The sequence below is a fragment of the Streptomyces aureoversilis genome (genome assembly GCF_042657885.1).
GTDB classification, from domain to species: Bacteria; Actinomycetota; Actinomycetes; order Streptomycetales; family Streptomycetaceae; genus Streptomyces; species Streptomyces aureoversilis.
Window position 1 is genome coordinate 388,590 of sequence record NZ_JBHSKJ010000003.1, and the last position, 56,165, is coordinate 444,754.

Annotated in this window: 50 protein-coding genes and 10 pseudogenes (1 of these 60 only partly in view); 29 read left to right on the forward strand and 31 right to left on the reverse strand. The window is 70.2% G+C overall.

Features of this window, described 5'->3' with window-relative positions:
• Positions 1-254: the 5' portion of an MFS transporter gene (locus ACFPP6_RS07285; RefSeq protein ID WP_382038349.1), read on the reverse strand. The gene continues 970 nt to the left of window position 1, outside the view; only the first 254 of its 1,224 coding nucleotides appear in the window; the start codon lies at positions 252-254; its stop codon lies beyond the left edge, outside the window.
• A gap of 17 nt (positions 255-271) precedes the next feature.
• Between ACFPP6_RS07285 and ACFPP6_RS07290 the strand changes: the two genes are divergently transcribed.
• Complete coding sequence (locus ACFPP6_RS07290) at positions 272-1,492, forward strand: ROK family protein (RefSeq protein WP_382038350.1); 1,221 nt, start codon at positions 272-274, stop codon at positions 1,490-1,492.
• Between the two features lie 49 nt (positions 1,493-1,541).
• Positions 1,542-2,045, forward strand: a pseudogene (locus tag ACFPP6_RS07295) (ABC transporter permease); the annotation flags it as partial.
• A gap of 38 nt (positions 2,046-2,083) precedes the next feature.
• On the opposite strand, the gene ACFPP6_RS07300 reads toward ACFPP6_RS07295, so the two are convergent.
• Together ACFPP6_RS07300 and ACFPP6_RS07305 are read right to left on the reverse strand one after the other, a co-directional pair.
• The gene (locus ACFPP6_RS07300) at positions 2,084-2,653 is read right to left on the reverse strand and encodes an ATP-binding protein (protein ID WP_382038351.1); all 570 of its coding nucleotides are present in this window, start codon (positions 2,651-2,653) and stop codon (positions 2,084-2,086) included.
• Positions 2,654-2,850: 197 nt separating this feature from the next.
• Entirely contained in the window at positions 2,851-3,183 is a 333-nt protein-coding gene (locus ACFPP6_RS07305) for a hypothetical protein (RefSeq protein WP_382038353.1), read from the reverse strand.
• 132 nt (positions 3,184-3,315) lie between these two features.
• On the opposite strand from ACFPP6_RS07305, the gene ACFPP6_RS07310 reads away from it, so the two are divergent.
• Together ACFPP6_RS07310 and ACFPP6_RS07315 are read left to right on the forward strand one after the other, a co-directional pair.
• Positions 3,316-4,491, forward strand: a complete 1,176-nt coding sequence (locus ACFPP6_RS07310) for a PLP-dependent cysteine synthase family protein (RefSeq protein WP_382038355.1) — start codon at positions 3,316-3,318, stop codon at positions 4,489-4,491.
• A 336-nt stretch (positions 4,492-4,827) separates the two neighbouring features.
• Positions 4,828-5,301, forward strand: coding sequence for a cupin domain-containing protein (locus ACFPP6_RS07315; protein ID WP_382038356.1), 474 nt, complete (start codon positions 4,828-4,830; stop codon positions 5,299-5,301).
• Positions 5,302-5,669: 368 nt separating this feature from the next.
• Here the strand turns inward: ACFPP6_RS07315 and ACFPP6_RS07320 are convergent, their stop codons facing one another.
• Positions 5,670-6,260: a UDP binding domain-containing protein gene (locus ACFPP6_RS07320; RefSeq protein WP_465269366.1), complete on the reverse strand. Its 591-nt coding sequence runs from the start codon at positions 6,258-6,260 to the stop codon at positions 5,670-5,672.
• 400 nt (positions 6,261-6,660) lie between these two features.
• Between ACFPP6_RS07320 and ACFPP6_RS07330 the strand changes: the two are divergent.
• A pseudogene (locus tag ACFPP6_RS07330) lies at positions 6,661-8,051 on the forward strand (sporulation protein).
• A gap of 162 nt (positions 8,052-8,213) precedes the next feature.
• Here the strand turns inward: ACFPP6_RS07330 and ACFPP6_RS07335 are convergent.
• Entirely contained in the window at positions 8,214-8,708 is a 495-nt protein-coding gene (locus ACFPP6_RS07335) for an SRPBCC family protein (protein ID WP_382038358.1), read from the reverse strand.
• 45 nt (positions 8,709-8,753) lie between these two features.
• Entirely contained in the window at positions 8,754-9,614 is an 861-nt protein-coding gene (locus ACFPP6_RS07340) for a DeoR/GlpR family DNA-binding transcription regulator (protein WP_336004813.1), read from the reverse strand.
• 291 nt (positions 9,615-9,905) lie between these two features.
• On the opposite strand from ACFPP6_RS07340, the gene ACFPP6_RS07345 reads away from it, so the two are divergent.
• Positions 9,906-12,233 (forward strand): hypothetical protein, encoded by a 2,328-nt coding sequence (locus ACFPP6_RS07345; protein ID WP_382038360.1) that lies wholly within the window; start codon positions 9,906-9,908, stop codon positions 12,231-12,233.
• Here the strand turns inward: ACFPP6_RS07345 and ACFPP6_RS07350 are convergent.
• The 7 genes from ACFPP6_RS07350 to ACFPP6_RS07380 all read right to left on the reverse strand — a co-directional run bounded on the left by ACFPP6_RS07350 (position 12,203) and on the right by ACFPP6_RS07380 (position 20,288).
• Complete coding sequence (locus ACFPP6_RS07350; protein ID WP_382038362.1) at positions 12,203-14,632, reverse strand: right-handed parallel beta-helix repeat-containing protein; 2,430 nt, start codon at positions 14,630-14,632, stop codon at positions 12,203-12,205. The genes ACFPP6_RS07345 and ACFPP6_RS07350 overlap by 31 nt on opposite strands.
• A 106-nt stretch (positions 14,633-14,738) precedes the next feature.
• A complete protein-coding gene (locus ACFPP6_RS07355) occupies positions 14,739-15,386 on the reverse strand; it encodes an Rv1733c family protein (protein WP_465269365.1) in 648 nt (215 codons plus the stop codon).
• A 197-nt stretch (positions 15,387-15,583) separates the two neighbouring features.
• A complete protein-coding gene (locus tag ACFPP6_RS07360; RefSeq protein WP_382038366.1) occupies positions 15,584-16,417 on the reverse strand; it encodes an MOSC domain-containing protein in 834 nt (277 codons plus the stop codon).
• Positions 16,418-16,555: 138 nt separating this feature from the next.
• Entirely contained in the window at positions 16,556-17,053 is a 498-nt protein-coding gene (locus ACFPP6_RS07365; protein WP_382038367.1) for a DUF6643 family protein, read from the reverse strand.
• Positions 17,054-17,345: 292 nt separating this feature from the next.
• A complete protein-coding gene (gene gndA / locus ACFPP6_RS07370) occupies positions 17,346-18,806 on the reverse strand; it encodes an NADP-dependent phosphogluconate dehydrogenase (protein ID WP_382038369.1) in 1,461 nt (486 codons plus the stop codon).
• A gap of 622 nt (positions 18,807-19,428) precedes the next feature.
• On the reverse strand, positions 19,429-19,890 hold the full coding sequence (locus ACFPP6_RS07375; RefSeq protein WP_382038371.1) for a DUF4231 domain-containing protein: 462 nt from the start codon (positions 19,888-19,890) through the stop codon (positions 19,429-19,431).
• 185 nt (positions 19,891-20,075) lie between these two features.
• Positions 20,076-20,288, reverse strand: a complete 213-nt coding sequence (locus tag ACFPP6_RS07380; RefSeq protein ID WP_382038372.1) for a recombinase — start codon at positions 20,286-20,288, stop codon at positions 20,076-20,078.
• A gap of 829 nt (positions 20,289-21,117) precedes the next feature.
• On the opposite strand from ACFPP6_RS07380, the pseudogene ACFPP6_RS36640 reads away from it, so the two are divergent.
• Positions 21,118-21,354 (forward strand): annotated as a pseudogene (locus ACFPP6_RS36640) (NF041680 family putative transposase); the annotation flags it as partial.
• Between the two features lie 58 nt (positions 21,355-21,412).
• A complete protein-coding gene (locus ACFPP6_RS07385) occupies positions 21,413-21,889 on the forward strand; it encodes a hypothetical protein (protein ID WP_382038374.1) in 477 nt (158 codons plus the stop codon).
• Between the two features lie 31 nt (positions 21,890-21,920).
• Here the strand turns inward: ACFPP6_RS07385 and ACFPP6_RS07390 are convergent, their stop codons facing one another.
• Positions 21,921-22,268, reverse strand: coding sequence for an acyl carrier protein (locus ACFPP6_RS07390; RefSeq protein ID WP_382038376.1), 348 nt, complete (start codon positions 22,266-22,268; stop codon positions 21,921-21,923).
• Between the two features lie 381 nt (positions 22,269-22,649).
• Here ACFPP6_RS07390 and ACFPP6_RS07395 point away from each other — a divergent pair.
• The 3 genes and pseudogenes from ACFPP6_RS07395 to ACFPP6_RS07405 form a co-directional block, all read left to right on the forward strand.
• A pseudogene (locus ACFPP6_RS07395) lies at positions 22,650-23,158 on the forward strand (dihydrofolate reductase family protein); the annotation flags it as partial.
• 4 nt (positions 23,159-23,162) lie between these two features.
• Positions 23,163-24,005, forward strand: a complete 843-nt coding sequence (locus ACFPP6_RS07400) for an alpha/beta fold hydrolase (RefSeq protein WP_382038378.1) — start codon at positions 23,163-23,165, stop codon at positions 24,003-24,005.
• A gap of 215 nt (positions 24,006-24,220) precedes the next feature.
• Positions 24,221-24,358, forward strand: coding sequence for a hypothetical protein (locus ACFPP6_RS07405; RefSeq protein ID WP_382038379.1), 138 nt, complete (start codon positions 24,221-24,223; stop codon positions 24,356-24,358).
• A 478-nt stretch (positions 24,359-24,836) separates the two neighbouring features.
• Here the strand turns inward: ACFPP6_RS07405 and ACFPP6_RS07410 are convergent, their stop codons facing one another.
• On the reverse strand, positions 24,837-25,466 hold the full coding sequence (locus ACFPP6_RS07410) for a type III effector protein (RefSeq protein WP_382038380.1): 630 nt from the start codon (positions 25,464-25,466) through the stop codon (positions 24,837-24,839).
• Positions 25,467-25,592: 126 nt separating this feature from the next.
• Here ACFPP6_RS07410 and ACFPP6_RS07415 point away from each other — a divergent pair, with 126 nt between their 5' ends.
• From ACFPP6_RS07415 to ACFPP6_RS07425, 3 genes are all read left to right on the forward strand, one after another.
• Entirely contained in the window at positions 25,593-26,024 is a 432-nt protein-coding gene (locus tag ACFPP6_RS07415; RefSeq protein WP_382038382.1) for an Hsp20/alpha crystallin family protein, read from the forward strand.
• Positions 26,025-26,122: 98 nt separating this feature from the next.
• The gene (locus tag ACFPP6_RS07420) at positions 26,123-26,518 is read left to right on the forward strand and encodes a DUF2267 domain-containing protein (RefSeq protein ID WP_382038384.1); all 396 of its coding nucleotides are present in this window, start codon (positions 26,123-26,125) and stop codon (positions 26,516-26,518) included.
• A gap of 57 nt (positions 26,519-26,575) precedes the next feature.
• On the forward strand, positions 26,576-27,019 hold the full coding sequence (locus ACFPP6_RS07425) for a DUF2267 domain-containing protein (RefSeq protein ID WP_382038386.1): 444 nt from the start codon (positions 26,576-26,578) through the stop codon (positions 27,017-27,019).
• Positions 27,020-27,395: 376 nt separating this feature from the next.
• Here the strand turns inward: ACFPP6_RS07425 and ACFPP6_RS07430 are convergent, their stop codons facing one another.
• Positions 27,396-28,481: a hypothetical protein gene (locus tag ACFPP6_RS07430; protein ID WP_382038388.1), complete on the reverse strand. Its 1,086-nt coding sequence runs from the start codon at positions 28,479-28,481 to the stop codon at positions 27,396-27,398.
• Between the two features lie 238 nt (positions 28,482-28,719).
• Here ACFPP6_RS07430 and ACFPP6_RS07435 point away from each other — a divergent pair, with 238 nt between their 5' ends.
• Positions 28,720-29,109: a DUF6461 domain-containing protein gene (locus tag ACFPP6_RS07435; protein ID WP_382038390.1), complete on the forward strand. Its 390-nt coding sequence runs from the start codon at positions 28,720-28,722 to the stop codon at positions 29,107-29,109.
• 307 nt (positions 29,110-29,416) lie between these two features.
• On the opposite strand, the gene ACFPP6_RS07440 is transcribed toward ACFPP6_RS07435, so the two are convergent.
• The 4 genes from ACFPP6_RS07440 to ACFPP6_RS07455 all read right to left on the reverse strand — a co-directional run bounded on the left by ACFPP6_RS07440 (position 29,417) and on the right by ACFPP6_RS07455 (position 33,482).
• Positions 29,417-30,187 carry an alpha-ketoglutarate-dependent dioxygenase AlkB gene (locus ACFPP6_RS07440; RefSeq protein WP_382038392.1) on the reverse strand — a complete coding sequence of 257 codons (771 nt, stop codon included), beginning with the start codon at positions 30,185-30,187 and terminating at the stop codon, positions 29,417-29,419.
• On the reverse strand, positions 30,171-31,400 hold the full coding sequence (locus ACFPP6_RS07445; RefSeq protein ID WP_382038525.1) for a hypothetical protein: 1,230 nt from the start codon (positions 31,398-31,400) through the stop codon (positions 30,171-30,173). Before ACFPP6_RS07445 ends, ACFPP6_RS07440 begins: the two co-directional genes overlap by 17 nt.
• A 526-nt stretch (positions 31,401-31,926) precedes the next feature.
• Complete coding sequence (locus ACFPP6_RS07450; RefSeq protein WP_382038394.1) at positions 31,927-32,673, reverse strand: dienelactone hydrolase family protein; 747 nt, start codon at positions 32,671-32,673, stop codon at positions 31,927-31,929.
• A gap of 434 nt (positions 32,674-33,107) precedes the next feature.
• Positions 33,108-33,482, reverse strand: a complete 375-nt coding sequence (locus tag ACFPP6_RS07455) for a hypothetical protein (RefSeq protein ID WP_382038395.1) — start codon at positions 33,480-33,482, stop codon at positions 33,108-33,110.
• A gap of 100 nt (positions 33,483-33,582) precedes the next feature.
• Between ACFPP6_RS07455 and sigJ the strand changes: the two genes are divergently transcribed.
• Entirely contained in the window at positions 33,583-34,506 is a 924-nt protein-coding gene (gene sigJ / locus ACFPP6_RS07460; RefSeq protein ID WP_382038397.1) for an RNA polymerase sigma factor SigJ, read from the forward strand.
• A 243-nt stretch (positions 34,507-34,749) separates the two neighbouring features.
• On the opposite strand, the gene ACFPP6_RS07465 is transcribed toward sigJ, so the two are convergent.
• The 3 genes from ACFPP6_RS07465 to ACFPP6_RS07475 form a co-directional block, all read right to left on the reverse strand.
• Positions 34,750-35,157 carry a hypothetical protein gene (locus tag ACFPP6_RS07465; protein WP_382038398.1) on the reverse strand — a complete coding sequence of 136 codons (408 nt, stop codon included), beginning with the start codon at positions 35,155-35,157 and terminating at the stop codon, positions 34,750-34,752.
• Positions 35,158-35,226: 69 nt separating this feature from the next.
• A complete protein-coding gene (locus ACFPP6_RS07470; protein ID WP_382038400.1) occupies positions 35,227-35,445 on the reverse strand; it encodes a hypothetical protein in 219 nt (72 codons plus the stop codon).
• Between the two features lie 366 nt (positions 35,446-35,811).
• On the reverse strand, positions 35,812-36,279 hold the full coding sequence (locus ACFPP6_RS07475; RefSeq protein WP_382038402.1) for a hypothetical protein: 468 nt from the start codon (positions 36,277-36,279) through the stop codon (positions 35,812-35,814).
• A gap of 508 nt (positions 36,280-36,787) precedes the next feature.
• Here ACFPP6_RS07475 and ACFPP6_RS07480 point away from each other — a divergent pair.
• Positions 36,788-37,126 carry a hypothetical protein gene (locus ACFPP6_RS07480; RefSeq protein WP_382038404.1) on the forward strand — a complete coding sequence of 113 codons (339 nt, stop codon included), beginning with the start codon at positions 36,788-36,790 and terminating at the stop codon, positions 37,124-37,126.
• A gap of 1,166 nt (positions 37,127-38,292) precedes the next feature.
• Positions 38,293-38,536 (forward strand): annotated as a pseudogene (locus ACFPP6_RS07485) (transposase); the annotation flags it as partial.
• Between the two features lie 41 nt (positions 38,537-38,577).
• Here ACFPP6_RS07485 and ACFPP6_RS07490 read toward each other — a convergent pair.
• Positions 38,578-39,135, reverse strand: coding sequence for a DUF3291 domain-containing protein (locus tag ACFPP6_RS07490; RefSeq protein ID WP_382038405.1), 558 nt, complete (start codon positions 39,133-39,135; stop codon positions 38,578-38,580).
• A gap of 332 nt (positions 39,136-39,467) precedes the next feature.
• On the opposite strand from ACFPP6_RS07490, the pseudogene ACFPP6_RS07495 reads away from it, so the two are divergent.
• A pseudogene (locus tag ACFPP6_RS07495) lies at positions 39,468-39,695 on the forward strand (helix-turn-helix domain-containing protein); the annotation flags it as partial.
• Positions 39,696-39,882: 187 nt separating this feature from the next.
• Positions 39,883-40,401: a hypothetical protein gene (locus ACFPP6_RS07500; protein ID WP_382038527.1), complete on the forward strand. Its 519-nt coding sequence runs from the start codon at positions 39,883-39,885 to the stop codon at positions 40,399-40,401.
• A gap of 142 nt (positions 40,402-40,543) precedes the next feature.
• Here the strand turns inward: ACFPP6_RS07500 and ACFPP6_RS07505 are convergent, their stop codons facing one another.
• The gene (locus tag ACFPP6_RS07505) at positions 40,544-41,311 is read right to left on the reverse strand and encodes a helix-turn-helix domain-containing protein (protein WP_382038407.1); all 768 of its coding nucleotides are present in this window, start codon (positions 41,309-41,311) and stop codon (positions 40,544-40,546) included.
• 162 nt (positions 41,312-41,473) lie between these two features.
• Between ACFPP6_RS07505 and ACFPP6_RS07510 the strand changes: the two genes are divergently transcribed.
• The gene (locus tag ACFPP6_RS07510) at positions 41,474-41,890 is read left to right on the forward strand and encodes a nuclear transport factor 2 family protein (protein ID WP_382038409.1); all 417 of its coding nucleotides are present in this window, start codon (positions 41,474-41,476) and stop codon (positions 41,888-41,890) included.
• Between the two features lie 733 nt (positions 41,891-42,623).
• Positions 42,624-43,362: pseudogene (locus ACFPP6_RS07515) on the forward strand (IS5 family transposase).
• An 18-nt stretch (positions 43,363-43,380) separates the two neighbouring features.
• Here the strand turns inward: ACFPP6_RS07515 and ACFPP6_RS07520 are convergent.
• Both ACFPP6_RS07520 and ACFPP6_RS07525 read right to left on the reverse strand, forming a co-directional pair.
• On the reverse strand, positions 43,381-44,232 hold the full coding sequence (locus tag ACFPP6_RS07520; protein ID WP_382038411.1) for an LLM class flavin-dependent oxidoreductase: 852 nt from the start codon (positions 44,230-44,232) through the stop codon (positions 43,381-43,383).
• 517 nt (positions 44,233-44,749) lie between these two features.
• Positions 44,750-46,273 carry an IS1182 family transposase gene (locus tag ACFPP6_RS07525; protein ID WP_382038413.1) on the reverse strand — a complete coding sequence of 508 codons (1,524 nt, stop codon included), beginning with the start codon at positions 46,271-46,273 and terminating at the stop codon, positions 44,750-44,752.
• On the opposite strand from ACFPP6_RS07525, the gene ACFPP6_RS07530 reads away from it, so the two are divergent.
• The gene (locus ACFPP6_RS07530) at positions 46,232-46,405 is read left to right on the forward strand and encodes an oxidoreductase (protein ID WP_382038415.1); all 174 of its coding nucleotides are present in this window, start codon (positions 46,232-46,234) and stop codon (positions 46,403-46,405) included. The genes ACFPP6_RS07525 and ACFPP6_RS07530 overlap by 42 nt on opposite strands.
• Positions 46,406-46,493: 88 nt before the next feature.
• Here ACFPP6_RS07530 and ACFPP6_RS07535 read toward each other — a convergent pair.
• The 4 genes and pseudogenes from ACFPP6_RS07535 to ACFPP6_RS07550 all read right to left on the reverse strand — a co-directional run.
• A pseudogene (locus ACFPP6_RS07535) lies at positions 46,494-46,985 on the reverse strand (3-phosphoshikimate 1-carboxyvinyltransferase); the annotation flags it as partial.
• On the reverse strand, positions 46,885-47,475 hold the full coding sequence (locus ACFPP6_RS07540) for a 3-phosphoshikimate 1-carboxyvinyltransferase (RefSeq protein ID WP_382038416.1): 591 nt from the start codon (positions 47,473-47,475) through the stop codon (positions 46,885-46,887). The gene ACFPP6_RS07540 and the pseudogene ACFPP6_RS07535, both read right to left, overlap by 101 nt.
• The gene (locus tag ACFPP6_RS07545) at positions 47,472-47,681 is read right to left on the reverse strand and encodes a hypothetical protein (protein ID WP_382038418.1); all 210 of its coding nucleotides are present in this window, start codon (positions 47,679-47,681) and stop codon (positions 47,472-47,474) included. Before ACFPP6_RS07545 ends, ACFPP6_RS07540 begins: the two co-directional genes overlap by 4 nt.
• A 288-nt stretch (positions 47,682-47,969) precedes the next feature.
• Positions 47,970-48,821: an oxidoreductase gene (locus ACFPP6_RS07550; RefSeq protein ID WP_382038420.1), complete on the reverse strand. Its 852-nt coding sequence runs from the start codon at positions 48,819-48,821 to the stop codon at positions 47,970-47,972.
• A gap of 204 nt (positions 48,822-49,025) precedes the next feature.
• Here ACFPP6_RS07550 and ACFPP6_RS07555 point away from each other — a divergent pair, with 204 nt between their 5' ends.
• From ACFPP6_RS07555 to ACFPP6_RS07580, 6 genes and pseudogenes are all read left to right on the forward strand, one after another.
• On the forward strand, positions 49,026-49,901 hold the full coding sequence (locus tag ACFPP6_RS07555) for a helix-turn-helix transcriptional regulator (RefSeq protein WP_382038422.1): 876 nt from the start codon (positions 49,026-49,028) through the stop codon (positions 49,899-49,901).
• 274 nt (positions 49,902-50,175) lie between these two features.
• Positions 50,176-50,715 carry a CbrC family protein gene (locus ACFPP6_RS07560; RefSeq protein ID WP_382038424.1) on the forward strand — a complete coding sequence of 180 codons (540 nt, stop codon included), beginning with the start codon at positions 50,176-50,178 and terminating at the stop codon, positions 50,713-50,715.
• A gap of 122 nt (positions 50,716-50,837) precedes the next feature.
• Positions 50,838-52,130: pseudogene (locus ACFPP6_RS07565) on the forward strand (transposase).
• Complete coding sequence (locus ACFPP6_RS07570) at positions 52,127-52,339, forward strand: DUF4287 domain-containing protein (protein ID WP_382038426.1); 213 nt, start codon at positions 52,127-52,129, stop codon at positions 52,337-52,339. The pseudogene ACFPP6_RS07565 and the gene ACFPP6_RS07570 overlap by 4 nt, the downstream one beginning before the upstream one ends.
• Positions 52,340-52,648: 309 nt before the next feature.
• Positions 52,649-53,155: pseudogene (locus ACFPP6_RS07575) on the forward strand (helix-turn-helix domain-containing protein); the annotation flags it as partial.
• Positions 53,156-54,174: 1,019 nt separating this feature from the next.
• Positions 54,175-55,854, forward strand: coding sequence for a mycolysin (locus tag ACFPP6_RS07580; protein WP_382038427.1), 1,680 nt, complete (start codon positions 54,175-54,177; stop codon positions 55,852-55,854).
• Positions 55,855-56,165: the final 311 nt, after the last annotated feature.

Consider the following 56,165-nt stretch of genomic DNA (forward strand, 5'->3'; position numbering starts at 1 on the left):
CAGAGCCGTCCGGTGAGCACCATGGTGGCCACCGCGCCCGCCGACACGCCGAGGAGGGCCATGCCGAGGGCGCCCGCGGACGCCCCGGTCTGCTCCTTGATGGCGGGGATGCGGACCACCCAGCCGGCGAAGAGGAAGCCGTCGAGGGCGAAGAACAAGGTGATGGCGCTGCGGAGGCGGCGGAGGGCGGGAGCGGCCGGAGCAGGGCGCTGTTCGCCCAGAAGGGCCGTCCGTATTTTGTTTAGCGTCGGCACAAAGTCAGAATAGGGGTGTGACCCAGACTCGGACAACACGTTTGGAGCGGGGCCGCGGCGCCCTCGGCCCGGCCCTCGAGCTCGTACACACCGGCCGCGCACCCACGCGCGCGGTGCTCACGGCCGAACTCGGGGTGACGCGCGCGACCGCCGGTGCCGTCGCCGCCGAACTGGAGGCCCTCGGACTGATCACCGTCGACGCCCGCCCGGCGGCGGCCGGCTCCCAGGGCCGCCCCTCGCACCGGCTGTCCGTCGCGTCCGGCGGACCGGTGGTGCTCGCCGCCCAGATCCACGCCGACGGCTTCCGCGCCGCTCTCGTGGGCCTCGGCGGCCGGATGGTCGCCACCGCGCCCGGATGCATGACCGTCCCCGCCGACCCGTCGCACATCATCGACGCCGTGGTCGAGGCCGGGGCCGGACTGCTGCGCGAGACCGGCCGCCGCTGCCTGGGCGCCGGCCTCGCCGTCCCCTCGGCCGTCGACGAGCCGGAGGGCACCGCCCTCAACCCGCTCCACCTGTCCTGGCCCGCCGGCGCTCCGGTCCGCGAGTTGTTCACCCAGGCCCTGGCCAAGGCCGGGATCCCCGGCCCGGGAGGTGTCACCGCCACCGGCTCCACCGGCAACGACGTCAACCTCGCCGCGCTCGCCGAACACCGGCACGGCGCCGGCCGCGGCTCCCGGCACCTGCTGTGCGTGGCCACGGGCCACCGCGGCGTCGGCGGGGCGCTCGTCCTCGACGGCCGCCTGCACAGCGGCAGTTCCGGCCTCGCCCTGGAGGTCGGACACCTCACCGTCAACCCCGCCGGTCTGCCCTGCCACTGCGGCAGCCGCGGCTGCCTGGACGTCGAGACGGACCCGCTCGCCTTCCTCACCGCGGCCGGACGCACCCCGGGCCCCGAGGTGTCCCTCCTGCAGCAGGCCCGTGACCTGCTCCGCACGGAGTACTCCGACCCCGCCGTGCGCACCGCCGCCGAGCTGATCGTCGACCGGCTCGGCCTCGGCCTCGCGGGCCTCGTCAACATCCTCAACCCCGACCGCATCATCCTCGGCGGGCTCCACCGCGCCCTGCTGGACGCCGATCCCGAGCGGCTGCGCGCCGTCGTCGCCGACCGCAGCCTGTGGGGCCGCAGCGGCAGCGTGCCGATCCTGCCCTGCACCCTCGACTACAACAGCCTCATCGGCGCGGCCGAAGCCGCCTGGCAGCCCGTCCTCGACGACCCGCTGGCGGCCCTGGGCTGACGGACGCCGTGAACGGCCACGCGTGCGCGCGCACGCGTGACCGCTCACGGGAGTGAAGGAGGGCGTGGGCAAGGCCGCCGTCGCGTACGGCGATCCGGAGGTCTGGCGGTCTGGACCCGCGCCGAGTACGCGGCCTCCGCGGCGAAGAGCGTCGACACGGATGCTCACCCTGGTGCGCCCTGCCGGCCCTCGCGGTGGTCATCGCCCTGCTCGGCATCGCCGACACCCTGACTCTCGCGGGACGCGGACGCACCCGCGAGCCGGGCCTGCTGAGGGTGGTGGGCAGACCCGCGGGCAACTGCGTGCGATGGTCCGCTGGGAGTCGAGTCGGTGCTGGCCGCCGCGTTCGGCACGGCCGGCGGCCCGGGTGTTCGGCGGCTTCCTCGGCTGGGCCCTCGTCCGGGCCACGGGCACCGCCGCCTTCTCCGTGCCGGTGCCGCGCCCGGCGGTGGTCGCCCTGGTGGGGTCGGCCGCCGGCGCGCTCGCGGGGCTGCTGCGGCCCGCCCGGCGGGCGGCGCGCCTGGACGTCCTGCGCGCCGTCGCGGCGGAGTGAGCACCGCGCACCCGCCCGGGGTGGGGACCCCCGTCCGGTCAGCCGGGAACGGCGGAGCGGACGGGGGAGCGGTCGAGCACCGCGGCCGGCCTGCGGGCGGCGGCGGGCTGCTCGTCGAACGCGGGCTCCTCCAGCGGCGGGAGGGCCGGGACGGGCTGTTCGAACGTGACCGTCGTCCGGTCGTCCCGGGTCTGCCGGCCGCCGGCGGCCGGCTCGGGGACGGGCAGCGAGAACCAGACGACCTTGCCGCCGTCGTGGCGCTCCTGCACGCCCCAGCTGTCGCTGACGGCCGCGATCAGGGCGAGACCGCGGCCGTGGGTGCTGCCGGCGTCCGGGTCCGCGACGCGGGGCAGCCGCGGGTCGTGGTCGCGGACCGAGACGGTGAGCCGGTCCAGTACGAGGTCGATCTCGACCGTGCAGCGTTTGTCCGGTTCGGCATGCTGGTGCACGTTCGTCAGGAGTTCGGTGACACAGAGCGCCGCGGGGTCGATGAGCGGATCGAGATTCCAGTACCGCAGTTGCGCAGATACGATTCTGCGGACCTGGCCGATCCGCGGTGGAAGAGCCTGGAGCTCTACGGTGCAGTGCTTGTTCGGTCGGCTGATCACGGCTGCGACTCCCTGGAAGAAGTAGGGCTAGCCTGATGCAGAAGGGCGTTCTGGAACGCGCTGGGGCCGGGCCGGCGGAGACGGCTGCCGAGCCGGGCGGCGGCTGATGTCCAGAGCGTAGCCACCGGTGAACCCTCAGTGATGCTGGTACGAATCAAGGGTCGACTCCCACAGCCGGAAGCGCAACTTCTGCACCCTCAGCCCCTGGCGTCACCATGGCGTCCGGAGCGGACGGCCTCCAGAAACCGCCGGACGGCGGCCTCCCCCGACGCCTCCTCCGGCGCGTCCTCCAACCGGCCCAGGGTGAGCAGGTAGCGCGTGCCGTTCACGGTCGCCCGGGCGCGGTCCCGGCCGGAGAACCACGGTTTGCTCGCGTGGACCGACCCCAGGGGGGCGCTGTCGATCTCCCGGCCGTAGCTGGTGAGCAGCTCCAGCCTGCCGTCCCTGATCTTGACCTGGCCCGCCCGGGTGAGCGAGCGAAGGGATCGCTCGATCCGCACCCCGGTCGCGGTGAACTCCGGATCCGCCACGCCAACCGCCTCCCCGGCCGATTCGTGTGCTCGTGCGCAGTCTGCCTGTGAGGCGGCTCACGCACCAGTGCCCATTTATGATCGAAAGGTCCGAGTGCTCCGCATGGGCCCGGATGGAACGGGAGGAGCGGCGTGAACGGCACCGTGGACCCGGGGGATACGGACGGGGCTGCCCCCGGCCCGGGCCCGGCCGCCTCCGCAGGAGGCCCCGCCCCCACCCTCGACGTCGACCGCAGCGACCCGGCCCACCGCGCCTGGCTCGCCGAAGCGGTCCGCAAGGTCCAGGCCGACGCGAACCGTTCGGCCGACACCCACCTGCTGCGCTTCCCCCTGCCCGAGGAGTGGGGCATCGACCTCTACCTCAAGGACGAGTCCACCCATCCCACCGGAAGCCTCAAGCACCGCCTCGCCCGCTCGCTCTTCCTGCACGGGCTCTGCAACGGCTGGATCCGCCCCGAAGCCCCGGTCGTCGAGGCCTCCAGCGGCTCCTCGGCGGTCTCCGAAGCCTATTTCGCGAGCCTGATCGGCGTGCCGTTCGTGGCTGTCATGCCCCGCACCACCAGCCGGGAGAAGGCCCGGCTCATCGAGTTCCACGGCGGCCGGTGCCACTTCGTGGACGACCCCCGCACGATGTACGCGGAAGCCGCCCTGCTCGCCGAGCGCTCCGGCGGCCACTACATGGACCAGTTCACCTACGCCGAACGGGCCACCGACTGGCGCGGCAACAACAACATCGCGGAATCGGTCTACAGCCAGCTGCGCAGCGAACGCCACCCCGTGCCCGCCTGGATCGTCGCCACCGCGGGCACCGGCGGCACCTCCGCGACCATCGCCCGCTACGCGCGCTACATGCAGTACGACACCCGCATCTGCGTCGCCGACCCCGAATTCTCCTGCTTCTTCGAGGGCTGGAAGAACCACGACCCCGCGGTGACCGGCGAGCGCGGCTCGCGGATCGAGGGCATCGGCCGGCCGCGCATGGAACCCAGCTTCATGCCGGGCGTGATCGACCGGATGATGAAGGTGCCGGACGCCGCGAGCATCGCCGCCGTGCGCGCCCTGGAGCAGGCCATCGGCCGCAGGGCGGGCGGCTCCACCGGCACGGGGCTGTGGAGCGCCCTCAAGATCGTCGCCGAGATGGCCGGCAACGGCTCCAAGGGCAGCGTCGTCACCCTCCTGTGCGACCCGGGGGAGCGCTACCTCGACACGTACTACTCCGACGCCTGGCTCGCCGAACAGGGCCTGGACATCGGGCCGTACGCCGCCGCCATCACCACGTTCCTGGCCACGGGGTACTGGCCGGACTGACGCCGCCCGTCGCCTGCCGCCTGTCACTATGCCGGGACGCCCGTGACCGGGGCCATGCCGGCATCGCTCCACGATTGAACGCCAGAGGCTTTGGCTGGTGGCCTGCTGGTACTGGTAGAGGATCCAGACGTCCGGTGGGGCGCTTGAGGGGCTTCGCCCTCCGCGCATGACTCCCGCAACGGAGCGAGTCCATGGCCAAAGGCAGCAGAGGGCCAGAACCTGTCCGGCCATTCGTGGTGCACTCGCGACCTCCGGCAGACACACCCGGATGGTCGCCTTCCGTCTCCCCGCTGCTGGGAACACCTGAGAAGGTCAGCCACAGAAGGGAGCGGGCCCATGGCGAAGCACGCCCATGTGCGCCACAGCGGTGACGGGAAGGCATTCTGGATGCTGAACGGCCTCTACGAGGTCAAGGCATCCAGTGACGAGACCAACGGTGCGATGACCGTCATGGAGATGACCATCCCGGAAGGAATGGGCCCACCGCCCCACACCCACCCCGGAACCGAGAGTGTCTATGTCATCGAGGGGACCCTCCGCTACCACATCGGTGACGAAACGGTCGAAGGCGGCCCCGGGTCCTTCTTTCACATCCCCGAGGGCACGTTGGAACGGTTCGAGCCCACCAGCACGGTACGGCTCCTGGTCACCTACACTCCGGGCGACGTCGACAAATTCTTCGCCGAGGCAGGCGAACCGGCCCAACGACGCGAGCTGCCACCCCGGTCGGAGACGCCGCCGGACGTTGACCGCCTCATCGAGATCGGCAAGCGGCACGGAATCCAGATGCGGCCCATGCCGAGCTCCTGACTTGACCTACGTGCTGGCGGGCTTCAACTGATCATGTGCTCCGACCGAGGAGTGCAAGCAAGCCCAAGCCGACACATGACAGGCAGTCAGTGTCCCGTTCCGGGGACTGGGTGTATCAGGCGAGGGCACTGGGAGAGCCGCGGAAGGACGGGCCTGGTGGCGCCAACGGGGAATGTGTGCCGCGAATCGCTGTCCTCACTCAGCCGAACAATGGCCTGCTCATTCAGGTGTAGGAGCGGCCTGGCGCGATCCGACCGCCGGCAAGCATTCGGTCCCGCCGGTCCCGCTGCTCTCCACCCTCCCAGGTGGTATGCGGATTTCCGGGAGGTGTGTCCCTGGCTGTCCCTGAGGCTCAGGGCCTGCGCGGTTCAGCGACGTCCGAGGGTGCGGGTGATCCAGCCGGCGTCGCGCCATTGGCCGGTGTTGAGGGTGCCGCGGGCGTCGATGACCTTGGGGTTGTGGGTGCGGGCGGCGAGTCGCTTGGGGTCGATCCGGGTGAACTGCGGCCACTCGGTCAGGTGCAGCAGCAGGTCGGCGTCTTCGGCGGCAGCAATGGGGGCCTCGGCGTAGTCGAGTTCGGGGTGGGGCTTGCGGGCGTTGTCGAGGGCTTTGGGGTCGGTGACGGTGACGGTCGCGCCGAGGTTGTGGAGGGCCTGGGCGACGGCGAGGGCGGGCGAGTCGCGGATGTCGTCGGTCTCGGGCTTGAAGGCGGCGCCCCAGACGGTGATCCGCTTGCCGCGCAGGTCGGTGCCGAGTTCCTCGCGGGCCAGGTCGATGACGCGCTGGCGGCGTCGGGTGTTGACGGCATCGGCTTCGCGGAGGATGCCGGCTGCTTCGTCTGCGCCGAGCTCGTCGGCGCGGGTGGTGAAGCCGCGGAGGTCCTTGGGCAGGCAGCCGCCGCCGAAGCCGAGGCCGGGCCGCAGGCCGCGGCGGCCGATGCGGGTGTCGTGGCCGAGGATGTCGGCGAGCTGGTCGACGTTGGCGCCGGACTTCTCGCAGACCTAGGCCATCGCGTTGATGAAGGAGATCTTGGTGGCGAGGAAGGAGTTCGCGGCGCCTTTGGCGAGCTCGGCGGTGGCCCAGTCGGTGACGATCGTCGGCGTCCCGGCCTCGATGATCTCGGCGAACGCCTGCCGCAGCAGGGTCTCGGCCCAGGAGCTTTCGGTGCTGAGGCCGAGGACGAGGCGGTCGGGGCGGAGGGTGTCCTCCCTCGGTGGCTAAAGACGCGAGGAGGCATTCGGCCCTCCTCGTGCCCAGCCGGACTGCCGATGACTGGAAACACCCAGCCGACGCAGCTCGGCCCCGAGGAGATTCCTCGTCAGCAGCGCGGCTGCTGACCTGGTGGAAAAGGGGATTCGGGTGGCGTCGACCAGCGGCCGGACCCGTCCGCCCAACGCGGACCTGGCCCGGCTGATTGAGACCTGCGGAGCGAGCCACAAATCTCCGGCCCTGCGGGTCAACCAGCTCGCCCAGCAGCCGGGCTGGACACCGACTACTCGCATACCTCCATCGCGAACTGGTGCCGACGGGGCATGACCCCCAAATGGCCGGTCCCGACCTTCCTCGCCCAGGCGATCGCCGAACGGCTCGGACGGCCGGTCTCACTTGGCGAAATCGGGATGGGAGATGCCCGGACACCGGATGGGGATGTCGGGTTGGATTTCCCGCGGGACCGCGGCAACGCGGTCCGAGTGGCCACTTCGTTCTGGAGTTTTGTGAACCGCCGCGATTTCCTGACCGGATCCGGCTTCGCCGTATCCGCGTTCACCATGCCCGTGACCCGCTGGCTGGTCACCCCCGCCGACGAGGCCGCCGACCACAAGGGCGGCAAGCAGGTCGGCCGGGCCGACCTGGCAGAGCTCCGCGACGCGGCCGACGAAGCCCGCCGCTGGGACTCCAAATACGGCGGCGGGAACTGGAAGGCCAACTCCGTCACCGTCTGCCTCCAGGAGCGGGCCGCCCCGCTGCTGCGAGGCTCCTTCACCGACGCAGTCGGCCGCGACCTGTTCTCCGCCACCAGCGAGCTCTCCCGGCTGGCCGGCTGGACCGCCTTCGACGTCGGACAGCACGATGTCGCCCAGCGGCACTTCATCCAGGCCCTCCGCCTCGCCCGCGCGGGCGGCGACGTCGAGCTGGGCTGCTATGTGCTGACCACGATGGCCATGCAGTCGCTGCTGCGGGGATTCGCCTCCGAGGCCGTGGACATGGCCCAGGGAGCCTTCGAGCGGGCCAAGGGACAGGCCGCCCCCAGGGTGCTGGCCTTCACCAAGCTGATCGAGGCCCGGGCCCATGCCCGCGAGAGGGACGCCGGGGCCGCCTCACGAGCCCTGGCCGCCTCCGAGGAGCTCCTGAGCCGGGCAGAGGCTTCCAGCGGCTCAGAGCCCGCCTGGATCGACTTCTATCACCATGCCCGCCTCTCCGCGGACGCCGCGGAGGTCTTCCGGGACCTGAAGAACCCCAAGGCCGCTCTGGCCTGGAACCAGCGGGCCGCCGCCATGCCCTCCGGGGTGTTCACCCGCTCGGTCGGGATGCGGCTGGCGATCGTCGGGACCGCCCACCTCCAGGCCCGCGACCTCGAGCACGGCCTCGACCTCGGCAACCGGTCCGTCGACATCCTCGCCCGCGTCCAGTCCACCCGGGCCAAGGACTACGTCCGCGAGTTCAGCACCGCCCTCGCCCCCTGGCGCCGGGAGCCGGCCGTCCGCGAGTTCCTCCACCGCACCCGCACCGAACTCGGCATCGCCGCCTGAGACGGCATCCCGCCTCGACGAGGAGGGAGTACTGGCGATCGTCCCCAGTGGCGTACTACTTCGTCGTGCACCATCGCGTACGAATGCCGGTGCTCAGCCATCCGTTCGAACGTCATCAGGCGCCGCGGCCGGGACGGAGGCAAATACTGGCGGGACCCCCGATCAGCGCGTTCCGCCCCGCATCGCCGCCAGGCGCCGGTCGAGCGTCAGCAACGCGTCACGGAAGGCGTGCCTGAGCCCCGGCCGCCCCAGTGCCACCAGCAGCCGCACCGCGGCGGGGGCGTCCAGCGCGACCGTCCACCGGACCACCGTGCCCGTCCCCGAGGGCAGCAGCTGCCACTCCTCCAGCATTGCCCGCACCCCGGGCACGTTCGTCACGTCGATGCGGTACGCGTACCGGTGCGAGGGCTCGGCCGCCATCACCGTCTCCATGAAGCGCACCCCGCCCAGCAGGTGAACCTCCCGGCCCTCGTCCCCGGCCCGCTGCACGGGCCGCGCCAGCGTCACCGCACGGAACCAGCGCGTCCAGCCCGGAACGTCCAGTGCCAGGGCCCGGAAGACCTCCTCCGGCGCGGCCGCCGTACGGGAGGCCAGAACCACCCGCAGCGGTGCGTTCGCGACGAAGTCCAGCCCCACCGGGCGCAGTCGGTACACCATCGAGAGAACCCCCAAAGGGTCGGCGGCCTGCCGGGTGCCGATACCTTAGCCCCGCACGCCGTCGCATGTGGTGGAGTCACCGGAAGCATCCGCCACCACGAGCTCCGGCAGCCGCTCGGCGATCTCCCGCCGCACCGTCTCCGGCAGTCCCGCATCCGTGACGAGCGCGTCCACCTCGTCCAGCAGGGCGAACGAACTGAGCCCCACCGTCCCCCACTTGGTGTGGTCCGCGAGGACCACCACGCGCCGCGCCGACCGCACGAAGTGCCGGTTGGTCTCCGCCTCCGCCAGGTTCGGCGTCGACAGGCCCGCCTCCGCGGAGATCCCGTGCACCCCGATGAACAGCACGTCGAAGTGCAGGGAGCGGATCGCCGCGTCCGCGACGGGCCCCACCAGCGTGTCCGAAGGCGTACGCACCCCGCCCGTCAGCACCACCGTCGCCGCCCCCGGCCGGGCCGACGGGCCCGCCGCCGTCACCGGCCGCTGCGCGCTGTGGAAGACGTCGGCCGCCCGCACCGAATTCGTCACCACCGTCAGATCCGGTACGTCCACCAGCCGTTGGGCCAGCGCGAACACCGTCGTCCCGCCCGCCAGGGCTATCGCACCGCCCGGCGGAGCCATCCGCGCCGCCGCCCGCGCGATGTCCTCCTTGGCGGCCAGCTCCAGCGCCGACTTGGCCTCGAACCCGGGCTCGTGCGTCGTCGCCTCCGCGACCGGAACCGCACCGCCGTGCACCTTCTCCACCACGCCCAGCCGGGCCAGGGCGTCGAGGTCGCGACGGACCGTCATGTCCGAGACATTGAGCCTCCGCGTCAGTTCGTTGACCCGCACCCCACCGCGCCTCCTGACCTCGTCGAGGATCAGCGCACGCCGCTGCTCCGCCAGGAGATTCTGGTTGTCGCTCACCCGGCCCGTCCTTTCCGGTCAGCCACCGGCAGTCGTGCGCGCTCATCCTCCCACGCGCGCCGCCCCGGCGATCGTCTCCGTTCGGCCGGATCACGATTGGGCCTCGCCCACCGGCTGCGGCCGATTGTCAGTGCCCACCGGCACCATGCTGGTGGAGGGAGAACCACACCGGGATCGGGGGACGCGGTGGCACCGGAAGAGCGAGCGAACAGGAAAGCGGCGGAAGCACACGGGCAAGCGGCGGAAGCGCCCGGGCAGGTGCAGGAGGACGCATTAGAGGACCCATCAGCGGTGCATGCGCCTCCGGCGAACTCCTCAGGGCTCGCGCTGGAGTTGCTCGTGCACGGCGTCGGCGGTGCCACGCCGCAGGCCATGCTGGGCGATCCGCGCACCGAGCGCGTCACGGGAGACGGCATCGCCGGCATCCACCGCCGTGTCGCCGACCTCGACGCGGAGACCCGCCCCGGCGACCAGCGGAGCGAACCGGTCCGGGAGGCCTACGTCTGGTCCAACCTCACCTCCGGCGACGGCTCCCGCGCCCTGTGGCTGATGCTGCTGCCCTTCATGGTCATCAACCTCGCCCACTGGATGCGCCCCACCTCCGAGGGCCGCCCCCGCACCGTCCGGGCCTACGGTCTGCTGGTGCGGCTCGTCGCCCTCACCCTCACCGTGCTGCTCACCGCCGCAGCCTGCGAGGTGGCCCTCGACCTGACGGCGTGGCAGTGCGCGGGCACGCACGCGTGCTCCTCGGACAAGGCCTGGCTCGGCTTCATGTCGGCCGACCGGCACGGCTGGTGGAGCCCGCCCGGCCGCAGGCTCGCCCTCGCCGCCGCCGTGCCCACGGCCCTGACCGGCCTGCTCTGGCTCCTCTCCCGCCGCACCTGGAGGGCCTACGAAGCCCAGGTCCCCGGCCGCGCCGGCTCCGACGAGGACACCCGTACGGCCGGCGGCCGCCCCGCCCTGTGCCTGCCCGGCTTCTGGTACGGGCGGCGCATCGTCGCCCGCCTGCGCGCCGCCCACACGGCCGCCGCCCTGCTCACCGTCGCCGCCTTCCTCGCCCAGGCCGCCTCACGCCACGATCGCGCACCCGGCGGCAGCACCGTGCTCGACGCCCTGGGGTGGTCCCTCATCGCCGTCCTGGCCGCTGCCGCCGTGTTCGTCGTCCACGCCGTCTGCCGCCGCGGCCGCAGCGAGGGCGCCCCGGACGACACCCTCGACCGGTTCACCGTCGCCGCCCTGCCCTTCACCGCGCTCGGCCTGCTCCTCCTCGCCGCCGCCTACGCCGCCTGGGACCGGCCCGGCTGGCAGTCCCGCGGCATGCTCCCCGGCGACCGCGTCTTCGGCCTGATCGCCCTCGGCCAGGGCGCCCTCGTCCTCCTCCTCGCGCTCGCCGCCCGCCGCCTGCACCGCGCCGCCCCCGCCGAGCGGACGCCCCTGGGAGGGCTCGCGGGCCCCGCCGTCGCCACCCTCGCCTGCGCCCTCGGCGGCGTCATGACCGCAGGCGTCGCCCAGCGCGTCGCCGACTGGCTCGACGGCCCGGCCACCCCCGGCATGGGCGACGGCCCGATCGGCGGACCGCCGCCCCTGCTCACCTGGCAGGCGTCCGTCATCCCGCCGCTCCTCGCGGTCCTGTTCCTGCTGCTCCTCGTCCTCGTGGTGCGCACCCTGCGCCTGCGCGAGCGCCTGTGCCGCACGGTCCCCGACGGCTATCCCGGCGAGGGCCACGACCGTGCGCGCACCCGCGCCATCGCCGGCACCGTCGCCCGCGCCGGCCTCACCGACGCCACCCCCTGGGTCCTCGGCACGGTCGCCGTGCTCACGCTCCTCCTCGGCGGCGGTGCGGTTGCCGGAGCCTGGAGCACGCACGACGTGCCGGGGCGGGCCGCCGCCGGCACCGCACGCATCGTCGAGGACGTGGCCCAGACCGCCCAGGCGCTCGGATCCTGGTGCGTCGGCCTCGGCTTCGTCCTGCTGATCGCCTGGGGCCGCCGCGCCTACCGCGACCCCGCCGCCCGCCGCACCGTCGGCATCCTCTGGGACGTCGGCACCTTCTGGCCGCGCGCCGCCCACCCCTTCGCCCCGCCCTGCTACGCGGAGCGCGCCGTCCCGGACCTCACCTGGCGGATGCGGACCTGGACCGAGCGCACGGGCGGCCGGCTCGTCATCTCCGGCCACTCCCAGGGCAGCGTCCTCGCCGCGGCCGCCGTCTGGCAGCTGCCCGCCGCCACCCGCGGCCGGGTCGCCCTGCTCACCTACGGATCGCCCCTGGAGCGGCTCTACGGACGCTGGTTCCCCGCCTACTTCGGGCCCGTGAAGCTCGCCGCGCTGCACGACGACATCCACTGCTGGTGCAATCTGTGGCGGCTCACGGACCCCATCGGGGGCCCCGTCCGCCTGCCCGGGGAGGCCCCCGCCGCCACCGCCGTGGACCGCGGCCCCCTCAAGGACCCCCTCGCCTACGGCCGTACGGCCGAGCACCCGCTGCCCGCGGCCATCCTCGGCCACTCCCACTACCAGTCCGACCCCGAGTTCGCCCGGACCCGCGCGGCCCTGCTGGCCCGCCTCGCCGCCTGGATACCGGCGCCCCGTCAGGGCAGCGCGGGCAGGTCCTCGGCGTAGAGCAGGGTGAGGTCGTCGGTGCTCGGGTCGGTCAGCTGCGCCACCCGGCCCGCGTGCCGCTCGACCATCGCCTCGAACGTCTGCCGGGCCGTACGGCCGTTGCCGAACGCCGGCCCCCTGGGGATGTCCGTGAAGTACTGCAGCAGCGCCTCGGACGCCCCGGCCCCGATCCGGTACTCGTGCTCGTCCGCCTGCTGCTGCACGATGCGCAGCAGCTCCTCCGGAGCGTAGTCGTCGAAGGTGATGGTGCGTGAGAAGCGCGAGGCCACTCCGGGGTTGACCGTCAGGAAGCGGTCCATCTCGTCGGTGTAGCCGGCGACGATCACCACGACCTCTTCCCGGTGGTCCTCCATCAGCTTCACCAGCGTGTCGATGGCCTCCCGGCCGAAGTCCCGCCCCGAGTCCTCGGGGGCGAGCGCGTACGCCTCGTCGATGAACAGCACGCCCCCGCGGGCCCGGTCGAACGCCTCCTGGGTGCGGATGGCCGTCGAGCCGATGTGCTCGCCCACCAGGTCCACGCGGGAGACCTCCACCAGGTGGCCGCGCTCCAGCACCCCGAGCGAGGCGAGGATCTCGCCGTAGAGGCGGGCCACCGTCGTCTTGCCCGTGCCGGGGGAGCCCGTGAAGACCAGGTGCCGGCGCACCGAGGCGGCCTTCAGCCCGGCCAGCTGCCGGCGCCGCCCGACCTCGATCATGTCCGTGAGGGCGCGGACCTCCTTCTTGACGCTCTCCAGGCCCACCAGGGCGTCCAGTTCGCGCAGCACCGTCGCCGAGGCCCGCGCGCCCTCCGGGACGGTCGCTGGCGGCGCCTCCTCGGCCGAGCGCTGCACCGGCACGGCCACCGGCAGCACCGTCGCCCGCGGTACGGCCGTCACGACCGATCTCCCGCCGCCCGCCGCCCCGGAGGGCACCGCCGCGACCGCCGCGGACGTCACCGCCTCGTCGCTCGTACAGCCCTCGCTGACCGGGCCGGCCTCCGCGAACTCGTAACCCCCGCGCTCGCAGCGCTCCGTGCGGCAGCGCGTGAGAGTCGACCGGCAGCCGTCGATGACGTGGAAGCCGTAGCCGCCGCTGCCCGTCACCCGGCACTCGTGGAACGTGCCCCGGCCCCCGGCCGAGACGTAGAAGCCCGCCTCCACGGGTGAACTCACCACGCACTGTTCGACGGTGGGGTCGGCGCCCTTGGTGACGATGACGCCGGTCGCTGCGGCGTCGATGGTGCAGTCGGCCATGGAGCCGCCGCTGCCGTGGTCGCGGAACCATGCGCCCGTACCCACTTCGCGGATCCGGCAGCCCGCGAGCCGGGCCGTCGCCCCGTCGCTCACCGACACGGCCGCGTTGCGGACCTGCGCGAGGTCGCTGTCGACCACGTCGACGTGCGAGCCGCGGTCCAGGACGAACAGGGCGTCCGGCACGTCGTGCACCCGGCAGGAGCCGAGGGAGACCGTCGCCCCGTCGCTGATCCACACCGCCGGATAGTCGCCTTTGCTGTCGTGGATCTCGCACAGGTCGGCGTCCACGCGCGTGCCCGGGTCCCACACGGACAGGCCGTTGCGCCCGAACCGGCGCACCGCCGAGCGCGTCATCGACAGCACCGAACGGGACCTGAGGTCCACCCCGTTCTCCGGCACGTCGTGGATGTCGCAGTCCACCAGCGAGAGCACGGCGTCCGTGTCCAGCCTCACCCCGTCGCCGGACGTGCGGTGCACGCGGCAGTCGGTCAGCCGGCCGGCCGCCCGGGAGGCCACCTGCACCCCGGCCCCGCGCACCTCGTACACCTCGCAGCCGACCGCCTCCAGCGAACTGCCCTCGCCCGTGAGCGACAACCCCTCGCCCGAGGCGTGGTGCACCCGGCAGCGCTCCAGGCGCGGATGCGCCCCGCCGTGCACCGCGAACCCCGCCTGCCCGGCAGCCACCACCTCGCAGTCCTCGAAGACGCCGCCCGAGCCGTCCAGCACGCTGATGCCGACGCCGCCGGCGTTGTCGACGGTGCAGTGGCGCACGGTGGGCCGGGAGCCGCCGCGCACCTCGATGCCCACCGCCGAGCGCGCCACGATCCGCAGGCCGGCCAGCTCCGGCGCCCCGTCCTCGACGACGAGCGCGGGTGCCGCGGCGTCGTGCCCCTCGATGTGCAGGTCCTGCAGCGCCGCGGACGCCCGTACGGTCAGGGCCACTCCGTCGGCGGGCGCGATGCGCACGCTGCCGCGCGAGCCCTCCGCGCCGCGCAGCGTCACCGCGCGGGTGACGACCAGGTTCTCCCGGTAGGTGCCGGGGGCGACGGACAGCACGTCCCCGTCCACCGCCGCTTCCAGAGCCGAGGCGAGGGAGTCGTACTCGCCCGTGCGCCGCCGCCAACGCGACGTGCCGGTATGCGTCACCTGGACGGAGCCCTCTGCCATGGCGCTGCTGTGCCCCCACCTCGTGCGTGCGTTCACCCGGGGCCGGCCGGTAGCGCGCCGGTCACCGTAGCCACCGTAGCGCGCGCGAGCCCCGGGAGTTGACCGGTCAGCTGCCTGCGTCCGCCCGGCCCCAGGTCTGCCCGGCGCGTTCCCACGCACGGTCCCAGTGGGCGTACCGCCGCTGCATGAGCCGCCATACGACCAGCCGGCGCACCGCCTCCACCAGGCCGCAGGCGCCGGTGGCCGCTCCGGCGCCCGCCAGTCCGGCGTGGATGGCGGCCGTGTCGTAGTCCAACGGGCGGCCCGAGAGCCGTCCGTGGTCGTCCGTCCACAGCGGGAACGGCTGCCCGGGGCGCGTGCGATGGCGCACCGAGACGACGCCGGAGTGCTCCTTGCCGTCCGGGCCGGCCCACCGGGCGACCACCCGATGGTGTCCGTCGCGGTTCGCGGTGGCTTCGCGGTCGGTTTCGGCGGGCCTGCCGTGCAGGGCCCGCACGGTCGTCGCCGTCACCAGGTGCCGGTGCCGGTGCTGTTCGCGGACCGTGTGCCGCAGGGCCTCGTGGGCGAGCGACCCCGTCACCCAGCCGGTGACCGGGCTCGCGAGCAGCATGAGCACCACGGCGGCCAATCCCACCCAGGATTCCAGGACATCGGTCCGGCGACGCAGGGGATTGCGCCGCCATCGCCATGCGAGTGCCGTAGCGCGCACCATGCTCACCCCCTTCCGGGTCCGTAAATACCTCACACAGGGCATCGCATGCGGAGGAAGACGGCGGAGAGAGCAAAATCACCCCCTCCGGATGCCGTTCGGGGCCGTGCGTTGACGGGTGGCGGGCGGTGGCCGGCGGGTGGCGGCAGGGAGGGGAGTGCGGTGCGCAGCCGGAACGGGAGGACGGGGAGGAGAAGCGGGGGAGAAGGGGAGAAGCGAGGGGGAGGGGAGGGGGCGCGGGCTCAGTCGAGGATCTCGACGTCGTCGCCCACGCGCAGGATCCCGGTGTGCTCCGGGATGAGGTTCTTGCCGAACACGGCCTTGCCGTCGATCCGGTGGTGCCGGGCGAGCGTGCGCAGGGGCTCCTTGCCGCGCTCGGCCGTGCGCTGGTCGGTCGTGGTGACGACGCACCGGCCGCAGGGCTTGACCGCCCGGAACGTCACCTCGCCGATCCGCACGCGCCGCCAGTCGTCCTCGGCCCACGCCCCGGTGCCGCCGATCACCACGTTCGGGCGGAAGCGGTCCATGGGCAGCGGGCCCTCGCCGGGCAGGTCGCCGCCGGCGACGAGTGCGTTGAGGGCGTCGAGGGAGGCCAGGGTGGTCACCAGCAGCGGATAGCCGTCGGCGAAGCTCACGGTCTCGCCGGGACGGGAGAACTCGGGGTCGATGCCGCGGCGGGCCGCCGGCTCGTCCATGTGGAAGAGCCGGGCCTCGAACCCCAGGAACGCACTGACCCACGCATCGGCGGCGGCTCCGGCGGGAACCGCCTCGATCTTGTCCCGGAACACCTGCACCGTGACGGTGCCGCCCGCTTCCACGGGGCCGGGCACGGCGACGTCGAGCGGATCCGCGCCGGGCGCGGCGAGCCGGACGCCGCCGCCGGGGAGCGGTTGCGCCGAGGCCAGGGCGAGTCTCGGCTGCTGCCGCTGGGTGATCATCATGCCGTCGGCGCCGGCCAGCATCCACCGGCGGTCCCCGGACAGACCCCACGGCTCCACGGCCGCCTCGCGCACGGCGCACCCCGCCAGCGACTTGACGGGATAGAAATGGACCGCGGTCAGCACAGGCGTGGACATACGGTCATCTTGCCACCCTGATCGGGCGGTTGAACGAATACCTCCGCGCACCGCAGCGGGACCCCCGCGCCTGCCGCCGGACCGCGTCGCCGGACCGCCCCGCAGAACCCGGCAGAGCAGTCACAGCGGTTCGAACGGTCAGTAACCCCCCTGATTCGGGTACTGGCGGTTGTACGGATCCTCGTACTGCGCGGCCGCCGGGCGGGGCGCGACCGGGCGCATCGCGTCATAACCGGCCGGACCCGCCGGCGCCCCTCCGGGCCGCTGCTGCTGGTACTGCTGCGGCTGCGGGGCCGGGTAGGCGCGCGGAGGCTGCTGCTGCGGGATGTACGGCGCGGCCGCCTGCTGCAGCCCCGAGGGCTGCTGCGGACCGGGCGCGGGATAGCCGTACGGCGCGCCGCCCTGACCGCCGTAGGACGGCTGCGGGGCCTGGTGGGCCTGGGCCCCGGACGGGCCGGAGGGCAGGGCGGGGAGCGCGGGCAGGTTGCTGCCACCGCCGTCGTACGGCGACGACACGCGGATCGGGGCGATCTGCGGGGTCCCCCGCTCGGCGACGAGGCTGTCGTAAATCGGGGTGTCCGGGAACGACGACGAGGCGTAGTAGCCGCCGCCGTAGGTGCTGCGGGGGGAGGTCATAGCGCATAAGTTAAGCCCACGTCCCTCGCGCGGTCTACGCCAAGGTCGGCACTAACAATTCCCTGACCTGCAAAGACGCAGGTCAGGGCAGAACCGACAAGATCGGACACACCCCTACGTACGGCCATCCGGGGGTATCGCGGCGCGTACCCCCTCCAGTTGACCCGATCCTCCCTTTTCGGCCGGTCGGCTTCCGGCTCTTCGGCCGACCGGATTCCCGCCCCTCGGCCGATCGGGATCCCGCCCACAGCCGATCGGGATGCCGCCCCTCAGCCAGCCGGGGTCCCGCCCCTCAGCCGGTCTTCTCCTCGCTGCGGTCGCCGCCCCACAGCGTGTGGAACGACCCCTCGCGGTCCGTGCGCCGGTAGGTGTGGGCGCCGAAGAAGTCGCGCTGCCCCTGGGTGAGGGCCGCGGGCAGCCGCTCCGCCCGCAGAGCGTCGTAGTACGCGAGCGCGGCCGAGAAACCAGGGGTGGGCACGCCGCGGCCGACGGCAGTGGTGACGACCGTGCGCCAGGAGTCCTGCGCCCGCCCGACCTCGTCGGCGAACCCCTTGTCGGCGAGCAGGGTGGGCAGTTGCGGGTCGGCGGCGAACGCGGCGCGGATGCGGTCGAGGAACGCGGCCCGGATGATGCAGCCGCCGCGCCAGATGGCGGCCACGCCGCCGAGGTCGATGTCCCAGCCGTACTCCGCGCTCGCCGCGGCGATCATGTTCCAGCCCTGGGCGTACGAGACGACCTTCGACGCGTACAGCGCCTCCTCGACCCGGGCGGCGAACTCCTCCGCAGCCTGCGGGGAGAGGGACTCCCGCCCGGGGCCGGGCAGTTCGCGCGCGGCCCGGCGCAGGTCGCCGTGCCCGGACAGGGAACGGGCGAAGACGGCCTCGGCGATGCCCGAGACGGGGACCCCGAGGTCCAGCGCGGTCTGCACCGTCCAGCGTCCGGTGCCCTTCTGCTCGGCCTCGTCGGCCACCACGTCCACGAACGGGCGGCCGGTGGTGGCGTCCGTGTGGGACAGCACCTCGGCGGTGATCTCGATCAGATACGAGTCCAGGCGGCCGGTGTTCCAGGTGCGGAAGGTCTCCGCGATCCGGGCCGGCTCGTAGCCGGCGACGTTGCGCAGCAGGTCGTACGCCTCGGCGATGAGCTGCATGTCGGCGTACTCGATGCCGTTGTGCACCATCTTGACGAAGTGTCCGGCGCCGTCGGGGCCGATGTGGGTGCAGCAGGGCGTGCCGTCCTTCGCCTTGGCCGCGATGCTTTCGAGCAGCGGGCCGAGGGAGTTGTAGGACTCCTCCGATCCGCCGGGCATGATGCTGGGCCCGTGGAGGGCGCCTTCCTCGCCGCCGGAGATGCCGGCGCCGACGAAGTGGATGCCCTTGTCGCGGAGGGCCTTCTCGCGGCGGCGGGTGTCGGCGAAGTGGGCGTTCCCGCCGTCGATGATGACGTCGCCGGGCTCCAGGAGCGCGGCGAACTCGTCGATGACAGCGTCCGTCGGGGCACCCGCCTTGACCATGACGACGATCCGGCGCGGCTTCTGCAGGGCGGCGACGAACTCCTCCGCGGACTCGGCCGGGACGAAGTCCCCCTCGTGGCCGTGCTCGCCGACGAGTGCCTCAGTCTTGGCGTAGGTGCGGTTGTGGAGGGCGACGGTGTGCCCGTGCCGGGCGAAGTTCCGGGCGAGGTTGCTGCCCATGACGGCGAGCCCGGTGACGCCGATCTGCGCGGTGGCCTCGGGGGAGGGGGTGCTGGGCATGGCGGGGATCCACTCCTGTCACGTGCGTCAGTGAGGCTGTGGGTAAGGCGTGTGCGAGGCGGCGACACCGGAGGGCATCAAGACATTCCCGCCGGGCCACCGGGTATCACCTGGTCATCGTGGCATGGCCATGGGGAGGCGGCCGGGAATGCGCTGAGGTGACCTCGGTCTTGTCACCTTTCTTCTCTGACGGAGGCACCGATGCCCGGGTCCGATTGTGTGACTCGTACAAGGGAGGGCTCCCGGTGCGTGGTCACCGGATCGGAGCTTCGGTGGGTGGGGGACGCGAGAGGGGTGCGATCTTACGGTCGTGCGATCTTGGCGCTTGCGGGCGGGCCGTGGCGGGTTCCGGCGGGTCGGATGCTGACTTGTTGCCGACTTTGCTGACCAGCCGTCAGGTGAGTGGCGCGGCTCTTGGCGGACGCCGTTGAGAGGCGGGGCGGCAATGGAGACCGGCGGGAGATGGTCACTGTATGTGACGACGCAAGGCCGAGATCGTCTTGACCGTTGTGGTGAGCGTGGCGACCAGTGTGAGCGTGGCCGCGAAGATGATCCTCTATCGGCCAGACGGTCGCGCATGGCTGGCTCGTACTTCGGAGAGTCGACGCGGTCGGCGTTGTCGCTAATGCTTGGTTTCCGGGGTGGCAGGGCGGGGGAGGCGCTGAGTCCAGGCGCCTGTCTCCTCTGCGGTGATCTTTTCAACGCGTGCAGCAAGCATTCCTGGGGCGGCGGCCGGGTCGCTGTACTCATCCAAGGCTTGCTTGTAGCGGACCACCTCGGTTTCGATCTGCAGGTTCGCCCGGGTGAAAGAGATCCAGTCTCCCTGCGGGTCGAAGACATGGCGCATCCCTGCAAGTAGGGAGGTAAGGGATCCCAGAAGCGCAACAACCCAGTTGCCGGCTTTGATCGCGACGGCGAACGGCACCCCCGAAGCCAGAACCAGGATCGCCAGATCCAGCAGCCTGGCCTTCCAACGGGCGCTGCGCATGCTCTGCTCGTACCACGTTCCACGCGTGGTGACGTTCGGCGGAACGTCGGGCCACTTGACCTTGGGCAGGTCCTCCCACCAGGCGTGCGATCCCAATGAGTGCTACCTCTCGAACGTCACTCCGGAGCCGAGGCGCTCAACCTGTGGCTCAGCTTGAAATCACACCAGAGCGAAAACCACGTGCCTCCGCGACACGCGGTCGCGTTCACTCTCGTGATGTAACCGATCGATACGGAGAATCGCTACCGCAGTGTTGCACGACCGACTGGCCGGGACCGGGGTCAGGGGCGAGCCGGGACGGAGGGCATCCCGAGGGCGACCGAGCGGCCCGGTTGCTCCGACCGCGCGTCCTGCTCGCGCTTCTCGTGGAGGAACTGAAGCGTAAGGTCGGTGCCTTCGATTTCGCCCAGCCACCCCTCGGTCTCGGCTTGCTGCCTGCGGGCTTGCAGATCTTTCTCCAATTCGTCGAGACGTGGCAGCATCTTGGGGTTCACGTGCAGCATCGGGCAGCGCAGACATGCGTGCTCGTGCTGACAGGGTGTGCCGCAAGGACGGCCGCAACTTCGTGCGCTGTCGGGTTCAAGCCCTTGGTCGAGTTCCAGCTCAATCAGGCGGGCGCCACATGCAGATCAGGGCTTCGTTCCAGTCGCATGACTTGCAGCGGGCTGCCCCAGCGGATCACGTCCTCTTCCCTGGGACTCTGGCGTCACAGTGGCACCGGAGTAGATTCAGGGCCTGGCCACCTTTTCAACTAGCTTCAACGCCATGCCTTCGGCGTCAATGGGCCATGCGTACGACGCATCGGCGAGCCTCGCAGGCATCTGCTACGGGGCGTATAGCAGCCTGCCGGCATCGTTCACGTCAACATGAACGCCATCGCTCAGAACTCTGCCGCCATTTCAGACGCCTCGGGCAAACTCATCAGTATCCTCCAGGATGCCCCCGAGGCGGGTGGTGGCCCGAAGTGGGACAAGGCAGAAGCTCTGAGGAGCGCTAACTCCATCTCTCAAAACTCTGCTGCTATCGCAGACGCAGGGGGGCTCGGCTCGTTTTAGACCAGTTCTTCATCTTCCGGCGGTGGCGTCTTCTTCATCTTCCGGCGGTGGCGTCGCGCTTCCGAGTTGGTGGACGCGTTGCTGTGTGCGGACGGGCGGGTGACGGCGCCGGTGGATCTGACGCTGGTGGCCGAGCACCGGCGCGGGCACGGCGCCATGTACGTACGACGCGCTGAACTGCGGGAACGTCGATGTGCCGCAGCTGCGGCAGGTGCTGGCCATCTGCCCATGCCGCAGTCCGGCGCCGGGCGCCTGGTGCTCGCGGTGGACCCGCCTGACCACCCGCTCCACATGGATCGACCACACCGGAGAACTGCCCATCATCGAGGGCGCGCTGATCCGCCTGGAGGCCGACCGGCTGCCCGGCGGCAACGACCCGCTGCCGCTGTGGTTGTGGTCCTCCGCCACCGGCCTGACCGGCGAGGACGTCCACGTGCGCCGGCAGGCGGTCCTGCGAAGATTCGACCTGGAGCACACGTTCCGGCTGATGAAGCAGACCTTGGGAACGTTTACGTACACTCCTGCGGCCGTCATGAGCTCGTGCAGCAAGGGGGGATCCGGCCGTGAACAACGCCGGCATCGTCATCGGGATCGTGATCGTCGCGCTGGTGATCCGCAGGCAACTGCGCACCCGGCCCGTGCACGGCAAGGGCGGTGTGGTTCTGCTGGGGGTCCTCGGCGTGCTCGGGGTGGTCGCGCTCGCCTTCGGGGTGGTCTCCGTGGTGAAGGAGCACGCGCCGGGCACCGTCACCGTCGCCCTGCTGGCCGCGAGCTTCCTCGCCGCGGCCGGGTTCGGCGTCGCGCGGGCCCGCATGGTGACGGTGTGGCGGGCGCCCGAAGGGCGGATGCTTCGCACGGGGGCGCCGGCCGCCATGGTCCTGTGGCTCGCCTCCCTCGCGGTGCACATCGGCCTCGGCGAGTGGATCGACCACACCACGAGGGCCGGTCTGCTCGGGGCCTCGACGCTCCACCTGTACCTGGCGGTGACCCTCGCTGTGCAGGACCTCCTGGTACGGCGCCGGGCCGCGTCCGTGGCCTGAGGGCGCTGCGCCGATCCGGAGCGTCCGGAGATCAGGCGGCCAAGGTCCACTCCGTGCCGTACCGGGCGAAGATCGCGGCCACGTCGACCGGTTCGGGCAGCACTGCCGCGCCGGCGGCTGCTCCCTCCTCGACGAGCGCGACGATGTCGCCGACCCGCTCCAGGGCCATGGTGCGCTCCGGGGGCAGCGCGTCGAGGCCGAAGCCGTCCTCGATGGTGAAGCCCAGCTCGGCCAGGGCGAGCGAGTGGTAGCCGAGGCCGCCGATCAGGCGCGCTTCGGGTGCGGCTTCGGCTGTCTTCTGCGGGGCGATGAGCGCGATCAGGCGGCTCACCGGGCCGGGGACGCTGTCGCGGCTGATCGTGGTACTGGTGTCAGTCATGCCCGCCATCCGCACGGCGAGCCGTGCGCGCAGGCCAGGCAAGGCTCCGGCAAGGCCTCGGCAACTCGCTGCGGCCGCACACCGATCGGCCGCGCCCGCGGATCGGCCCGGGAATCGCGAAGGTCGTGGAGCGGCAGACAAAGGCGATGCGTGAGCCCAGCCGTCGTGCCCTACCCGAGCCCGACGTCGTCCCGGACGATGCGCCGACCCTGATCGAGGCGGCTCGCGCTCAGCGTCGCCGCCAGGCCGCCGCGTCCGAAGCCGCCGCCCTTCGCCGGGCGCGGGCCGAGCGCGCCGGCCTGCCTCCCTCCCTCCACAGTGTCCCGGCCCGACCGGTGGGCCGTACGGCGTGAGTTCAACCGCACAGTGCCGCAGCGGGGCGCCCTGCACACGTGAGCGTTTTCCGACGACCCCGGCGACCCCGACGACCGCCGGGGCCTTCGCGAGGGAACCGCCCGCTCGGGCACCGTCGTCCTCGACCGGCCACCGCTTCGACGTTCTCGACCGACCGAAAGGGTGGGACGACAGTCCGGCTACGGCGTCGGCGAGGTCGGCAAGCTCGCGTTCGTCGTCGTGACGAGCTCGCCGCCGGAGTCAGTGCGGACAACCAAGGACAACCACCCTCGACTGGACGTTCGTCACCACTGGTCTGCCCGACGCCGTCACCGCCGCTCGCGAGCTGGCCGAGGCGGCGTTGCCGGACAGCGGCAAGGACCTCGACGTCATACTCATGGGCGGCGGTGGCCAACGCGCTGGCGCTGCACCTCGCGCCCATCATTCTGGGCGCCGGGACACCACTGTTCACCGCCGAAGCGCCACGCACGCCGGTGCAGCGGAGCGTAATCTCGACATCGACCACGACGCACCTGACCTACGACGTCTTCCGGTGATCCGATGACCACTGTCAACACCAATGAGATCGCCTTGGGCATCGAGTCGTTCGGTGACGACGACGCGCCACTCGTCCTGCTCGCGGGCGGGACGACGATGCTTTCCTGGCCCGACGCGCTGTGCGAGCGCCTCGCCGCCGGCGGGCGCCGCGTGGTGCGCTACGACCTGCGCGACAGCGGGGAGTCCACGACGAGGGATCCGGAGGCGCCCGCCTACACCCTGCGTGACCTCGCCGCTGACGCGGCGGCCCTTGCCGACGCACTCGGCGGGGGGCCTGCGCACCTCGCGGGGATCGGCGTCGGCGGGATGGTCGCCCAGGTGGCCGTGCTCGACCATCCGGGCGCGTTCTCGGCGCTCACCCTGGTCGGCACCCGCGCGGTTGCCCCCGGCCCGCCCGACGATGACCTTCCCGACCATGACCAGGCGACGATGAGCCGGCTGTTCGCGCGTCCGATGCCCGATTGGACCGACCGCGAGGCGGTTGCGGAGTTCGCCGCCGCCGGTGCTGAGATCCTCGGCGACGACCCCGCCGCCGCGCGCGCAGTCGCTGCACGTATCTGGGACCGCACGCCCGGCACCGCACCTCCGGTCCAGATGGCCAACCAGATGGGCATGGTGTTCTCCAGGCTCGACTGCAAACCCCGCTGGCGCGAGCGCCTGCCCGAGATCAAGGTCCCCACGCTCGTCGTCCACGGCCGCCGCAACCGGTTCTTCCCCGTCGGCAACGGCGAGGCGATCGCGCGCGAGATCCCCGGGGCACGGCTGCTCGTCCTCAATGAAGCCGCCACTGCGATCCCCGATGCGGCGGTCGGCGAGGTCACCGAGGCGATGCTCACGCTCGGGTAGAGGACGGCGGGTGCCGCGCGGGTCCGGCCTCCGGGCAGCAGTGGACGTCAAAGGCTCCAAAGGCTCGATCCGGCTGCGCGCCCGCGATCGGCACGGTTCCGACCCGAGGTTGTCCAGGATGCCTCTCTCTCGATCCATGTCCCACAACCAACTGGAGCACTCCGGACCACACGACCCCACCAGCAAGATCGCGATCTACGGCTGGAGCGTGCGGGGTGGAGGGTGGCGAGGCTGCGTACGACGCGCAGGACGGCGTTGCCGGGGGAGGATCGCTGCTCACGGCGTGCGCCAACGTGGCCGCCGAGAGCGCGTCCGGCAAGACGAAGCCCCGCACCGCGGCCGCGCCCTCGTGACGGGCGCGAGCCGACCGGGTTCGCCGCCGTGCTCCAGAGCGTGATGGTCGACCGCGCCTGGTGACCTGCCCGCTCCGATCGACGCCGTCCGTCTCCAGCGCCCACACCAGGCCGCGGCCATCGAGGCGGCCGCCCTCAGGGGGCTCGCGCCGAGCGTGCCGCCCGGCAGTGTGGAACGGCGGCCGTGGTGGCCCAGCGTGCTCCACTGCGGTCACCGCCTGAGCTGAAGTGGCGACGGGGCGCGTCGGCCAGGCCGCCTGAAAGGCCGGGGCCGGCCCGCTCGGCATGTCCGTGGGCGATGCGCGCGACGTCCTCGCCGAGGGTGAGATCAACGACCTGCTGGACGGCGACCGCGTCGCCGGTTGGGACGTCTTCACTGGTCGACCAGCGCGGCGGGGAGCTTGCGGGCCGCCGCCTTGGTCGGCCGCCGCAGCGCCGACTGTGCCTCTTCGGCGCCGCGCGGCGCGTGTGGGCGGGGCTAGGGCGGCGTGAGGGTGTCGAGCCGCGCGGCGAGGTCGGGGTGGGCCGTGGTCAGGTGGCGGCGGGTGGCGGCCAGAGGGGCGATGAGGGCGGCGGGGTCGTCGTGGGCGAGGGCTGTGTGGAGCTCGCCGACCGGGCGGCGGGCGGCGGGGGGAAGGTCGGTGAGTGCGGTGATCTGACCGGCGAGGCGGCGCAAGTCGGCAGCGTTGCGGCGGGCCCAGGTGGCGGTGGTGCGTTCCGCGGCGCGGGCCTGTCGGGTGGCCGTCACGCGCTGTTCGCCGGTGGTCCCGGCGGGGCCCGGGCGGCCGCGCAGGTAGCGGCGCTCGGCGGCCTGTCGGCTGGCGACACCGAGGGGGTGGGCGAGGTCGGCCCAGCTGGCGCCCGCGTCGCGGGCCGTTTCGATCAGACCGGTCTCCCAACCGGCGAGCTGCTCACGGACCTGCCGCAGCAGCAACAGGGAGGCCAGGGCCTGCTCCGGTGCCGGCCCGGCGCCGAGGGTGTCGGGGGCCTCGTGCTGGGCGGTGCGCAGTGCGTCGTCTATGGCGTGGAGGGCCGCCGCGGCGGCGAGGAACGACGCCGGGCTGTGGGCATTGGTGCTGGACGAGGACGGCTGGTCGGCCGGGGTCACGGACACCTCCCTCGGATTGTCGTCATGTGGACGACACCATGTTTGTCATCCATTGGATGACATGTTACAACGGTTTCAGTGAGGCGCATTGGCAGCAACTGCCCGAACCTCTGGAGGTGTTTTTCCATGTTGATGCGCACTGACCCCTTCCGTGAGCTGGACCGGCTGGCCCAGCAGCTGATGGGCCCGGGCACCTGGTCGAGGCCGTCGGCGATGGCGATGGACGCCTACCGCGAAGGTGACGAGTACGTGGTGGCCTTCGACCTTCCCGGTGTCACCGCGGACGCGATCGACATCGACGTCGAGCGGAACATGCTGACGGTCAAGGCCGAACGCCGGCCCGTGACGAAGGCCGACGACGTGCAGATGGAGCTGTCCGAGCGGCCGCTGGGCGTCTTCTCCCGCCAGATCGTGCTCGCCGACACCCTCGACACCGAGCACATCAAGGCCGACTACGACGCGGGCGTACTCACCCTGCGCATCCCGATCGCCGAGCGCGCCAAGCCCCGCAAGATCTCCATCGGCGTCGGATCCGGCCACAAGGAGATCTCCGGCTGACACCGGCCGGACGGGTGCGGAGGACGGGCACCTGATCTTCCCTCATCCCGCCCTCCGCACCCCGTGGGCCGTCCGAAGAAGGAAGGGGTGCGGCCGAGATGACTCTGCGACGCACAGCGTTCCTCGACCACGTGAAAGAACGCGGCGAGTACGAAACCGTGGAGGAAGCCGAGCGCGCGGCCCGGGTGGTGCTCGCCCTGCTCGGCGCGCACCTGGTCGGCGAAGTCCGCGCCCGGCTCGCGGCACGCCTGCCGGAGGACTTCGCCCTGATCCTCCTCAACCCGCTGCAGAGCGCCGAGCCGCTGCCGCCGGAGCGGTTCGTGCGGGCGGCCGCGGCCTGGATCGAGGGCGCCACCGAGCAGACTGCGACGTGGGACGTCAGCGCCGTGCTGTCCACGGCCGCCGACACCGCCGGCGACGACCTGCTGGGGCAGATCCTGCTCCAGCTCCCCGCCGGCTACGACCTGCTCTTCGGCCGCTCCCAGCCCACCTGACCCCTACCTCGGTGCCGCACACCGGCACCCCCGGCTCCACGAAAGGCATGCACCGCAGTGATCACCGACGTGCGCGTACCGTTTGAGCACCAGCAACCGTACGGGACGACGTATGAGCAGATGCTGGAGAAGGTCCGCTACGAAGGCGCCTACCCCACCCGCGAGAGAGCCGATGAAGCCGTCCGCCTGGTCCTTGCGGGGCTGGGACGCCAGCTGACCGGCGACGAACGCGTCGACCTGGCCGCCCGGCTGCCCCTTGAGGCCGCACGCGTCCTCACCGCGCAGATCCCCGACACCCAGCCCCTGACCGGCTGGGCCTTCGTCAAGGACCTCGCCGCCCGCACCGGCGCCTCCCTGGCCACCACCCGCTGGGACACCGGCTCCGTCTTCTCCGCCGTCGCCGCCCACGCCGGCCCCGACCTCATCACCCGCATCCTCCACCAGCTTCCCACCGGCTACGCCCTGCTGTTCGGCCGCGCCGAACTCACCCCCGCCGCATAAACAGGCCGTGCCCCTCCGGCGCCAACGCGGTTGGAAACGGTGACCCGTGCACGCGTCGTACAGACCCCACGGGACTCGTGCCGTGGGCGGCCCCGGCACCGCGCCGCGTCCCGGTCACCCCTCCGGCAGGGCTCCTCGCGGCCAAAGGCCCCGATCGCAGATCGGGGCCGACAGCGGCGCGACGTCATGCGTAGCTGTCTCCTACGGCCTCGGGCATTGACCGAAGCTCGGAGGCCAGCGCGAGATGCCCGACATACCCATGATCAAGATCATGTGAAACCCGATGCCGTGCGAGGCCGCCGGCGTGACCTCTCGGACCTGGTGGTCGTTGTCGCGTCGTGCAGTCATCGGACTCATCGGACTCATCGGGCACGCCTTAGGACCGCGTAGCCCTCCCGCACTCGTCCCCGGAGGACTCGCTCCGCCCGACCGGCGCGCTGCGGTCGTACGGGTCGATCTCCGTGCCGGCTCCGTCCGCCCGGCGGTCCGTGCCGAAGGGCGGGGTGAAGTAGCCCGTGGGGGCGCCGCAGCCGCCGTTGGTCATGTCGTACTTGTACGAGACGATCGAGAACGTGCCCGGCTCGGTGACCACCTTGTCGGGGTCGTCCCAGCTCAGGACCAGCTCGCGCCGGACGATCGTGCGTACGATCTCGTCGCCGCCGTCCGCGTCCGCGCGGGTGACCGGGTAGACGAAGGTGACGTCGGCGGTCACCTGGAGCGCGCCGCGCTCGCCCTCCCGGTACGTGAGCCGGCCCCGGGTCTTCACGACGTCGCCGACCAGGTGGGTGCGGGAGGGCTGGAAGCGGCTGAAGAGGAGGAGGGGGTCGTTCTTCTCGCTCGGGGTTCGGAAAGCGGTCTTCAGAAGGTCTTGGACGTCCTTCTGGCGCGGGTTGATCAGCGCAATCGCCTTCTCGGGGCGCTCGCCCCGCAGCACCCCGCGGTCCAGACCGGACGCGACGAGGAAGTCCCGGCTGCTGGCGAGGGCCCGCTCGACCTCGGCCGCGTTCATCCAGCCGACCGCCTCGGCCTTCGGCACGGTGATCCCCGCCGCTCCGCTCGCCCAGCCCGCCGCCGGCGAGCCGCGGAACGGCTCGTCCATGGTGGGGCGCTGGGCCGACCCCGCCGGGGGCACCTGGGCCGGGCGGGCCGCAGACGGCGGGGAGTCAGCACCGGCGAACAGGTCCACTACCCGCCCCGGCACGAGCGCCACCACCAGCAGCACCAGCAAGGCCAGCAGCCCGACCACGTACCAGCCCGTGCGCCGCCTGGGCCGCACGGGCGTGTAGCTGCGCCAGCCCTCCAGACCGCGGTCGGGCTCCGCACGCAACCGCTTTGCCACGTCGCGGGCCCGCGCCGACGGCTCCTTGGGCGCGTCGGCGGCACCCGCCACCGATTCGCGCAGAAACCGCTCCCACTCCTCGTCGGACCTGGACGAGCCGTCCGGCTCCGTACCCGCGCCCATCCCAGCCCCCTGGCAATCAGTAGTCAGCGGCCCACTCCCCTGGGACGCGTCCGCATAATGACACAGAGTGCTGACAGTGAGGACGGCTGGGCGGAGGTGTGGGCGCCACCCCTTCTCAACTGGCGAACCGAAGCGCTCAGTCGCAGCCGGCCGGCCTCATTCTGCTAAGCGCTGAAAGCCCTCACGTGATCACCGTCGCTTCCTCGCGGCAGTGCAGGGCCGTAGCCTCCGCTCATGAATGGGGCGCACGGAGGACCTCGGGTCCGACGGGTTCGTTGCGGATGGCGGCGAGGTGGCCAGGGCAGGTGAGACCTTCGGGTGGGCTTACGCCATCGAGAGCTTTGGCGCTGCGTTGAACGATGAGGCTCTCGTCGAACGTGCCTCGGTCGGTACCCGGCTGATCTGCTTTCGGCGGAATGTCAATTCGGCTTCGTGGCTGACCTGTGCGGTGGATGGCCGTGTGGTCTGCCCATACGACCCGCTCCACCGGACGACTATGAGGCTGAGGGTTTCGCCATTGCCGGGTTGGTCGAGGCGAAGGACCGCACGGGGCGCGTGCTCCAGGAGTTGGAAGCTTGGGGGGTTGGCGTGCCGCGGAGCTTGGATTTCGAGGATCTCCCGGCGGTGAGGATCCGGTCCTGAACGTGGCCGGCGGGCCGGACGGAGTGTCCGATCCGCCGGCCATCCCCGGGCTAGTAGACCCAGGCCCAGAACGGGTCGCCGTCAAGGATGCGGTTCTTGACGTAGTGGCGGGAGAGGTCACCGCCGATTCCTTCGTTGTCCTTCTGGACGATCCCAGATCGGGCGCTTGCTGCCGTGCCGGCGGGAGCCGACGAGGCCGGGGCCGACTTTTCGGATCAGGAGGAGTCAGGGATCGGGTCGCCGGCGGGTACGCCCCTGCGAATGAGCCCTCCCTGGTAGGCGCACCTTCAAGGTCAGACGGGCGGCATCAGATCGCTCTCGCTGATGGTGTACGTCAGTGGGGGGTAGATGAAGTCCGTTTCATTGTTCTCACGGCGCCGTAGTCGGTAGAACTCGCGCCTCTGCTCATCATCGGCCGATATGAGGCGCACACCCTGCGGGAGGTAGACATGTCCGTCGCGAAACCGAACGAAGGTCTTTGACGTTCGAAACGTTACCCCCAGCCATTGGTTGTCCGCCGTCCGGCCGGGCGTGTCCAGTACGATTTTGTGCCTGAGTCGCCGATTCGAGTCGACAGAAAACGCGACGACACTGTTGTGGGCGAGGGGGATTTCGAACTTCTCGGCGTCGGGCTCCTTTGATTCGAAGATCAGCTTCCTCGGCGGGATCGATTCGGGATGCTGGTAGCAGGAGAAGACGGCGATGAAGGACTCGTTGGCCAGATCGAGGGCTTGGTCGGAATGACTGCCCATGGTGGTGTAAGCGTTCGTGTAGATCTCGATGAGAGAGTTGTTGAAGCCGACCGGAAGCGCCGCACGGTCTTGAATCTGTTGCGCCAGCCGTTCGTGGACCGCCTGGAAACGCTGCGTCGGGTTGCTGTATCGAGTGGTAGTGCGTACGAGAGGCACACCTCCCGTCTCGTCGATCTTGGCAAGCACGGCGCCTCGCCGGCCTTTCCCTACGTCTTCGAGACGAGCCGACGCGGAAAGCTCCGCAAAGAGATTCTCCTCGGTCGGCAAAGTGCACGAGAGGATCTCATCCGAGATCCTAGGCTCGGGGGGCAACGTAGTCTCCCGTGTTCATGCTGAAGAGAAATTCGTCGCCGTAATCGATGAAGGACGAGGTCCTGTTCTCCTCGGCATACAGCCTGCGCAGCTCGTTCATGCCGGCCGGTGTGGGTGGCCCCAACTTCACCAAGTCTTCGGCCATCTTGAGGAATGTGTGGCCGTTCTTGTGCACGGCTTCGGCGCTCGAACAGCGCACCACGTATCCCAGGCGGGTAGGGAGCAACTCGGCATCCAACGCCGAGGGCCGGATTTCGTGCGTATACAGACGGTTGGTGGACAGCGGCATGAAGAACACGGAGCCGGGGTGGAGAGTCAGGGTGAACTGCTGGGGGAGAGCGACCCCGTCGCGTTCTTCGGTCGGCTCCTTGAGGCGGAAATGGAGTTTGGTCAGCCCGCTGGCGCCCCTCACGCCGTAGTCGAAGGCGTCTTCGGTCAGGGGCTGCAGCTTGTCGAGCCGGTCATAGAAGGTGCAGAAGGCCATGATGCCGTTGACGGGCATGTCCTTGGTCTTGTCGGCATGGGCCGAGATCTTGGCCTTGGACTGCTTGCGCTCGGCCGTGGCAAGGGTGTTGTGGTAGATCTGAGCGAGGACGTGATTCAGCGGTGCCTGGTTCCGGAAGACGGCGGCGGCCTCGCGGTTCAGGGCCTCGACGATGCGCGTGTCGGTCAGGCGAAAGTTCTCGGTCGGCCCCGAGAGATTCGTGGAGCACCGGAGCAGGCGGAAATGTAGTTCGTCGCCGTTTTGTGTGACGGGCGTCAGATAGATTCCGCTGCGATGGGCTGTTCCAGGCTTGGTGGATTCCGTCAGAGACTGGAACGCGTGCTCCGCACGGATCCGCCCGAAGTGATCGGCGTCGAGCCCGAAGAAGCGGCGGTAGTACACGCCGACGCCGTGTACGCGGATGGGAACTCGACCGAGGTCGACGAGGGCCCAAGAGTTGTCGACGTCCTCGTGGTAACCGTGTGATAGGTCCCGGATGACGAATACCCGGGCAGCCGCATGCAGTTGGCGGCCGCTGATCCCGGATATATCCCCACACAGGTAGACGGTCTTCCGAGCGAGGTCGGGCGAACCAGAAGCGAGGTCCTCTGGCGTGATTGCGGACCCGAAGAAGTCCCTGATCAAGTCATTATCTTGCAGCGTCGAAGGCGCAACCAGGATGTTGCTCGCCTCCTCGATGCAGGCTTCTGTCAGCCCTGTTGTGTACATCAAACGGTACCCGCCATTTGCAGATCTTGGTGGATTGCTCAAAATCGTGGACATGGCAACGGCCCGCACTCTTTCATTTGCGTTGCGAAGCGTAAACGAAAGGAGAACGGACCGTTGAACGTTGATGCTCTCACGGGGCTCGAAAGCGGGCAACGGTTCTGCTGTACAGGCGGGTGCGGAGCTGCTCGGCAAGGTCGTGAGGCCGGGCGGACGGCCCGCGTCGATCGGGCTGTGCCAGTCGGTGATGCTGGTGGTCTGCCTGAGGCGCAAGAACCTCACGCAGGAGGTCGCGGGTGCGGTCTTCGGTGGCAGTCCGCCAGTCCACGGTCAGTCGCGGATGGGACCTGTTGAGGTCGACTCATCCGGCGGGCCGTCGCGTCGGCCATATCCACGGGGTTGACGAGCACTTTTGGGCGATTCCCCGGCAGCCGCTCCAGCCGCCAGCCATCACTCAGCGTGCACGGGCCACAGAAGTTGAGCCCTGGCCAGCACGGCTACCGACTGCTGGTGGCCTGACGGCCCGGCGTCACTTCAGGTGCCGGGTGAAGAACCGGGCCGCTGCGTCCCCCGCGAACTGCGGGACGCCGATGTGCCCGCCCATATTGGCGTGCAGCGTCTTCTCCTTGGAGCCGAAGGCGTCGAACAGGTCCAGGGCCGCCTGCCGGTCGTTCCCTTCGTCGTCCCACTGCAGCAGGACGTGCAGAGGAATGGTGACCTGGCGGGCCTCCTCGAACATGGCGCGAGGGACGAAACTCCCGGCGAACAGAACAGCGGCCGAGATGCGCGGCTCGACCACCGCCAGCCGGGTCCCGATGGAGATCACTCCCCCCGAGTACCCGACCGGGCCGCCGATCTCGGGCAGCGACAGGAGGGCGTCCAGGGCGGCCTGCCATTCCGGGACCGCCTTGTCGACCAGGGGGAGGATGAGGGCGTCGATGATCTCGTCGCTGACCGGCTCGCCGGCCTCCATGGCCCGGCGCAGGTCGGCGAGGGCCTGCTCGGCTGCGGGCCAACGGGGCCGGTCGCCGCTTCCGGGGAGCTCGATGGTGGCCGTGGCGAAGCCGTCCGCCGCGGAGTGCCGGGCTCGGGCCACCAGCCGGGGGTACGTCTTGCGCAGCCCCAGAGGAGGGGGGCTGAGCAGGATCAGCGGCGCCGGTACGGATGCGGATCCGGATCCGGATCCGGGCGTCCACAGGATGCCAGGGATCTCGCCGAGGATGAATTCGCGCTCGAGGACAGCATCGTCGAGACGCTGTTCAGAAGTGAATTCCATGGTCGTGCCTTTCGGGAGTGCCATGGAACGGCGCTCCCGGACGACCTATCGCCCGACCGTGACCCCGGAGGGGAGCACCCATGTCGATACGTTCACGGGTACCACCTCCTCGCTCTCTCGCACGGCCTCCGGAAACGTAGCAGTGGCTGCGGTGGTTCCGCCAACGGGTTTTTGCGGAGGCTCAACCGCTGACGGACGATCTACTACGCAGACAGCCGCCCATGACCACCCTGAGCACCCCGGAGCACCGGTCACACCAGCCCTTTGACCTGCGACTGGCAGGATGTCCCGTTTCTGCATTTCACGCCGGTCGGATGGCCGTCGTAGCCCTTGTCGCCGAGCAAGGCGTCCGGGCGCTTGCGTGGGCGTCCGGGCCGGCCTGTGACGGGCGGGGTGTCGCAGCTCGTCGAAGACCCGAGCCTCGTGCCAGCGGCTCAGTCTTGGCGCCGAGCCAGCGCCAGCACACTCAGGCCGAACATCAAGACGCCCAGGGGGAGGTGGACCGACGAGATGTGCGCGATACCGAGCACGACCTGGGCTGAGGCGAGTACGAGGAATCCTGACGCGTGCCACACAGGCCGCGGCGAGCCGCCGCCCGGCTTCCACGCCAGCACCGCAGCGAGCAGGTACAGCATCGACGCCCCGTACATCACGCGGGCTCCGACGCTGTGCAGCGACGCTCCGTAGGACGAGGTCAGCAGCAGTCCGGCGGAGACCGCTTGAAGGAAGATGGTCAGAGTCTGCAGGGCGATCGCGGTCCGCAGGAACGAGGAGTTGCGGTGTGCGTTCGTCGTCACCTTGGTGGCCATATCTCGGTCCTCTTTCTGCCCTCGGGCAGCAGGTCGATAAGGTCTCACCAGTCCGACGACGCGGGCTTGCGAAAGGTAAGGCGAGGAGGCGGCCGGAAGCATGGGGACGGTCGGGACCAGCGCAGATGAGATAGCCGGCGAGCGACACCAGCTGATCAATGTCGCCTACCGGCTGCTCGGTTCGGTATCCGAGGCTGAGGACGCCGTACAAGATGCCTACGCACGCTGGTACGGGCTGCCGCGAAGCCGGCAGGAGGAGATCCGTACTCCCGCCGCCTGGCTGACGACGGTGACCAGCCGCATCTGCCTGGACCTGCTCGGCTCGGCGCGAGCCCGCCGTGAACGCTATGTCGGCGTGTGGCTGCCCGAGCCGCTGCCCGACCGAACCGAGTGGAGCCGCGCGGGCGGCGCCGATCCCACCGGCCGTGCAGACCCCGCCGACCAGATCGTCCTGGACGAGTCGGTGACCACAGCCTTCCTCGTCGTCCTGGACTCCATGACGCCCGCCGAGCGGGTGGCGTTCGTCCTGCACGATGTCTTCCGGTACCCGTTCACCGAGATCGCCGGCATTCTCGGACGGACTCCTGCGGCATGCAAGCAGCTGGCAGCCTCCGCCCGACGGCGGGTGAGCGTTGCGCGCGCTCCGGTGCCGACGACCGGCCAGGCGGACGTGGTGAGGCAGGTCAAAGAGGCATGGGAGACCAAGGACATAGCTGCCCTCGTCGCTCTCCTCAATCCGGCTGCCGTGATGACCGCCGACGGTGGCGGCCTGGTAGGCACCGTCCTGCGCCCGGTCGAGGGCGGTGCGCGCATCGCCCAGTACATGGTGGCCATCGCCGACAGGGCTCCGGGGCTTGAACTCCTGGAGCGGTCGGTCAGCGGTGTGCCGGGCCTGGTGGCCCGGCGTGCCGGCGTCGTCACGACCGTGGCCTCTTTCGACGTCTCCAACGGTCGTGTCAACCGGATCTGGGCGGTCCGCAACCCGGAGAAGCTGCGGCCGTGGGCGTGGGAGGACTACCGGTAGTTCCTTAAGTCCGGCGGTCTATGACACCGTCCTGCGCAGCAGTTCCCTTTCCAGCACAGCGAACTCCTCCGGACCGACCTTCGGCCTCCTGGCCGGCCCCGAACAGCGCAGGCCATCGATACCGTCCTCCCGCCAGGACCGCTTCCAGCGTCGTCGCGCTGACCCACTTCCGCGCGTAACGCCCGGACCGGCGGCTCGTGGCGGCGAGTCGGGTCCGGGCGTCAGGGCGTGGGCGTCAGGGCGTCAGCAGTGGGGGATGCCCTTCTGCGGGTCCCCCTTGGTGTCGACGTTGCCGCCCCAGACCCACACGCCGGGGCCCAGGTGGCGCTTCATGGGCTTGCCCATCCAGACGCCGCCCTGGTACCAGACGTTGGTGTGCTGGCCGCCGGAGCTGACGTCCTGCCCGCGAGTCCAGCAGTCGATGTCGATGTAGGCGCCCCGGCCTGCCGTGCCGTAGACACGGCTCTTCAGCTTCGGGGCTCCACGGACGTTGCTGTGCAGGTCGATGGTGTACCTGTCCTCCACCTTCATCGAAGCGGACGAGGCGGATGCGGGCGAAGCGGAAGCGGACGGGGCGGATGCGGACGGGGCGGGCGCGGCCTGAGCGACGCCGGCTGCGATGCCCGTCATGAGGATGGCCGTGGCGGCCATGCAGGCCGGTATGACTCTGTTGCGAGGACGAAGTGACACGGTGTTCCTCCTGAGGAGTTTCCGATGCTCCTACGGTTCCTGGGTATACCAGGGCGTCAGGAGATGCAGATTTTGGTGGGCTTGGGGGTACGTGTCCCGGCAGCTCTTGAGGTCGCGGATGCCGGACGGCTTGAGCTTGATGCAGCCGTTGGGCTTGTAGTCGCGGTCGCCGTCCCAGCGGTACGGGCTGTCGCTGCCGCTCTTGGGACCCTGAGTGCCGTCGGGCCGTAGTTGTGGTCGTTGTGGCAAGTCCTGATGCCATAAGTGCCGTTGGGAAGCCGTCCGCTTTGCCGGTGGCGCAGGTGTCCTTGCTGTCGTTGCCCGACCCGGCGCGCCGGCTGTCGACGGTGCAGGTGCGGTTGCGGCCGGGGCGATCCGCTGCACGTAGACCAAGCTCAGACCGGAGTGCGACGGGTCCTGGTGGTCCTTCTTGAACGACAGTTCCTGGCAGCGGTCGCCAATCCGGTGTCTCCATGCCTGACGAGGCCATGCCCGAGGTCATCCACGGTGAGTGAGTGGGTGCGGGACGGCCCGATGCGGTGCGTGGCAGATCCGTGCTGTCGTGGACGGCGTCGCGTCGCACGCAGCCATGCCCTGGCCGGCCGGGACGCGGCGTCAGTCCCACGGGTGGCACTGGTCTCGCACCGGAGTGCCGGAGGCGTTGCCGAGGCAGACCCGCGCCTGGACGTCCTTGATGGGCTTGCGGGAGCCGTACCACTGGGCCACGATCCCGTCGTTGCCGTCGGTGCAGTCCACGGCCGGTGAGCGGTAGTGCCAGTGATCGGCCCACTTACCGCCGTCCTTCACGTGGTAGCGGATCTGTGTGACCGCGCAGTATCCGTCACGCGCGTGGTCCCTCGTCCACGCCTGGACACCGACCTTGGTGCCGGTCCACTTGATGTGCGCACCGCCGTCGGCTCGCTGCGTGGAACCACCGACCCAGCCCGAGGCCCAGCGTTCGTGCTCGGTGGTGCCGTACGACAGAGCAGGACGCCAGTCGTTGCTGCTGTGCGCCTGCGCGCCGCCTGCCGTGGTCAGCAACAGGGCCGCGGTACCGGCCAGGGTGAGCAATTTCCCCCGCATGATCGGTCCTTTCCCACGTGTGGTGATGCCGGCTGTGCCGGATCGTTCAACGGCGTCGCCGCGGATCGCCGTCACGTCGCCGGATCGTCGGGGCCGCCGGACCGCTCCTCAGGGCCACGTGTCCGGCGTGCTTCCCTCTCTCGCTGTCACCGCTGAGGTGCTGCGATCGAGGGAAGCGCGGTACCCGGCAGCCGCCCCCGTGTCCCGCTGCCGGCGTTGCCCAAATTACGGGTCCAGGCCGCCGCGCACATCGGGGCTAACCCTGAGTCGTTCCGGCGCCGGGCATGGATACGCCTCATGGGACGCGAAGGCCGGCATGCGAGCCCTTATCCCGGCTTGGGGTCGTAGGGTCGTCTGCCTCATCGCCTGATCCGTGGTCAGGGACAGGCCGGCCGACCGGACGAGCTCGCCGCGTTCCCCGCACCGTCCTCGCTGACGGCGACAGCTGCTACGTGACCTGCCGCGGCTCGCCTTGCTCCGGTCGCCCACAGCACTCGATCATTCGCAGATGAGACCCGAAGTTCAGACGTTCGTAGCCGACGGCCCCCTCCCCGACTGGGACGCCGACGATGAGGAGATCGACCGGCGAGTCCAACAACTCGAAGCCATCTCCGCGCCCGTCACACCCGACGAGGCGCAGGCCCTGGCCGCCTGCTTCGGCCCCGACGACTGCTACGGCGTCGCCTGGTCACTGCTGCACCTGATCGAGACCAGCCCGGGCCCGGTGCCGCCGGTCACACCGCCCGGCGCCGATGCCGGTGAATGGCACCACATGCTCTGGAACCGCTGGGGAAACGGACTTATCGATGAGGACCTTGACGCGGTAGAGCCTTCGAGGCCGTCATGACAGGCGTCCGAGCGGTTGTGGCGGTCAGCTGACGACGAAGCTCTGCATCGATCCTGTCCATCACTTCGCCCACCCTCTCGATCCGTCCGGCCATCGCGGCCGCCGTCTCCCCGAACCTGGCCACGCACGTCCAGGCGGTCGCCTTCCACGCGGAGCCCGGGCAGCTGGACCTGCGCCCGGACTCGCCCGCGTACGGCACCCAGCTCCGGCTGCTCAACGCCCGGGTCGTCGCCGTAGCGGAACGACGCGGCCGGTACGCAGGCGGTCCGCAGCATCCGGGTCCTCGCCGCCGGCTCCGTGTCCGAGACGCGCGCGGTGTCTGCCCCACCTGTGACGGCCGCGTCGGAGGCGCCGGCGACGACCGGTAGGGGACGGAGACAGCCGGCCTGTGGTGATCCTGCTGGGCTGTCCGGGACATGTCCCGGACAGCGATTCCCCTTGCGAACGACGGGTTGCCGCGTGAGCATCTGCGGCATCTGTTGGTTCCAACGAGAGGAAGCAACGTGCGGAAGTTCTACGCGATGGGCGTGATGGCTGCGGCGGCTGTCTTCACGATGGTCCCTGTGTCGTCGGCGCAGGCGGTGGCCACGAATGTGCAGAGCCCGGGCAATATGGCCGGGGGTCGCTATGAGAGTTCGATAGACATGTTGTCGATGTGGGACAACTCCGAGATCGAAAACGACTATGTGCGACTGCGGGTCACAAACGTGACGCGGAGTGACCCCAGGGTCTACACCCACGATGGATCACCGAGCCGCAACAACCGGAAGGACGTGTCGATACCTTCGACGTGGCGGTCCGGTGACAAAATCACTCTCTCCGTCTGCTCGGTAGACCGTTACAGCGGGAGGGCCAGCTGCTCGGGGACTGCGACGGCCTGGGTGTAGCAGGCTGCGTATGCAAGAGGCCGCACCAGCCTTCGCTGGTGCGGCCTCAGTGCCTTGGAGAGTGGGAGCGGCGTTTGTACGTCTACGGCGCTACCGGGGCCCACAAGGTGATCAAGGGCAGCGACATCGAGCCGCGCGCTCCCGGCAACGTTGCGCGACGGCCGCGTAGCGGCTGATCAAGGCGAGGGCCCGCAAGCTCATCACCGCCCTGGTTGGCCATCCCTATGGAATGTCTGGTGGGTCAGTGACGGACAGGACGAGCGAATCGCTCTGAGCTGTGTGGGGCGAGGAGATCTGCGAGACGTTGAGTGGGTTCGGCTGAAGCCGTACCTGCCCGCGAACAGGGGCCGGGGCGGGCGTTGGAAGTGTCAACGTCGAGTGATCAACGGGATTCTGTTCCGTTTGCGAACCGGTATCCCGTGGCGAGATCTGCCGACGAGGTTCGGCAAGTGGCAGACGATGTACGACCGGCACCGACGGTGGTCACCGGACGGCACGTGGGGGTGGATCTTGTTGGCCGTGCTTCGGCGTTTGACAGCGGACCCAGTCGTTCAGGCTTCCTTGTCAGCGAACCTGATCGCGCTTCGGCCCGATGTCTTTGATCCTGGTCGGAGTTCCGTCCGGGGTGAACGAGTGGTGGAAGGTGAAGGCGTGCGGCGCGGAGCCGTGGTCGTGGAGGTGTTCCAGCCTGGAAACCCCGTCCTGCCAGGTGGGTATCACGCTGTCGGAGACCCACCAGCACACGTAATTCGGGTGTGCTGCCCTCTCGAACCAGTCATAGCGCCTGTTCAGCGCCTCACGGTGCAGACCGGTGTAGACGGCGTCGAAGGCGGGGTGCAGGTCGGTCCAGAGTGAGAGGGTCGTGGCGAGGGCGGTGGTTTCCACCGTGCGGCCCTTGTCGTACCAGGTCGGTACGGCGAACTCTCCCCATGCACCCCAGTCCGCCCCGAAGAGCATGCCCCGGTCACCGTCTGCCGCTTCAGCACGCGCGATGTATCCGGGGTGCTGGCCGATCTTCCGGTAGACGGCCTCACCAATGTCGTAGAACTCGTTCGTGAGAGGTGCGGGATCGGCGAGAGGTGACTTCAGGACGCCGAATGTGTACAGCGCAAGATGGGGCATGCGTCTCTCCCTGGTTGGGGGTGCCTGGTGTGGACCCGGTTCGGTGGCTTGGGCATGGGGGCGAGGACTCCTGGGGCGTGACCAACTCATCCCGTCGCGGGTGGCTCAGCCTGAAGGAACTCCCTTGCGACCGTGGGCGATCGCCGAACACCAGGTGAAGGTAGCTGCCTCTGCGTGCCATGTCGAAGTTGCGTTTTCCCTGTCCAAGTGGCCTCCTGCACCGGTCATTACGGCGGCTGGGCCCGTTGCGGGCGGACAGGCTGCGGGGTACCAGTGATCCACTTCGGCCGATCGGTTCGCCCGCCATGCCCGTCCGCACCCCCTGTCCGCCGATGCCCCCGAGTGCCGCCGGACACGTGCGGTTGAAGAAGGTGCCCTACGGCCACAAGACCGAGCACCGGCTGCGGGTGCGTGCACAGGTGGTGCTGCACGCCGCGCGTGGACGCTCCAACGCATGCATCGCCCGGGAGACGGGGCCGCATTTGGACGCCGTGCGCCGCTGGCGTGGTCGGTTCACCCAGGTGGGCCTGCCCGGGCTCAAGGACCGCAGGCGCTGCGGCCGTCCCGCCTCGTTCACATCGCTGCAGGCCGCCGAGGTCAAGGCGCCGACCTGCCGGCGCCGCCTGCCGAGAGTGAAGTACCGCTCTCACGCTGGTCGTGCCCGGAACTGGCCCGCGAGGCCGCCCGGCGGGGCATCGCCCCGTTCAGGTCGGCGTCGACCATCGGCGTCGACCATCGGCGTCGACCGTGCGTCGCTGGCCGGCCCAGGACGCGCTCAAGCCCTGGCAGCACCGCTCCTGGATCTTCATCACCAGCCCCGGCCTCCGGCTGAAGGCCGCCTGGGTGCTGGACCTGTACGCCCGCACCTGGCAGGGCGAACAGCTCGGCGATGACGAGTACGTGACCAGCGCGGACGCGAAGACCTCCATCCAGACCCGGTGCCGCTGCCACCCCACCCTCGCCCCCGGCAAGGCCAGGGCGATGCGCGTCAATCACACCCACGGACGCGGCGGTGCCCTGGCCTGCCTCGCCGTCTACGACGTCCAACGTCCACGCGCGAAGGTGTTCGGCCGCACCGAAGAATGCACGGGCATCGTCCCGTTCATGAACCTGGCTACCCAGGTCATGAGCCAGGAACCCTACGCAAGCGTCGAACCCGTGTTCTGGATCGTCGACAACGGCTCCTCCCGTCGCCGTCAGAAGGAGGCCGACCGGCTCACCGCGGCGACCGCGGCGTTCCCGAACACGGTCATGGTCCACACCTGACAGCGGTCAGTTCGAATTCCCCACGTACGGCCAGTTTTGGGTTCACGGATGGTAGTCAGCGAACGAACGCAGATTGCGCTCCACAGGGTGGAGGCCATCTCTGCGCCCGTGCCGAGCGGCGTGTGATGCACGGGGTGAGATGTCAGTCCGTCTCGCCGACGCCGTGCTCCGCCCACGCGATGCCGTCCACCGCCAGCCATGGCTGGCCGACCACGGTCGCCGGAGTCATTGCGGTGAACGCCAGAACGTCCCGATGCAGGTGAGACTGGTCGACGTAGCCGCTGTCGGCCGCGACCCTGGCCGCACCTTCGCCGGCGGCCAGGCGATGGGCGGCATGGTCGAAGCGGACCAGCCTCGCGGCGCGCTTGGGAGGAAGTCCGATCTGCGACCGGAACCGGGACCACAGGCGCTTGCGGCTCCACCCGACCTCGGCCGCCAGGTCCTCGACCCGGGCCTGGCCGCGGCTGACGAGGATCCGGTCCCAGACGAAGGCCACCTGGGGATCCACCGAGGGTCCCGTCTCTGCTCGGCGGGCGAGCAACGCCTCCGCCAACGCGAAACGGTCCTGCCACGACGTGGCATCCCCGAGTTGCTGTCCAATCCGTGCCGCGTCCTGGCCCCACAGGTCGTCGAGGGCGACCAGGGTACGGTCCAGCTCCGACGGGGAGGCGCCCAGCACGGCGCGTGCGGTCACCGGGGACAGGCGCACCTGCACGCACTCGATGTTCTCGCCCCGCACGCGAACAGCGCCGTGCAAGAACCCGGCGACAAGGTTTCCCCGCTGCTGCCGACCGGTGGCGACATCCACGACGAGCGGGCCGTTACCGAACTCCAGAACCAGCGTGACCGCCGGGTGCGGGACCACCCGCACGTCGACCGGGCCCGCGCCGCCGCCGCGGAACCCGGCCATGCTGACACCGGCTACCCGGCCGGGCCTCGGCGACTTCACAACGCCCCACCCGGCCACAGCCCCACGCTCGTGCGCAGCGGATCGCATGACCCCATGCTAAGAGGACATCGACCGGAACATTTGTCCAATACACCGGCGCGCAGTGACGGTGACAGTGGGTTCATGAGCCACACCATCATCCAAAACGCCTTCCAGGCGCTCGCCGGCAACGACCCCGATCGGATCTCCGCAGTCCTCACCGAGGACGCCGAATGGCTGTCGCCCCCCGGGAACGCCACTGCCGTCGCGCTCGAGGCGACCCACCACATGGTGGGCAGGAAGGCGATCGTACGCTTCTTCGCCGAGGACTTCCCCCGCCTGTTCGTGCGTGACGTCACCGTCTCCTTCCACGGGTCCCACACCGACGGCGAGCGGGTGACCGTGGAGGCGACCATGACGGCGACGCTCGCCAACGGCAACCACTACACCAACGACTACTGCTTCGTCTTCGAGCTCCGGGACGAGCTGATCCACCGGGTCCGCGAATACGTGGACACAGCCCGCGGGCACCGCATGATCTTCGGCGAAGTCCCACAGTAGCCATCCCCGACCTGGCCGTGAGCCGGTCGGCCCCGACGAGCAGGCAGACCGGGGCGGCGACCCTACGTCGGCGATCCCGGCGCACGACCAGCACGCCGCCCACCATCGACAACCACCACGCTGAGTGATCAACGGCGGCCAGATACCTCCCCACCACTGGCCGCCTGTGGGGATTCCAACTGGCCAGTAACACACACCCCCGTGCACGTCTGCTGGCTCAACCAAGTCGAGATCTACTTCTCTGCCGTCCGGCGCAAGGCCCTCTCGCCCAACGACTTCACCGACCTCACCGACTTCACCGACTTCACCGACCTCACCGACCTCACCGAGGTCAGGGACCGGCTGGCTCCGAGCCTTCGAAGACCGCTACAACGCCACGGCCCAGCCGTCCCAGTGGAGGTTCACTACCTCCGATCTGGACGATCTGCCGGCCAGGTTCGACCGGCACACCGCCGATCACCACGAAGATTCCTCTGTCGCACCGGCAGCGTGAACAACCCCCGAAGGATTTACGGCGCCGACCACTTGGTCGACTCCACCTGCTCGTCCAGCCAGTCGCGGCTGTACCCCGAACGGACTGCACCATCGAACGCGGCCCCCACCCCGAGGGCCCTCGACAGGGGCCCGTCAAGGCGTGTCCGGCGGATCGCGTGACTGTGCCCGTGCTGGTGTCGTTCCGGAGGCGTGGGGCGTGGGGCGTGGGGCGTGGGGCGTGGGGCGTGGGGCGTGGGGCGTGGGGCGTGGTGATCTGTCAGATCGGGAGTGGGCCCGGCTGGAGCCGCACCTGCCGAAGAACACGGGACGGGGCGGGCGATGGACGTGCCACCGCAGGGTGATCAACGGAATCCTGTTCCGGCAGCGGACCGGAGTTCCATGGCGGGACCTGCTGAGGCGATTCGGAAAGTGGAAGACCTGTCATGACCGGCATCGGAGGTGGTCAGCCGATGGCACGTGGGACAGGAACCTGCAGGCTGTTCAGGCCGCGCTGATGCGGAGGGCCGGATCGACTGGTCGATGGTCAGCGTCGATTCCGTGTCTTGCCGTGCCCATCACATGCCGCTGGGGCACGGCACCGTCCGGTGCGGACACCAGGCCGACGCGGAAGGCCCGCCCATCGCCGGCCCGACGAGGCGATTGGCCGTTGACGCGGCGGGCTCACCACCGGGATTCATCCGGCGAGCGACGGCGGTTGTCGTCCGCCGGCCATTCTGGTCACCCCGGGCAGTGGGGTGACGCCCGCCAGATGCTCCGGCACACGATCCCCGAGCGCCGGGACCAGTGAGCCAACCGCCAACGTCGCGGCGGCCGGCCCACCGGCTTCGACCGGGCCCGCTATGTCCGCGGGAACGAAGTCGAGCGAACCGTCAACGCCCTCAAGGTCTTCCGGGCCGTAGCAACCCAATATGACAAGAGGTCTTACGTCTTTTCATGGCACGGTCGCCCTCGCCGCGGTCCGGCTCTGGCTTCGGTGAGGAGGTGACGGACAGTCTCTAGAACAGGGTGTCGGCAAGGCGGCCGATCTGATCGATGTCCGGGGACCAGCAATAGAGCATGACTTCATCGGCGCCGATGCCGATGAAGTCATCGACCGCCTTTCGGATCGTCTCCGGCGTGGTGAGAAGGCCATCGGCCACGTGGTCGGCACGGCCGCTGAATCCGTAGTAGTCACGGATATTGCGTCGGGCTTGCTCGACGGTGCTCTTGGGGCCGAGGGCGACGTTGGCCTGAGCCACCAAGCGCGGCCGGCCGGAGCGGTCGTGCTTCTCCCAGACCGCCTCCACGTTGCGGAACAGCCCGGCCATGAACTGCGGTGGCAGCGCCGCGCCGAGGAAGCCGTCGCCGAACCGGCCGACACGTTCGATCGCTGCTGGGGCGAAGCCGCCGAACAGCACCTCCGGGCCACCGGGCGTCGTGGGTGCGGGGCCGATGGGTCCGACGCCTTCGCCGTACGGCTCGCCGCGCCAGGTCCGGCGCAGTAGGGGCATCTGCTCATCGAGGCGGCGCCCCCGGCGTCGGATGTCGATGCCCGCGGCCAGGCAGTCGTCTTCGCGACCGCCGATGCCGATGCCGAGCGTGAATCGGCCGCCGGACAGGCGGTCGAGGGTCGCGGTCTGCTTGGCGAGCATCGCTGTGTTGTGGACGGGCGCGATCAGGACTTCGGTTTGAAGGCGGATGCGCGACGTGGCGCCGACGAGTGCCGCAAGGGTGATGAGTGGCTCGGGGTTGTCGAAGACGAGCCGGTCGAGCAGGCCGAGCGTACTGAAGGGGCCGGCATCGGCGCGCTGGGCCCAGGTCAGCAGGAGGGCGGGGTCATCGATGGGGAGACCGAGACCGATCTTCATGGGAAAGCCTCCGGAGGGCATGGCGAACCAGGTGCCGCCCCTCCGTGGCTCCGCGCTGCTGTGCGCGGGCTTGCTCCCGTTCTGCGGCTGCATATCCAGAGAGCGTGATCTTTAGAGTGCCGCGACTATACCGGGGTCGGCCGAGCCTGAGCAACGTCCTTCCACCACACGCGGTTACCGACCGGCGGCCACATGGCAGGCCTTGCGCCCACGCCATTCGTCGGATACGCCTTAGTACTCCCTTGGTCGGTGGGGAAGACCGTGGGCCTCCCCTCCGCGCTCTTGTCGACGTCGACCTTCATGCTCGGGTCGATGATGAGGTGGGGGGTGGTTGTGGCGGCACTGGCTGAGAGCGCCAGGGTTCCGATGGCCACGGCGGCTCCGAGGGTGACGGCAACAATGCCGCGCATGGCTTCGCCTTTTGGTTGGCGTTCACTGGGGACAGGCCCTAGGAATCCAGTGAAGATGTTGGTGAGTGGCTATTCGGCTGCAGGCTCGGGTGGCCCCTTTCCCCTGGTTATGGGGTGGTCGGGGTCAGGGTCCAGGTTCCGTTGTGGTGGTCGAGTCCGAGGTTGATGAGTCGGCGGAGGTTAAGGGCGGCGGCCCGGTGGTGGATCCAGCGTTCGCCTTTGATGCTGCCGCGGCAGGCTAAGTGGCGGTTGCCGTGAGCGACGAGCCAGGCGATGGTTCGTTCGACGGGGGGTCGCCATCGGCGGTAGTCGGCCTGCCATGCGGGATCGGTGGCCTGCCGGCGGGCGTCGGCCTGCAGGTTGTGGTGTGGGCGCCAGGTGAAGACGCGGCCGCCTTTGGCGGTAGTGCACCGGGGCTTGAGAGGGCAGATGGTGCACTGCTTGGCGGTGAACCAGGCTTTGCGCTGCTGGTGCTTGCCGCCCGGCGGCAGCAGGTCGGTGGTGTGGCCGGCCGGACACGTCACCGAGCCGGCTGCGGAGTCGATGTGGAAGTCATCGAGGGTGAATCCGCCGGTGACGGCCTTCTTCAACGCGGCCGGTTTGATCAGCAGGCGGTGCCCGGCCGCAGTCAGCTTCTCGCGCAGGACAGTGGTGGAGTAGGCGGAGTCGGCCAGGACATCCCGGGGCCCGTGTTCCTCTTCCAGGAGGTCCAGGGCGACGGCGGCTTCGTGGTGCTCGGGGCCGGCAGCGGGCCGGAGGCTGATCGCGGTGATCAGCCCGGTTTCCGGTTCGACGGCGAGATGGGCTTTGAAGCCGTCCTGCTGGTGAGATCGGGTCTTGTGCACGTGCCGGGCTTCGGGGGCGACGGTGGACACCATGCGGTCGTATGCGGTGCGGCGGGCGATGCGCCACCGGCCGTCGGTGCCGTCGGAATCGTCGGCCGGTTCGATGTCCTGACCGGCCACCAGGGTCAGGATCCCCACGGCATCAGCCGCGGCAGGGCCCAGGTTCTGCTCCGGCAGGTGTCCCAGCAACTGCAGGGCGTCGGTGACCAGAGCGTCCACCAGCAGGGTACGGGCCTGCTCGTCACTCCAGGCGATCCTCGGCTTGCCGGGATCGGCATAGTCATGGGCCCGGCAGCATGCGGCAGCCACGGTGCCGGCTCCGGGGACCTCGCGGATGACCCGGCGGATCGCGGCGATCAGCTGGATGACCGTGTCCTGGGTGGCCACCGCGTCCTCCAGCACCGCCGAGTCCAACGCCCGCCGGTGCTTGTTCTTCAGGACGCCGGTGGCGGCGACCACCTCACGCACCGCGTCGAAAATCCGGTCCGGACGCCGGGAGCGGGAGAGCCGGCGCCGGAAGTACGCCAGCAGGGACGGATCGAATGCGGGGTCGTTCAGGCCCAGCCCGCACGCGGCCTTCCACCGCAGATCACACCGCACATGCTGGACCGTTTCGACGTCCGACAGACTGTGCAGTACCTGGAGCACGACCACACAGGCCAGCTCGCCCGGTGGCACTGACGGACGCCCGTCCGATGACGGATACATGTCCACGAACATCGCCTCCGGGAACAACACATCCCGGTGCTCGGCCAAGAACGCGAACACACTCCCGGCAGGAATCAACTCCCGGCACGTGGCGCGAGGGCCGCGGCGGCCGGGTTCCGGCTCCTGGAACTGCACGCCGGGCACGGCCTGCTGCTGCACTCCTTCCTCTCACCGCTCGCCCACCAGCGCAGCGACGACTACGGCGGGTGACCCTGGCGCCGGTCAGCTCCATGAACTGCCGCGCGAAGCCGGGGTAGCTGGTCGCTACGGAGTCCCAGCCCTCGATCACCGTGTCCCCCTCGGCGGTGCAAGCCCCGGCAACCGCGGCGGTCATCGCGATGCGGTGGTCGCCGTGCGAGTCGACCCGCGCGGCACGCAGGCGGGCTCCGCCCTCGATGACCATGCCGTCCTCCGTCTCGGCCGCGCTCACCCCGAACGCGTTCAGCATCCGCGTGGTGCTCGCGATCCGGTCGGACTCCTTCGCCCGCAGCTCGGCAGCCCCCGAGATCACGGTCGTGCCCTCCGCGACGGCTGCAGCCATCGCCAGGACGGGGACCTCGTCCACGATGTCGGGAACGTCCCCGGCCGTGATCTCCACCGCCCGCAGCCGCGAGGACCGTACGGTCAAGGTGCCCGTCGTCAGGTCGAAGTCGATGTCCGCGCCCATGCGCTGGAGGATCCGGACGAAATCACTGCGGACGAACCCGGTGTGCAGGCCCTCGACCGTCACCTCGCCCTCGTCGGCCAGAAGCGCGGCCACGGCCCAGAAACGCGGCCTGCGACGGATCACCGGGCACCATCACGTCCATGGCGGTCAGCTCGCCGGCCTCCACCGAGACCCGCGCACCGTCCACCGTCACCCGCCCGCCGAACTGCTCCAGCATCTCCTCGGTGTGCCGGCGGGTGGGGTGCACTTCCTCGACCGTCGTTGTTCCGCTCGCGGACAGACCCGCCAGCAGCAACGCACTCTTGACCTGCGCCGATGCCTCCCGAGGGGCGTAGGTGATCCCGGTCAGGTTGCCGCCGCGGATCACCAGCGGCGCCAGACGGCCACCGTCGCGGCCGTCCACCGTCGCGCCGATGACACGCAGGGGCTCGGCAACCCGCTCCATCGGCCGATGCCGCAGGTACTGGTCCCCGGTCAGGACCGAAAGCCTCTCGATCCCGGCGCACAGCCGGATGCCGGTGCCCGCGTTGCCGTGATCGAGCACGTCATCCGGCTCATGCCGGACCGGCCTCGCCATCCGCACCGTGCCGCCGCCGACGACAGGGACGTTCACTCCGAAGCGTTCGACGGCACGGCACGGCGCGTGTGGGTGACGTCCTGCCCGAGAGACAGCCCCGTGATCGTGCTGGTGCCGTGGGCAAGAGCAGACAGGAGCAGGGCACGGTGAGAAACGCTCTTGTCACCCGGCACGCGCAACGAGCCATGCGCCGGACCTGCCCCCGTCACGCGCAGCGCGGCGACAGAATCAAGACCATCCATGTATCCAACTCCTCAGATGGGAAAAGGGAGTTGTCGCATGCTGGAGCTTCCGCTGAGGCCTTATCCGAAGACTGGGACAGGGCAGGGCAAAGTGCCTCGGTGGCGCCCAGGGCCCTCACCCAGCCAGAGGAATGTCAGCTCAGTTTTAACCTCCACCCGGTTACCAGGAGGCGCTGGGTGGCGTGAGCGGCTATGAGCAGGTCCGGCTGTGGTGGACCAAGAGCGGGCCGGTTTGGTGATGACGGCCGCCGTCGAGGCCCCGCGCTGGGGGCCCGACAGCGAGTGACGTCAGGCGGGCCGGCTGACCTCGTCGAAGTCGGTGGAGGCCGACAGCTCGGCCCATGCCAGCATGTCGCGCTCGAAGGCGTCGCGTCCGGCCTGGACGAGCCGAAGCGCGTCGGTGCCGAGCAGCAGGCGCGTCGGCGGCTGGTCGGCCGCCACGATCTGCAGCACCGCGGCCGCGGCCTTGTCCGGGTCGCCCGGCTGGCGCCCGTGGCCGTGGACGCGCCGGGCGCGCAGCGGCTCGAACAGCTCGTCGTAGTCGGCGATCGCACGGGGTGCGCGGGTCATCGAGCGGCCGGCCCAGTCGGTCCGGAAACTGCCCGGCTCGACGGCGGTGACATGGATGCCGAAATCGGCGACCTCCTTGCCGAGCGTTTCGAGGATGCCCTCCACCGCGAACTTGCTGCCGTGGTAGAAGCTGAGGCCCGGCATGGTGATCAGCCCGCCCATCGAGGTGACGGCGATGATGTGTCCTGACCGGCGCTCCCGCATGTGCGGCAGCACGGCTTTGATCACCGCCACGGTTCCGTAGACGTTCACCTCGAACTGACGGCGAAGGTCATCCATCGACGACTCCTCGAAGAGGCCGTCATGGCCGTACCCGGCGTTGGCGACGAGTACGTCGACCGGGCCCAGGTCACGCTCGGTCTCGTTCACGACCGTGTCCACCGCGTCGTGGTCGGTCACGTCCAGGATGCGGGCGTGCGCGTCGCCGGCGAGCGCCTCAAAGGCCCGTGCATCGGCGGGCGTGCGCACCGTGCCCACCACCCGGTGGCCCGCGGCCAACGCCGCGCACGCGAGTGCGCGACCCAGGCCGGTGCTGACGCCGGTGATCAGGAATGTCTTGGTGTCCGACACAGGAGTTCCCTTCGTGAGATACGAACAGAGGCCGACCGGGGCGGATGGGCCCCGGTCGGTCTCGACACGTTCCACTTCAGCACCGGAATCGGCTGCTGATCGCCTTCCGGGGGGTCCGCTTCACCCCGGGGACAGCCGGACCGGGGGACTGCCAGTCCCCCTTTCGCGGGCCGTCGGGCGATCTTGGGCCCTATCGTGAACGGCATGGACCGCAACACAGCTCTCGGCGAGTTCCTCCGCTCTCGGCGGGCACGGATCACCCCGCGCCAAGCGGGCCTGTCCGACGACGGCGGCCCTCGGCGAGTGCCAGGACTGCGCCGCGAAGAGATCGCGCAACTGGCGGGCGTGAGCGTCGACTACTACGTACGCCTGGAACGCGGACGCCGACTGAACGTCTCCGAGACCGTGCTGGACGCCATCTCCCGCGCGCTACGCCTCGATCCCGTCGAACGCACCCATCTGTTCCAGCTCGCCAAGCCCGCCACAGGCAGGCCCCGCCGCACGGCGACGCGCCCGCAGCCCGTCCGCCCGGGGCTGCGCGACCTGCTCCGGATCCTCGAGCACACCCCCGCCCTTGTGCTGGGGCGGCGACTGGACGTACTCGCGTCCAACCAGATGGCACGTGCGCTGCTCACCGACTTCGACGCGCTGCCGCACCGCGAGCGGAACCTGGTGCGGTTCATGTTCTGCGACGAGACCGCCCGCTCGCTGTATACCCACTGGGACACCCACGCCCAGGACATCGTCGCCTCGCTCCGGCGCGACGCCGGACGCCATCCCCACGATCCACTGCTGGCCGAACTCGTCGGCGAACTCTCGATCACGGACGAGGACTTCCGCCGCTGGTGGGCCGACCAGAACGTATACCGGCACACGCATGGCAGCAAACACTTCCACCACCCGATCGTCGGCCCGCTCACCCTCCAATACGAGTCCCTCACCCTGCCCGCCGACCCGGACCAGCGGCTGAGTGTCTACACAGCCGAGGCAGGCTCCAGCTCCGAAGAGGCGCTTCGGCTGCTGGCCGCGTGGATACGGCAGCCCGAGACCTCACACGGGCAGCAGCACGCAGACCATTAGACGCCCGCCGGTCCGCGAGGAGCGGTCGGCCATAGTGGGCTGCGCCCCATGAGCCGGGATGGGCGTCATGGAACACCGCAGACCGTGCGGACACCCCACTGCCGGTGTCCCGACACCCTCGTCGAGGGGAAGAACCAGGATTGAGAGCAATACGACCTGCCCATTCGTGCCGCGCAGCAATTCTCAACGCGTAGTCAGAGGAAACTCAAGGTCAGCTTGTGCTTTATGGTCCGCGTGACTGGCCGTTTCGCGACGACCGTTATGGTTACGGGTTGTGACTGAGCTGCTTCCTGAGTTCCCGTACCACCCCGACCCCGTCGCCACGGGCGTGGTGGTTCCTTCTGGTGCGGCCTGCGCCTGCTGCGGGAAAGAGCGTGGGTACATCTACAGAGGCCCGGTCTACGCGGCTGAGGAGCTCACAGGCCGTCTGTGCCCGTGGTGCATCGCGGACGGCAGTGTCGCAGAACGGTTCGACGCCCACTTCACGGCGGGAACGTGTCTGGGCGACGACGTGCCCCTGGAGGTACTCGAGGCCGTCGACAGGCACACGCCGGGCTTCGCCGCGTGGCAGGAACCCCAGTGGTTCTTCCACTGCGGCGACGGTGCCGCGTTCCTGGGCATGGTCGGAGCCGCCGAACTCGCCGCTCATCCCGACGCACTGGAGACGCTCCAGGCGGAGACAGCCGGTTGGGGCTGGCCGCCGGACCAGGCCGAGCACTGCCTCAGCTCGCTGGATAAGGACGATCAGCCGACGGCGTATCTCTTCCAGTGCCGGTCTTGCGCGGCCCACCTCGCCTACTCCGACTGCCCGTAAGCGCACAGACAGTCGAACAGTGTCACTCACCCGGGAGTTCGGTGCACGCGGACAGCGGCACTGGCGTGACCTTCGTGCTGATCAAGAGCACAGGGCTCACCAGCCCAGGGCCGCCGTCGGAGGTGAGTCTGCTGCACCACGAGGTCCGGCAGGAAGCGTTCGCATGCGCGTCACGGTTCCGGGAGGACTTATTCGACTGCCTGACCGTGCGTGGGGACGAGCTGTTCGAGCTCGTGGACGCGGTGCTGTGCGCGGACGGTCCGGTAACGGCGCTGGTGGACCTGATGCTGGTGGCCGAGCACCGGCGCGGGCACGGCGCCATGTACGACGCTCTGAACCGCGGGAGGGTCGATGTGCCACGGCTGCGGCAGGTGCTGGCCGGCCTGCCGATGCCGCAGGCCGCCGACGGGCGCTTGGTACTCGCGGTGGACATCAGCCCCTGGCTCCGCCCGGACGCCCCAACCAGCGCGGACCGCCTGTTCTGCCACGTCTACGGACGCAACGGCCGCTCCTCGGACCAGTTCACACCCGGCTGGCCGTACTCGTTCGTCGCTGCCCTGGAATCGGGCCGGACGTCCTCGTCGCCGAAGGATGTCGCCGCCGCAGGGCGGGCGACCGCCGAAGCACGGCAAGGAGTTCCGCTTCGCACGACCAGAGACCTGGGGCGACCCGGACGCGGCGACGACGCAGATCACCGACCGGTACGGCACCGCCCGCGCGATGACCTGGGGCCATATCCACCCCTGCCTGACCACCCGCTCCGCCTGGATCGACCACACCGGAGAACTCCCCATCATCGAGGGCACCCTGATCCGCCTGGAGATCGACCGCCTGCCCGGCGGCAACGACCCGCTGCCGCCGTGGCTGTGGTCGTCGGCCACCGGTCTGCCCGGCGAGGACGCCGATGTGCGCTGGCAGGCATTTCTGCGGAGGTTCGACTTGGAGCACACGTTCCGGCTGATGAAGCAGACCCTGGGCTGGACCCGCCCGAAGCTCCGTACGCCTGAAGCCGGCGATCGCTGGACCTGGATCGTCATCGCCGCCCACACTCAGCTGAGGCTCGTCCGCCAGGCCGCCGCTGATCTCCGCCGCCCATGGGAGAGATCGGCCGGCTCACCCCCGCCCGGGTCCGCCACAGGTTCAGAACCCTCCGCCCGCATTTCGTCTGCCCGGTGCCTGCTCGCAAACCCTCACGGCCCGGACCGGGGCGGCCGCCCGGCTCGAAGAACCGGTGGCCCGCCACCCGCTACGACGTGGGCAGAACCGTGAAACGTCCAGAGAACATCGCCGAACACGACCCGACTCAGACCATAAAAGACAAAGTCAGAAGCTGTGCCAGAACTGCTGATCTGCGACGTTCTGTAACGGACGGGCAGGCTGCGTTGTCAGTGGTGGATGACATGCTGCGGTTATGACTGAACCTGTGAAGGGCCCGGCCAGCTACTTTCCGTCGATCGAGAAGAAGTACGGTCGGCCCATAGCCGAGTGGAAGAACCTCATCCGTACGTCACCGCTGTCCAAGCACATGGAGCTGGTCAGCTGGCTCAAGACCGAACACGGCCTGGGGCACGGCCACGCCAACGCTCTTGTCGCACACACCCTCGCGGAGGCCGACGGAGAGTAGAGACACTCCGGGGTCTATCTCGGTGGTCAGTTGCGGGCCCAGGGCGGAATGGCGGCAAGGCGGGCCGGACTGACAAGGACGGCTCAGGCGAGGGCGGTGGGTGCCGAGGCGGATGGATGGTTGCTGGCCGCATCCGGATGCGTACAGGCTTGGGCTTGTTGCCCGATGTGCCGGCTCGACGGGGTGCGGGGTGCTCGCTGGCGTAGCCGCGCCTCTCCTCGGGGTCGCGGCTCCAGCCGGGCATGGGGACGGCACTCCACGGCAGGCTCTCCAACAGCGGCGAGAGCTCGGCATGAGTGCGGTGCAGCTGGCGACACCCTCACCGCCGCAGGGAGCACGGCCGCACTCGACCTCGGGCTGCACATGGTCCGCCGCGCCTACGGCGCGGAGGTCGCCAATTCCGTGAGCCGGCGGTTGGTCTTCGCCGCGCACCGGGACGGCGGGCAGCGGCAGTTCGTGGAGCGCCCCATTCCCGACCTGCCGGACGAGTCCCTGGCGCCTGTCCTGGCCTGGGCCCAAGAGCGATTGGACTCACCGCTCACGGTCTCTGACCTTGCGGCACGCGCGGCGGTGGTCAGTCCGGCGACGCTGCATCGCCGCTTCCGGGCACAGCTGGGAACGACACCGTTGACGTGGCTCACGGGGGAACGATCCGCCCTGGCATGCCGATTGATCGAGCGAGGTGAGCACCGCTTTGAGATGATCGCGCGGCGTAGCGGGATCGGCACGGCTGCCAATTTGCGCACGCTGATGCGCCGCGAGACCGGCATCTCTCCATCGGCATACAAGACCCGGTTCGGACCCCAGACGAATTGACGGCGGGGCATCCCCCCTCCCACGCCGGCGGTGCTCGTCCACGTTCTCCTCGGTCGACGAGTAGGCGAGCACCCGGGACTCCGTGTCCTCGATGGTCACCGCGCCGCCCACCAGAGCCGCCACGGCGTCGGCCAGCGAGTTGAGGTCCCCGAGGCTCGGCCCCTCGAGCCCCGCCACGGCTGGTACGCCCGCCGAGGCAAGCCCCGCCCGGAGCACGCCCACCAGATGCGCCCAGGTGCACCAGGCGGTACGGAAGAGCAACGCCGTACCACCGCTCTCAGCGGCCGCCTGAAGCGCCTCGGCCGCACCGGGCTCGGGCCGCCCCGGTCCGAACACCACACCCGTCGCACCCGACTCGCCCGCCCGGCGCACGACGTCAACTCCTTGGGCCGAGCGCGGATCGACCCCCACGGCGAGCAGCAGCTCCCGAGGCCTGATCACGGGTTCCAGCAAGTCCAGCAAGTCCAGCAAGTCCAGCACGTTCACGCCGGTGACTGTGGCCTCCAGGCCTTCGGGCGCCGTGTGCAACTCCACGGCGCCCACGCCCACGACGGAGAGCAACCGCTCCAGTCGTCACCCGGGTCTCGCCGACCGGCTCCCGACCGGCCGGACCCTCCAGGTCCGTCACGTCGCCCCCAGGCTCGTCCCCCCCGCCCGGTCCGGCACCGGACAGGAGTGTGCACACCCGCCGCCCGCCCTCGGCGGCCGATCCGGAGAACGTACGACATCGCGAACTACCTCCGCCAGCAGGCTGCGTCACGAGGACGGACCGCCGACACCAGTGACATGCGCAAGCCAAGAGGTATAGGGTTCCGGCCACTGTTACCCACGGTGTAGCTGTGGCCAATGATTCATCGCCGCAACACTCCTGGGCCAGTGCCCAACCCCCCTCACAGCTCTGCCGACGTGTACCGAATCGGCCGTGCACGTCGCAGGAAGGCATGTCAATGTCCCGAGTACGGACCCGAATACGACCCCGCATCCGCATGGGGTTCCCGAGACCCGCCGCTCTGACCGCGATGGCAGGAGCAGTCGCCTGCCTGGCAGCCGTCGCTGTACCGTCCGCGACCGCGACCGCGACCGCTTCGGCGGCCGCCCCGGACCAGGCCGGCGCCTGTACGATCCGCCCCGCGGAGAGGAACTCCGAGGCACCGCTCAGCTGTCTCGGCGTCACCGCCTCCCTCGACCGGCTGCCCGCCGTGGGCGAGCGGGCCACCCTCACCGTGAACGTCAAGGCGCAGACGGACGTCAAGCACGCAGGTCTGTCCGTCCAACTGCCGCCCGCGCTCCGGCTGACGGGCGAGAGTCCCGGTTTCACCGCCCCCACGACGGACGCCTTCGGGCAGCGCACCAGCCGGACGCTCGCCCTCACCCCCGGCACCCGGACCCTTTCGCTCGACGTCACGGCGATCGCAGCCGGCCCCGTACAAATCCAGGCGGACATCAGCGACACCGACCGCCCGGACCCGCGCCGCGCCGGGCACGGCTCGGTGGAACTCACCGTCGGCAGGACCAAGGGCTCCTCCACCAAGGGCATAGCGATCACCAAGGCCGCCGCGACGTCGGCCGCCCACGGCCCTGTGAGCGACGACCGCAAGGCACGCCCAATCGCCCCCAAGGCCCCTGCACCCGCCCCCGCCCCCACCCCCGGCCTCGCCTCGCCTTCGGCCGGCGCAGCCGCGCAGGTCTGCATCAGCGGCACCTTCCGCAACCGCTTCCAGTCCGCCGAGGGCGGCAGCTGGAACGGCAAGGCCAACAGGGATGAACCAGTCAGTAACGCCAACATCACCCTGTGGGGCCGGCCCACCGCCAACAGCGGTACGCAGAAGCTCGCCACGGGCATGACCGGAAACGGAAACGGCGCGTTCAACCTCTGTTACACCCCCACCACCTCCGTCACCTCCAAACTCTGGGTGGAGTTCCAGACGCAGGCGGGCCGGATGTGGTCCGTGACCGACGGCAACGGCCGCCTCTACAGCACCGCCACGTATGCGCTGGACAACGTCTCCCGCAGCACCGGCCTGGGCAGCGTGTACGCCAACGCCGGGCAGAGCCGGGCCTGGCACGCCCTCGACACGCTGAACAAGCTGTGGTGGAACCGGGGATCCACCACCAACTGCTGGGCCGGCAGTCAGCAGGACAACCGCTGCACCCCCATCACCGTCCAGTGGTACCCCGGCTCCACCGACGGGACGTACTGGACCGTCGGCGAGGACAAGATCCACCTCGCGGACAACGACCCCGACTCCGAGCACACCACCGTCCACGAGGCGGGCCACGCCCTCATGGGCAAGCTCTACAACGGCTGGTGGCCGAACGTCACCAACTGCTCGCCCCACTACGTCAACCGCACGTCCTCCACCAGCTGCGGCTGGACCGAAGGCTTCGCCAACGCGGTGGCGTTCCACACCTTCAACGACACCACCTACTACTGGGGCAACGGCAGCTCCCTGAACCTCGCCAACGACCGCACCACGACCGGCATCGACCAGGGCGACGCCTGCGAGGCGCGCGTGGCCACCGCGCTGGTCGACCTGTGGTCCCAGGTCGACGGCGGCTGGACGAAGAGCAACGCCATGATGACCAGGACCTGGCAGTCCAGCTTCCGCGAGTACTTCCTCACCGACCGGCCCGACTACGGCCTGGACACCGGCTCCAAGGCCCGGAACATCCTCTACAACCACACCATCCAGTACTGACCGATCATCACCTGCCCGGTCCGGGCCGCCGCCCGGCGGCCCGGACCGGGCAGACATGCAGTGCGCCCCCGGCGGGCCCGGTGTTCCCTGCGCGCGTTCCCGGCGCCTCACGTCCCCCTGGTCTTGGCCGTTCCCCCGCTCCAACATCCCGAGGGGCCGGGATTTCCTTTCGACCGGAACGGATCACCCTGCATGCTCGGAGCGTCCAGGCACTGCCCCCCCGAACCGGGGACGGACCGATGTCCGGAATGCCCCGGGTGGCGGCACGGGCCGGGGCAAGCGAGGTTCGCATGCGGCGACTTGCCCGCACA

Excerpts from the sequence above, each read along its gene's own strand:
- ACFPP6_RS07315 (WP_382038356.1), top strand. The coding sequence starts at position 4,828 with ATGGCGAAGCACGCCCATGTGCGCCACAGCGGTGACGGGAAGGCATTC.
- ACFPP6_RS07335 (WP_382038358.1), bottom strand. The coding sequence starts at position 8,708 with ATGGTGTACCGACTGCGCCCGGTGGGGCTGGACTTCGTCGCGAACGCA.
- ACFPP6_RS07350 (WP_382038362.1), bottom strand. The coding sequence starts at position 14,632 with ATGGCAGAGGGCTCCGTCCAGGTGACGCATACCGGCACGTCGCGTTGG.
- ACFPP6_RS07355 (WP_465269365.1), bottom strand. The coding sequence starts at position 15,386 with ATGCCCTGTGTGAGGTATTTACGGACCCGGAAGGGGGTGAGCATGGTG.
- ACFPP6_RS07360 (WP_382038366.1), bottom strand. The coding sequence starts at position 16,417 with ATGTCCACGCCTGTGCTGACCGCGGTCCATTTCTATCCCGTCAAGTCG.
- ACFPP6_RS07365 (WP_382038367.1), bottom strand. The coding sequence starts at position 17,053 with ATGACCTCCCCCCGCAGCACCTACGGCGGCGGCTACTACGCCTCGTCG.
- gndA (WP_382038369.1), bottom strand. The coding sequence starts at position 18,806 with ATGCCCAGCACCCCCTCCCCCGAGGCCACCGCGCAGATCGGCGTCACC.
- ACFPP6_RS07390 (WP_382038376.1), bottom strand. The coding sequence starts at position 22,268 with ATGACTGACACCAGTACCACGATCAGCCGCGACAGCGTCCCCGGCCCG.
- ACFPP6_RS07400 (WP_382038378.1), top strand. The coding sequence starts at position 23,163 with ATGACCACTGTCAACACCAATGAGATCGCCTTGGGCATCGAGTCGTTC.
- ACFPP6_RS07415 (WP_382038382.1), top strand. The coding sequence starts at position 25,593 with ATGTTGATGCGCACTGACCCCTTCCGTGAGCTGGACCGGCTGGCCCAG.
- ACFPP6_RS07420 (WP_382038384.1), top strand. The coding sequence starts at position 26,123 with ATGACTCTGCGACGCACAGCGTTCCTCGACCACGTGAAAGAACGCGGC.
- ACFPP6_RS07430 (WP_382038388.1), bottom strand. The coding sequence starts at position 28,481 with ATGGGCGCGGGTACGGAGCCGGACGGCTCGTCCAGGTCCGACGAGGAG.
- ACFPP6_RS07435 (WP_382038390.1), top strand. The coding sequence starts at position 28,720 with ATGGGGCGCACGGAGGACCTCGGGTCCGACGGGTTCGTTGCGGATGGC.
- ACFPP6_RS07445 (WP_382038525.1), bottom strand. The coding sequence starts at position 31,400 with ATGTACACAACAGGGCTGACAGAAGCCTGCATCGAGGAGGCGAGCAAC.
- ACFPP6_RS07450 (WP_382038394.1), bottom strand. The coding sequence starts at position 32,673 with ATGGAATTCACTTCTGAACAGCGTCTCGACGATGCTGTCCTCGAGCGC.
- ACFPP6_RS07455 (WP_382038395.1), bottom strand. The coding sequence starts at position 33,482 with ATGGCCACCAAGGTGACGACGAACGCACACCGCAACTCCTCGTTCCTG.
- sigJ (WP_382038397.1), top strand. The coding sequence starts at position 33,583 with ATGGGGACGGTCGGGACCAGCGCAGATGAGATAGCCGGCGAGCGACAC.
- ACFPP6_RS07465 (WP_382038398.1), bottom strand. The coding sequence starts at position 35,157 with ATGGCCGCCACGGCCATCCTCATGACGGGCATCGCAGCCGGCGTCGCT.
- ACFPP6_RS07475 (WP_382038402.1), bottom strand. The coding sequence starts at position 36,279 with ATGCGGGGGAAATTGCTCACCCTGGCCGGTACCGCGGCCCTGTTGCTG.
- ACFPP6_RS07480 (WP_382038404.1), top strand. The coding sequence starts at position 36,788 with ATGAGACCCGAAGTTCAGACGTTCGTAGCCGACGGCCCCCTCCCCGAC.
- ACFPP6_RS07490 (WP_382038405.1), bottom strand. The coding sequence starts at position 39,135 with ATGCCCCATCTTGCGCTGTACACATTCGGCGTCCTGAAGTCACCTCTC.
- ACFPP6_RS07505 (WP_382038407.1), bottom strand. The coding sequence starts at position 41,311 with ATGGCCGGGTTCCGCGGCGGCGGCGCGGGCCCGGTCGACGTGCGGGTG.
- ACFPP6_RS07510 (WP_382038409.1), top strand. The coding sequence starts at position 41,474 with ATGAGCCACACCATCATCCAAAACGCCTTCCAGGCGCTCGCCGGCAAC.
- ACFPP6_RS07520 (WP_382038411.1), bottom strand. The coding sequence starts at position 44,232 with ATGAAGATCGGTCTCGGTCTCCCCATCGATGACCCCGCCCTCCTGCTG.
- ACFPP6_RS07545 (WP_382038418.1), bottom strand. The coding sequence starts at position 47,681 with ATGGATGGTCTTGATTCTGTCGCCGCGCTGCGCGTGACGGGGGCAGGT.
- ACFPP6_RS07555 (WP_382038422.1), top strand. The coding sequence starts at position 49,026 with ATGGACCGCAACACAGCTCTCGGCGAGTTCCTCCGCTCTCGGCGGGCA.
- ACFPP6_RS07570 (WP_382038426.1), top strand. The coding sequence starts at position 52,127 with ATGACTGAACCTGTGAAGGGCCCGGCCAGCTACTTTCCGTCGATCGAG.
- ACFPP6_RS07580 (WP_382038427.1), top strand. The coding sequence starts at position 54,175 with ATGGCAGGAGCAGTCGCCTGCCTGGCAGCCGTCGCTGTACCGTCCGCG.